Annotated in this window: 57 protein-coding genes, 1 other RNA gene and 2 pseudogenes (2 of these 60 cut by a window edge); 34 read left to right on the top strand and 26 right to left on the bottom strand. The window is 73.2% G+C overall.

What is annotated here, in order from left to right:
- Positions 1–1318: the 5' portion of a type I glutamate--ammonia ligase gene (gene glnA, locus ACIRNI_RS10195; RefSeq protein WP_355354380.1), read on the bottom strand. 44 nt of this gene lie to the left of the window's left edge; 1318 of the gene's 1362 nt are visible here — the first part of the coding sequence; the start codon lies at positions 1316–1318; the stop codon falls past the left edge of the window.
- Between the two features lie 121 nt (positions 1319–1439).
- Between glnA and ACIRNI_RS10190 the strand changes: the two genes are divergently transcribed.
- The 6 genes from ACIRNI_RS10190 (at position 1440) to ACIRNI_RS10165 (ending at position 6776) form a co-directional block, all read left to right on the top strand.
- Positions 1440–2546, top strand: coding sequence for a PP2C family protein-serine/threonine phosphatase (locus ACIRNI_RS10190; RefSeq protein ID WP_403550089.1), 1107 nt, complete (start codon positions 1440–1442; stop codon positions 2544–2546).
- A 26-nt stretch (positions 2547–2572) separates the two neighbouring features.
- Positions 2573–2944: a hypothetical protein gene (locus ACIRNI_RS10185; RefSeq protein WP_403550087.1), complete on the top strand. Its 372-nt coding sequence runs from the start codon at positions 2573–2575 to the stop codon at positions 2942–2944.
- Between the two features lie 58 nt (positions 2945–3002).
- The gene (locus tag ACIRNI_RS10180; protein ID WP_403550085.1) at positions 3003–3659 is read left to right on the top strand and encodes a DUF3105 domain-containing protein; all 657 of its coding nucleotides are present in this window, start codon (positions 3003–3005) and stop codon (positions 3657–3659) included.
- The gene (locus ACIRNI_RS10175; RefSeq protein ID WP_403550083.1) at positions 3656–4354 is read left to right on the top strand and encodes a DUF305 domain-containing protein; all 699 of its coding nucleotides are present in this window, start codon (positions 3656–3658) and stop codon (positions 4352–4354) included. The genes ACIRNI_RS10180 and ACIRNI_RS10175 overlap by 4 nt, the downstream gene beginning before the upstream one ends.
- 146 nt (positions 4355–4500) lie before the next feature.
- Positions 4501–4917: a CBS domain-containing protein gene (locus ACIRNI_RS10170; RefSeq protein ID WP_355354392.1), complete on the top strand. Its 417-nt coding sequence runs from the start codon at positions 4501–4503 to the stop codon at positions 4915–4917.
- Positions 4918–5018: 101 nt separating this feature from the next.
- Complete coding sequence (locus tag ACIRNI_RS10165; protein WP_403550081.1) at positions 5019–6776, top strand: NAD+ synthase; 1758 nt, start codon at positions 5019–5021, stop codon at positions 6774–6776.
- A gap of 18 nt (positions 6777–6794) precedes the next feature.
- Here the strand turns inward: ACIRNI_RS10165 and ACIRNI_RS10160 are convergent, their stop codons facing one another.
- Both ACIRNI_RS10160 and ACIRNI_RS10155 read right to left on the bottom strand, forming a co-directional pair.
- Positions 6795–7820 (bottom strand): endonuclease/exonuclease/phosphatase family protein, encoded by a 1026-nt coding sequence (locus ACIRNI_RS10160; RefSeq protein WP_403550080.1) that lies wholly within the window; start codon positions 7818–7820, stop codon positions 6795–6797.
- A gap of 184 nt (positions 7821–8004) precedes the next feature.
- On the bottom strand, positions 8005–9636 hold the full coding sequence (locus ACIRNI_RS10155) for an MFS transporter (protein WP_403550078.1): 1632 nt from the start codon (positions 9634–9636) through the stop codon (positions 8005–8007).
- A 168-nt stretch (positions 9637–9804) separates the two neighbouring features.
- Here ACIRNI_RS10155 and panB point away from each other — a divergent pair, with 168 nt between their 5' ends.
- The 5 genes from panB (at position 9805) to ACIRNI_RS10130 (ending at position 13917) form a co-directional block, all read left to right on the top strand.
- Entirely contained in the window at positions 9805–10674 is an 870-nt protein-coding gene (gene panB, locus ACIRNI_RS10150; RefSeq protein WP_403550076.1) for a 3-methyl-2-oxobutanoate hydroxymethyltransferase, read from the top strand.
- Positions 10675–10798: 124 nt separating this feature from the next.
- Positions 10799–11161, top strand: a complete 363-nt coding sequence (locus tag ACIRNI_RS10145; RefSeq protein ID WP_403550074.1) for a cupin domain-containing protein — start codon at positions 10799–10801, stop codon at positions 11159–11161.
- 68 nt (positions 11162–11229) lie between these two features.
- Positions 11230–12231 carry an ATP-binding cassette domain-containing protein gene (locus ACIRNI_RS10140; protein ID WP_403550072.1) on the top strand — a complete coding sequence of 334 codons (1002 nt, stop codon included), beginning with the start codon at positions 11230–11232 and terminating at the stop codon, positions 12229–12231.
- Positions 12228–13022 carry an ABC transporter permease gene (locus tag ACIRNI_RS10135; protein ID WP_403550070.1) on the top strand — a complete coding sequence of 265 codons (795 nt, stop codon included), beginning with the start codon at positions 12228–12230 and terminating at the stop codon, positions 13020–13022. Before ACIRNI_RS10140 ends, ACIRNI_RS10135 begins: the two co-directional genes overlap by 4 nt.
- An 85-nt stretch (positions 13023–13107) precedes the next feature.
- A complete protein-coding gene (locus tag ACIRNI_RS10130; RefSeq protein ID WP_403550068.1) occupies positions 13108–13917 on the top strand; it encodes a site-2 protease family protein in 810 nt (269 codons plus the stop codon).
- On the opposite strand, the gene ACIRNI_RS10125 is transcribed toward ACIRNI_RS10130, so the two are convergent.
- Positions 13907–14131: a hypothetical protein gene (locus ACIRNI_RS10125; RefSeq protein WP_403550066.1), complete on the bottom strand. Its 225-nt coding sequence runs from the start codon at positions 14129–14131 to the stop codon at positions 13907–13909. The two genes, ACIRNI_RS10130 and ACIRNI_RS10125, sit on opposite strands and share 11 nt — an antisense overlap.
- Before the next feature lie 12 nt (positions 14132–14143).
- Positions 14144–14824 (bottom strand): NADPH-dependent F420 reductase, encoded by a 681-nt coding sequence (gene npdG, locus ACIRNI_RS10120; protein ID WP_355354422.1) that lies wholly within the window; start codon positions 14822–14824, stop codon positions 14144–14146.
- Positions 14825–14923: 99 nt separating this feature from the next.
- Between npdG and ACIRNI_RS10115 the strand changes: the two genes are divergently transcribed.
- Both ACIRNI_RS10115 and ACIRNI_RS10110 read left to right on the top strand, forming a co-directional pair.
- Positions 14924–15541: a hypothetical protein gene (locus tag ACIRNI_RS10115; RefSeq protein ID WP_403550064.1), complete on the top strand. Its 618-nt coding sequence runs from the start codon at positions 14924–14926 to the stop codon at positions 15539–15541.
- A 43-nt stretch (positions 15542–15584) separates the two neighbouring features.
- Positions 15585–16865, top strand: a complete 1281-nt coding sequence (locus ACIRNI_RS10110; protein ID WP_403550062.1) for an MFS transporter — start codon at positions 15585–15587, stop codon at positions 16863–16865.
- On the opposite strand, the gene ACIRNI_RS10105 is transcribed toward ACIRNI_RS10110, so the two are convergent.
- On the bottom strand, positions 16862–17086 hold the full coding sequence (locus ACIRNI_RS10105; RefSeq protein WP_403550061.1) for a hypothetical protein: 225 nt from the start codon (positions 17084–17086) through the stop codon (positions 16862–16864). The genes ACIRNI_RS10110 and ACIRNI_RS10105 overlap by 4 nt on opposite strands.
- Before the next feature lie 59 nt (positions 17087–17145).
- Between ACIRNI_RS10105 and map the strand changes: the two genes are divergently transcribed.
- Positions 17146–18003 (top strand): type I methionyl aminopeptidase, encoded by an 858-nt coding sequence (gene map, locus ACIRNI_RS10100; protein WP_403550059.1) that lies wholly within the window; start codon positions 17146–17148, stop codon positions 18001–18003.
- Between the two features lie 133 nt (positions 18004–18136).
- Positions 18137–18805: a heme oxygenase (biliverdin-producing) gene (locus ACIRNI_RS10095; RefSeq protein ID WP_403550058.1), complete on the top strand. Its 669-nt coding sequence runs from the start codon at positions 18137–18139 to the stop codon at positions 18803–18805.
- 31 nt (positions 18806–18836) lie between these two features.
- On the opposite strand, the gene ACIRNI_RS10090 is transcribed toward ACIRNI_RS10095, so the two are convergent.
- Entirely contained in the window at positions 18837–19541 is a 705-nt protein-coding gene (locus ACIRNI_RS10090; protein WP_403550057.1) for a PhzF family phenazine biosynthesis protein, read from the bottom strand.
- Positions 19542–19583: 42 nt separating this feature from the next.
- Here ACIRNI_RS10090 and ACIRNI_RS10085 point away from each other — a divergent pair, with 42 nt between their 5' ends.
- Positions 19584–20474, top strand: a complete 891-nt coding sequence (locus tag ACIRNI_RS10085) for an FTR1 family protein (RefSeq protein WP_403550055.1) — start codon at positions 19584–19586, stop codon at positions 20472–20474.
- Positions 20383–21342 carry a hypothetical protein gene (locus ACIRNI_RS10080; protein WP_403550825.1) on the top strand — a complete coding sequence of 320 codons (960 nt, stop codon included), beginning with the start codon at positions 20383–20385 and terminating at the stop codon, positions 21340–21342. Before ACIRNI_RS10085 ends, ACIRNI_RS10080 begins: the two co-directional genes overlap by 92 nt.
- Positions 21343–21356: 14 nt before the next feature.
- Here the strand turns inward: ACIRNI_RS10080 and ACIRNI_RS10075 are convergent, their stop codons facing one another.
- Together ACIRNI_RS10075 and ACIRNI_RS10070 are read right to left on the bottom strand one after the other, a co-directional pair.
- The gene (locus ACIRNI_RS10075; protein WP_403550053.1) at positions 21357–22094 is read right to left on the bottom strand and encodes a bifunctional DNA primase/polymerase; all 738 of its coding nucleotides are present in this window, start codon (positions 22092–22094) and stop codon (positions 21357–21359) included.
- 132 nt (positions 22095–22226) lie between these two features.
- The gene (locus ACIRNI_RS10070; RefSeq protein ID WP_403550051.1) at positions 22227–22853 is read right to left on the bottom strand and encodes a TetR/AcrR family transcriptional regulator; all 627 of its coding nucleotides are present in this window, start codon (positions 22851–22853) and stop codon (positions 22227–22229) included.
- 119 nt (positions 22854–22972) lie between these two features.
- On the opposite strand from ACIRNI_RS10070, the gene ACIRNI_RS10065 reads away from it, so the two are divergent.
- Positions 22973–23179 (top strand): DUF6243 family protein, encoded by a 207-nt coding sequence (locus ACIRNI_RS10065; protein ID WP_403550049.1) that lies wholly within the window; start codon positions 22973–22975, stop codon positions 23177–23179.
- Between the two features lie 89 nt (positions 23180–23268).
- Positions 23269–24117, top strand: a pseudogene (gene ddaH, locus ACIRNI_RS10060) (dimethylargininase); the annotation flags it as partial.
- Positions 24118–24198: 81 nt separating this feature from the next.
- Here ddaH and ACIRNI_RS10055 read toward each other — a convergent pair.
- On the bottom strand, positions 24199–24684 hold the full coding sequence (locus tag ACIRNI_RS10055) for a hypothetical protein (protein ID WP_403550047.1): 486 nt from the start codon (positions 24682–24684) through the stop codon (positions 24199–24201).
- Positions 24685–24822: 138 nt separating this feature from the next.
- Positions 24823–25833: a small ribosomal subunit Rsm22 family protein gene (locus ACIRNI_RS10050; RefSeq protein ID WP_403550045.1), complete on the bottom strand. Its 1011-nt coding sequence runs from the start codon at positions 25831–25833 to the stop codon at positions 24823–24825.
- A 258-nt stretch (positions 25834–26091) separates the two neighbouring features.
- On the opposite strand from ACIRNI_RS10050, the gene ACIRNI_RS10045 reads away from it, so the two are divergent.
- On the top strand, positions 26092–27408 hold the full coding sequence (locus ACIRNI_RS10045) for a hypothetical protein (RefSeq protein WP_403550044.1): 1317 nt from the start codon (positions 26092–26094) through the stop codon (positions 27406–27408).
- Here ACIRNI_RS10045 and ACIRNI_RS10040 read toward each other — a convergent pair.
- A complete protein-coding gene (locus ACIRNI_RS10040; RefSeq protein WP_403550042.1) occupies positions 27395–28681 on the bottom strand; it encodes a Bcr/CflA family multidrug efflux MFS transporter in 1287 nt (428 codons plus the stop codon). The genes ACIRNI_RS10045 and ACIRNI_RS10040 overlap by 14 nt on opposite strands.
- 91 nt (positions 28682–28772) lie before the next feature.
- Between ACIRNI_RS10040 and ACIRNI_RS10035 the strand changes: the two genes are divergently transcribed.
- A complete protein-coding gene (locus ACIRNI_RS10035; RefSeq protein ID WP_403550041.1) occupies positions 28773–29771 on the top strand; it encodes a Gfo/Idh/MocA family protein in 999 nt (332 codons plus the stop codon).
- Here ACIRNI_RS10035 and ACIRNI_RS10030 read toward each other — a convergent pair.
- On the bottom strand, positions 29758–31371 hold the full coding sequence (locus ACIRNI_RS10030; protein ID WP_403550039.1) for an alkaline phosphatase D family protein: 1614 nt from the start codon (positions 31369–31371) through the stop codon (positions 29758–29760). The genes ACIRNI_RS10035 and ACIRNI_RS10030 overlap by 14 nt on opposite strands.
- A 96-nt stretch (positions 31372–31467) precedes the next feature.
- On the opposite strand from ACIRNI_RS10030, the gene ACIRNI_RS10025 reads away from it, so the two are divergent.
- Both ACIRNI_RS10025 and ACIRNI_RS10020 read left to right on the top strand, forming a co-directional pair.
- A complete protein-coding gene (locus tag ACIRNI_RS10025; RefSeq protein ID WP_403550038.1) occupies positions 31468–32238 on the top strand; it encodes an SDR family oxidoreductase in 771 nt (256 codons plus the stop codon).
- A gap of 43 nt (positions 32239–32281) precedes the next feature.
- Positions 32282–33163, top strand: coding sequence for a PhzF family phenazine biosynthesis protein (locus ACIRNI_RS10020; protein ID WP_403550036.1), 882 nt, complete (start codon positions 32282–32284; stop codon positions 33161–33163).
- 26 nt (positions 33164–33189) lie between these two features.
- On the opposite strand, the gene ACIRNI_RS10015 is transcribed toward ACIRNI_RS10020, so the two are convergent.
- The 3 genes from ACIRNI_RS10015 to rnpB all read right to left on the bottom strand — a co-directional run bounded on the left by ACIRNI_RS10015 (position 33190) and on the right by rnpB (position 34486).
- Entirely contained in the window at positions 33190–33534 is a 345-nt protein-coding gene (locus ACIRNI_RS10015) for a hypothetical protein (RefSeq protein ID WP_403550034.1), read from the bottom strand.
- A gap of 87 nt (positions 33535–33621) precedes the next feature.
- Positions 33622–34041 carry a hypothetical protein gene (locus ACIRNI_RS10010; protein WP_403550032.1) on the bottom strand — a complete coding sequence of 140 codons (420 nt, stop codon included), beginning with the start codon at positions 34039–34041 and terminating at the stop codon, positions 33622–33624.
- A 45-nt stretch (positions 34042–34086) separates the two neighbouring features.
- Positions 34087–34486: RNase P RNA component class A (rnpB, locus tag ACIRNI_RS10005), an RNA gene on the bottom strand.
- A gap of 89 nt (positions 34487–34575) precedes the next feature.
- Between rnpB and ACIRNI_RS10000 the strand changes: the two genes are divergently transcribed.
- Together ACIRNI_RS10000 and ACIRNI_RS09995 are read left to right on the top strand one after the other, a co-directional pair.
- Positions 34576–35352 (top strand): MerR family transcriptional regulator, encoded by a 777-nt coding sequence (locus ACIRNI_RS10000; protein WP_403550031.1) that lies wholly within the window; start codon positions 34576–34578, stop codon positions 35350–35352.
- Positions 35349–35960, top strand: coding sequence for a hypothetical protein (locus ACIRNI_RS09995; protein WP_403550029.1), 612 nt, complete (start codon positions 35349–35351; stop codon positions 35958–35960). The genes ACIRNI_RS10000 and ACIRNI_RS09995 overlap by 4 nt, the downstream gene beginning before the upstream one ends.
- Here the strand turns inward: ACIRNI_RS09995 and ACIRNI_RS09990 are convergent.
- Positions 35911–37359 (bottom strand): annotated as a pseudogene (locus tag ACIRNI_RS09990) (RNB domain-containing ribonuclease). The gene ACIRNI_RS09995 and the pseudogene ACIRNI_RS09990 overlap by 50 nt on opposite strands.
- A gap of 115 nt (positions 37360–37474) precedes the next feature.
- Between ACIRNI_RS09990 and yaaA the strand changes: the two are divergent.
- Together yaaA and eda are read left to right on the top strand one after the other, a co-directional pair.
- Positions 37475–38257 carry a peroxide stress protein YaaA gene (gene yaaA, locus ACIRNI_RS09985; protein ID WP_403550027.1) on the top strand — a complete coding sequence of 261 codons (783 nt, stop codon included), beginning with the start codon at positions 37475–37477 and terminating at the stop codon, positions 38255–38257.
- A 72-nt stretch (positions 38258–38329) separates the two neighbouring features.
- Positions 38330–38974, top strand: coding sequence for a bifunctional 4-hydroxy-2-oxoglutarate aldolase/2-dehydro-3-deoxy-phosphogluconate aldolase (gene eda, locus ACIRNI_RS09980; protein WP_403550025.1), 645 nt, complete (start codon positions 38330–38332; stop codon positions 38972–38974).
- Between the two features lie 22 nt (positions 38975–38996).
- Here the strand turns inward: eda and ACIRNI_RS09975 are convergent, their stop codons facing one another.
- From ACIRNI_RS09975 to ACIRNI_RS09960, 4 genes are all read right to left on the bottom strand, one after another.
- Positions 38997–39812, bottom strand: coding sequence for a hypothetical protein (locus ACIRNI_RS09975; protein ID WP_403550024.1), 816 nt, complete (start codon positions 39810–39812; stop codon positions 38997–38999).
- 188 nt (positions 39813–40000) lie between these two features.
- A complete protein-coding gene (locus tag ACIRNI_RS09970; RefSeq protein ID WP_403550022.1) occupies positions 40001–41299 on the bottom strand; it encodes a bifunctional RNase H/acid phosphatase in 1299 nt (432 codons plus the stop codon).
- Positions 41299–42042: a zinc ribbon domain-containing protein gene (locus ACIRNI_RS09965; protein WP_403550823.1), complete on the bottom strand. Its 744-nt coding sequence runs from the start codon at positions 42040–42042 to the stop codon at positions 41299–41301. The genes ACIRNI_RS09970 and ACIRNI_RS09965 overlap by 1 nt, the downstream gene beginning before the upstream one ends.
- Positions 42039–42854, bottom strand: a complete 816-nt coding sequence (locus tag ACIRNI_RS09960) for a Nif3-like dinuclear metal center hexameric protein (protein WP_403550020.1) — start codon at positions 42852–42854, stop codon at positions 42039–42041. Before ACIRNI_RS09960 ends, ACIRNI_RS09965 begins: the two co-directional genes overlap by 4 nt.
- 251 nt (positions 42855–43105) lie before the next feature.
- Between ACIRNI_RS09960 and ACIRNI_RS09955 the strand changes: the two genes are divergently transcribed.
- Both ACIRNI_RS09955 and ACIRNI_RS09950 read left to right on the top strand, forming a co-directional pair.
- Positions 43106–44290, top strand: a complete 1185-nt coding sequence (locus ACIRNI_RS09955; protein ID WP_403550018.1) for a hypothetical protein — start codon at positions 43106–43108, stop codon at positions 44288–44290.
- Between the two features lie 60 nt (positions 44291–44350).
- The gene (locus ACIRNI_RS09950; RefSeq protein WP_355354741.1) at positions 44351–44497 is read left to right on the top strand and encodes a hypothetical protein; all 147 of its coding nucleotides are present in this window, start codon (positions 44351–44353) and stop codon (positions 44495–44497) included.
- Between the two features lie 114 nt (positions 44498–44611).
- On the opposite strand, the gene ACIRNI_RS09945 is transcribed toward ACIRNI_RS09950, so the two are convergent.
- The 3 genes from ACIRNI_RS09945 to ACIRNI_RS09935 all read right to left on the bottom strand — a co-directional run bounded on the left by ACIRNI_RS09945 (position 44612) and on the right by ACIRNI_RS09935 (position 47192).
- Positions 44612–46042, bottom strand: coding sequence for an MFS transporter (locus ACIRNI_RS09945; RefSeq protein WP_403550017.1), 1431 nt, complete (start codon positions 46040–46042; stop codon positions 44612–44614).
- A gap of 66 nt (positions 46043–46108) precedes the next feature.
- Positions 46109–46384 (bottom strand): DUF397 domain-containing protein, encoded by a 276-nt coding sequence (locus tag ACIRNI_RS09940; RefSeq protein ID WP_403550015.1) that lies wholly within the window; start codon positions 46382–46384, stop codon positions 46109–46111.
- Complete coding sequence (locus ACIRNI_RS09935) at positions 46344–47192, bottom strand: Scr1 family TA system antitoxin-like transcriptional regulator (RefSeq protein WP_403550013.1); 849 nt, start codon at positions 47190–47192, stop codon at positions 46344–46346. Before ACIRNI_RS09935 ends, ACIRNI_RS09940 begins: the two co-directional genes overlap by 41 nt.
- Positions 47193–47276: 84 nt before the next feature.
- Here ACIRNI_RS09935 and ACIRNI_RS09930 point away from each other — a divergent pair, with 84 nt between their 5' ends.
- The gene (locus ACIRNI_RS09930) at positions 47277–47717 is read left to right on the top strand and encodes an ATP-binding protein (protein WP_403550011.1); all 441 of its coding nucleotides are present in this window, start codon (positions 47277–47279) and stop codon (positions 47715–47717) included.
- A 60-nt stretch (positions 47718–47777) separates the two neighbouring features.
- On the opposite strand, the gene ACIRNI_RS09925 is transcribed toward ACIRNI_RS09930, so the two are convergent.
- Positions 47778–47930 (bottom strand): VenA family class IV lanthipeptide, encoded by a 153-nt coding sequence (locus ACIRNI_RS09925; RefSeq protein ID WP_403550009.1) that lies wholly within the window; start codon positions 47928–47930, stop codon positions 47778–47780.
- A 14-nt stretch (positions 47931–47944) separates the two neighbouring features.
- The gene (lanL, locus tag ACIRNI_RS09920; RefSeq protein WP_403550822.1) at positions 47945–50611 is read right to left on the bottom strand and encodes a class IV lanthionine synthetase LanL; all 2667 of its coding nucleotides are present in this window, start codon (positions 50609–50611) and stop codon (positions 47945–47947) included.
- 336 nt (positions 50612–50947) lie between these two features.
- Between lanL and ACIRNI_RS09915 the strand changes: the two genes are divergently transcribed.
- The 4 genes from ACIRNI_RS09915 to ACIRNI_RS09900 all read left to right on the top strand — a co-directional run.
- The gene (locus ACIRNI_RS09915; protein WP_403550820.1) at positions 50948–51529 is read left to right on the top strand and encodes a class I SAM-dependent methyltransferase; all 582 of its coding nucleotides are present in this window, start codon (positions 50948–50950) and stop codon (positions 51527–51529) included.
- Positions 51526–52137, top strand: a complete 612-nt coding sequence (locus ACIRNI_RS09910; protein ID WP_403550007.1) for a hypothetical protein — start codon at positions 51526–51528, stop codon at positions 52135–52137. The genes ACIRNI_RS09915 and ACIRNI_RS09910 overlap by 4 nt, the downstream gene beginning before the upstream one ends.
- Positions 52056–52913, top strand: coding sequence for an N-acetylmuramoyl-L-alanine amidase (locus ACIRNI_RS09905; RefSeq protein ID WP_403550005.1), 858 nt, complete (start codon positions 52056–52058; stop codon positions 52911–52913). The genes ACIRNI_RS09910 and ACIRNI_RS09905 overlap by 82 nt, the downstream gene beginning before the upstream one ends.
- A 100-nt stretch (positions 52914–53013) precedes the next feature.
- A protein-coding gene (locus ACIRNI_RS09900) for a hypothetical protein (RefSeq protein WP_403550003.1) crosses the window boundary here: on the top strand, positions 53014–53716 show its 5' portion. Its footprint extends 173 nt past the window's final position; only the first 703 of its 876 coding nucleotides appear in the window; the start codon lies at positions 53014–53016; the stop codon falls past the right edge of the window.

Below are 53716 nucleotides of genomic sequence, written 5' to 3'. Positions count from 1 at the left end.
CGGAGCGGTACTCCTCCCACTCCTGCTTCTTGTTCCGCAGGAAGAAGTCGAAGACGTGCTCGCCGAGGGTCTCGGCCACCAGCTCGCTGCGCTCCATCAGGGAGATCGCCTCGCCGAGGTTCTGCGGGAGCGGCTCGATGCCCATCGCGCGGCGTTCGGCGTCGGAGAGGGCCCAGACGTCGTCGTCGGCGCCGGGGCCGAGTTCGTAGTTCTCCTCGATGCCCTTGAGGCCGGCCGCGAGGAGGACCGCGTACGCCAGGTAGGGGTTGGCGCCGGAGTCGACGGAGCGGACCTCGACGCGGGAGGAGCCGGTCTTGCCGGGCTTGTACATGGGGACGCGGATCAGGGCGGAGCGGTTGTTGTGGCCCCAGCAGATGTAGGAGGGGGCCTCGCCGCCGGAGCCGGCGGTGCGGGCCGAGCCGCCCCAGATGCGCTTGTAGGAGTTGACCCACTGGTTGGTGACGGCCGAGATCTCCGCCGCGTGGCGCAGCAGGCCCGCGATGAAGGAACGTCCCACCTTGGACAGCTGGTACTCGGCGCCGGACTCGTAGAACGCGTTGCGGTCGCCCTCGAAGAGGGAGAGGTGGGTGTGCATCCCGGAGCCGGGGTATTCGGAGAACGGCTTCGGCATGAAGGTGGCCTGCACGCCCTGTTCCAGCGCGACCTGCTTCATGACCAGGCGGAACGTCATGATGTTGTCGGCCGTCGACAGCGCGTCCGCGTACCGCAGGTCGATCTCCTGCTGGCCGGGGGCGCCCTCGTGGTGGCTGAACTCGACGGAGATGCCCATCGACTCGAGCATGGTGATCGCCTGGCGGCGGAAGTCCATGCCGACGTTCTGCGGGGTGTGGTCGAAGTAGCCGGAGTTGTCGGCGGGGACCGGCTTGGTGCCGTCCAGCGGCTTGTCCTTCAGCAGGAAGAACTCGATCTCGGGGTGGGTGTAGAAGGTGAACCCGAGGTCGGACGTCTTGGCCAGGATGCGCTTGAGGACGTAGCGGGGGTCTGCGAAGGAGGGCGAGCCGTCGGGCATGAGGATGTCGCAGAACATGCGGGCGGTGCCGGGGGCCTCCGCGCGCCAGGGGAGGATCTGGAACGTGCCCGGGTCGGGCTTGGCGATCATGTCGGACTCGTACACCCGGGCGAAGCCCTCGATGGCCGAGCCGTCGAAGCCGATCCCCTCATCGAAGGCTTGTTCGAGCTCGGCGGGTGCGACGGCGACCGACTTCAGGAAGCCCAGCACGTCCGTGAACCACAGGCGCACGAACCGGATGTCGCGCTCCTCGAGCGTGCGGAGCACAAATTCCTGCTGCTTGTCCATTTCCAACACCCATCCTCGCTGATCAGGCCAGCATGCCACCACACGGTTTCGTGCACGTTGCGAACCCATAGTGCCTTCCGGTCTGTGGCGTACGTAACGGCAGCCTCGCAGACTGGGCCTTATGGACCGTGGCGCACAGGAGCTGCCCGGCACGCGCCTGCCCGACTGGCTGCGCCTGCTGCCGTGGCTGGCGCTGCTCCTCCTGGTGGTCGTCCAGCTGACCACCCCCGCCACCGTCCAGCTCGGCTTCGCGTTCGCCGTCGTGCCGCCACTGACGTCACTGGTGTACGGGATGCTCGGCACGGCCCTGGTTTCCGGCACGCTCTTCGGCCTGCTGCTCATGCCCGCCATCCGGGCCGACGACGTCACCCAGGGGGACCTGCTGGCGTTCTCGCTCATCGGCGCGGTCAGCGTGCTCCTGGCGTGGCTGCGGGCGCGCCGGGACGCCCAGCTGGTCTCGGTGCGGACGGTCGCGGAGGCCGCGCAGCTCGCGGTGCTGCCGCCGCTGCCGGAGCGCGTGGGGCCGGTGCGGTGCGGGGCGCTGTACCGGGCCGCCGAGCGCGGCACGCTCGTCGGCGGCGACCTGTACGACGTACAGGACGGGCCCTACGGCGTACGGGCCGTCGTCGCCGACGTCCAGGGGCACGGGCTCGCGGCCGTCGCGACCGTGGCGGCGCTGCTCGGCACCTTCCGGGAGGCGGTGCTCGACGAGCCCGAACTGGGCGGGGTCGCGGCCCGGCTGGACCGGCGGCTGGTGGTCGACGCGGCGGGGCGCGAGGGCGCGGAGGCGGATGTCTTCGCCACCGCCGTCCTGGTGGAGTTCGCGCCGCCGCGGGCGGGCGGTGAGGCGACCGTACGGGTGCTCAGCTGCGGGCACCCGGCGCCGCTGCTGGTGACCGGCGAGGGGGCGCGGGAGGTGGCCGTGGAGCCGGGGTCGCCGCTGGGCCTCGGGCTCGCGGAGTACCGGCCGCCGCCCGTGACGACCGTGGCGCTGCGCCCGGCGGACGTCCTCCTCGCGCACACCGACGGCGTCACGGAGGCGCGGGACGCCGAGGGCGCGTTCTACCCGCTCGCCTCGCGCGTCCCGCGCCACGCGGGCCCACCGGTGGAGCTGGTGCGCGAGGTGTGGCGGGACCTTTCCGCGTACGCGGGCGTGATCGCCGACGACGTGGCGCTGCTGGCGCTGAGCGCGCCGGACGGAAGCGGGGCGGCGGCCGTGGCCCCGTAGGCCCCCGGCCGTTACCATCAGCGCCCATGGGGGGCCTGGGGCTCATACGCGTCGCGCGTCCCATGGTGCTCGGGAGCGCCGTGGTGACGCTGCTCGCCGCGCTCTTCGTCTGTCTGGGCGGGGGCGACCGCCCCGACGTCCGGCACGACGAGCCCCGTCGGATCACGCTCGCCGCCACCGTCGTCGTCACCGAGTACACCTGTCCGTACGACCACGGCGACTGCGCCCTCTTCCCCCACCTCTCCCCCGCCGTCCTCACCGCCCCGCCGCTCGATCCGCCGCGGCAGACCGACGGTCTCGCGGCGCTCACCGAGGCGTACGCCGTCGACCGGCCGGACCGGGCCGGGGTGCGGGCGCGGGCCCCGGATCTCCATGTCCTTCAGGTGCTGCGGACCTAGGCCGTCGAACGCCCGCATGCGGAACACCACCCCCCTACCCACGAAGGACATCGACATCATGGCTGCCAACCGCAACACCTCCAGCGCCGACCGCCGCGCCCGAATAGAGGAGATGCGCCGTGCCGAGAAGGCGCGCGAGCGCCGCAACCGGATCATCACCATCACCCTGAGCACGGTGGTGGTCGCGGGTCTCGTCGGCTTCGGCGTGTACGTGCTCAACGAGGAGAAGGAGCAGCAGCGGCAGGAGGAGGCCGCGGCCAAGGCGCCCATCACGGACGAGAAGTCCTGGGACGCGAAGAAGCTCGGGCGCAACCACCCCACCACGCCGGTCGCGTACCCGATGAAGCCGCCGGTCGGCGGCGACCACCACCCGGTGTGGCAGAACTGCGACGGCGACGTCTACAAGGAGCCGGTCCGCAACGAGAACGCCGTCCACTCGCTGGAGCACGGCGCGGTGTGGGTGACGTACAACGACAAGGCCCCGGCCGCCGACGTGAAGAAGCTGGAGGAGAAGGTCGGCAAGACCCCCTACACGCTGATGAGCCCGGTCAAGGACCAGGCCGGGGCGATCATGCTGAGCGCCTGGGGCAAGCAGGTCACCGTGGACGGGGCCGACGATCCGCGGGTGAACCAGTTCCTCACCAAGTACGTGAAGGGCCCGCAGACCCCCGAGCCGGGCGCGGCGTGCACCGGCGGCATAGGCGCGTCGCAGTGAAGCCGACCCGCACGCATGTGGCCGCCGCCGTGGCGGTCGTGCTCGCGCTGCTCTTCGCCGGGGTGGCGACGGTCGCCACGGCCGGCGGCCGGGGCGGCGAGGGGGAGGCGCGTACGCCCGCGGCGGACTCGGCGGACGCCGGGTTCGCGCGCGACATGTCGGACCACCACCAGCAGGCGGTGGAGATGTCGTTCATCGTGCGGGACCGCACGGCGGACGAGGAGGTGCGCCGGCTGGCGTACGACATCGCCAACACCCAGGCCAACCAGCGCGGCATGATGATGGGCTGGCTCGACCTGTGGGGGCTGCCGAAGGTGGCCATGGACCAGGAGCCGATGGCCTGGATGGGTAAGCCGTCCCACGGCTCGTCCCACGGCTCGTCCCACGGCTCGTCCCACGGCTCGTCCCACGGCTCGGCCGGTGGCTCCGGCTCGCAGGCGCTCATGCCCGGCATGGCGACCAGGGCCGAGCTCGACCGGCTGCGGGTGGCGAGCGGCAAGGACGCGGAAGTCCTGTACCTCCAGCTGATGATCGACCACCACAAGGGCGGCGTGCACATGGCGCGCGGCTGCGTCGAGAAGTGCGCGACCCCGGTCGAGCGGCAGCTCGCCCAGGGCATGGTCGACGCGCAGGAGTCGGAGGTCCGGCTGATGACGGACATGCTGGCGAAGCGCGGGGCGAAGCCGCGGGGCTGACCTCCGCCCGGCGGTGCCACCCGTGCTGCCCACGCGTGCCCCCGTGACGGCCCACAGCGGTCGCGGGGGCACGCGGGCGGGACGAGAATGGGAAGCGCTCGGGGACGTACGGCCTTATGACCCTGCATTACGGAGGTACGCACCCCATGACCACCGCCAAGGACATCATGCACCCCGGCGCACGGTGGCTCCCCCACACCGAGACCCTCGACCGCGCCGCGCAGATGATGCGCGACGAGAACGTCGGCGCGCTGCCCATCGCGGATGAGAACGAGCGCCTCTGCGGCATCCTCACCGACCGCGACATCGTCGTCGGCTGTGTGGCCGAGGGCCACGACCCGGCACGGGTGACGGCGGGCGACATGGCGAAGGGCACGCCGCGCTGGATCGACGCCAACGCGGACGTCAGCGAAGTCCTGAAGATGATGAAGGACCACCAGATCCGCCGGCTCCCGGTCATCGAGAACAAGCGCCTGGTCGGCATGATCAGCGAGGCCGACCTCGCCCGGCACCTGTCGGACCAGCAGGTGGCCGAGTTCGCCGAGCGGGTCTACGCGCCGTAGCACCCACATCGACCTCGCACAGGAAGGGCATGGCGTACGCGCCGTGCCCTTCTTCCGTGCCTCTCCGGACATTGCGTCGCTTTGACGATTACACTGGCCGGGTGCCTCAACTACGCCTCGCCCTGAATCAGATCGACTCGACGGTCGGCGATCTCGCAGCCAACGCCGAGGCCGTCGTCCACTGGACCCGGCACGCCGCCGAGCAGGGGGCTCACCTCGTCGCGTTCCCCGAGATGGTGCTGACGGGCTACCCCGTCGAGGACCTCGCCCTGCGGTCGTCGTTCGTGGAGGCCTCCCGCGGCGCGCTGCGGGAGCTCGCCCGGCGGTTGGCCGACGAGGGGTTCGGGGAGCTGCCGGTCGTCGTCGGGTACCTGGACCGGGCCGAGAAGGCCCAGCCCCGGTACGGCCAGCCGGCCGGGGCGCCGCAGAACGCCGCGGCCGTGCTGTACGGCGGCGAGGTCGTGCTGTCGTTCGCCAAGCACCACCTGCCCAACTACGGCGTGTTCGACGAGTTCCGGTACTTCGTGCCGGGTGACACCATGCCGGTCGTCCGCGTCCACGGCGTGGACGTCGCGCTGGCGATCTGCGAGGACCTGTGGCAGGACGGCGGGCGCGTCCCGGCCGCCCGCAGCGCGCGGGCGGGGCTGCTGGTCTCGATCAACGCCTCGCCCTACGAGCAGAACAAGGACGACGTCCGCCTGGAGCTGGTGCGCAAGCGCGCCCAGGAGGCCGGCTGCACGCTGGCGTACCTGGCGATGATCGGCGGCCAGGACGAGCTGGTCTTCGACGGCGACTCGATCGTCGTGGACCGGGACGGCGAGGTCGTCGCGCGGGCGCCGCAGTTCGCCGAGGGCAGCGTGATCCTGGACCTGGACCTGCCGGCCGCCGCCGCAAACGCGCCGGAGGGCGTGGTCGACGACGGGCTGCGCATCGACCGGGTGGTGCTGTCGGAGGAGCCGCTGCCGGCGTACGAGCCGGAGCTGACGGGCGGGTACGCGGAGCGCCTCGACGACGACGAGGAGGTGTACACCGCACTGGTCGTGGGCTTGCGGGCGTACGCCGCGAAGAACGGCTTCCGCTCCGTGCTGGTCGGCCTGTCCGGCGGCATCGACTCCGCGCTCGTCGCGGCGATCGCCTGCGACGCGCTGGGCTCGGCGAACGTGTACGGCGTGTCGATGCCGTCCAAGTACAGCTCCCAGCACTCCCGGGACGACGCGGCCGAGCTGGCCCGCCGCACCGGGCTGAACTTCCGCACCGTACCGATCGAGCCGATGTTCGACGCGTACATGGGATCCCTGGGGCTCACGGGCCTGGCGGAGGAGAACCTCCAGTCGCGGCTGCGCGGCACGCTGCTGATGGCGCTCTCCAACCAGGAGGGCCACATCGTCCTGGCGCCCGGCAACAAGTCCGAGCTGGCCGTCGGCTACTCGACGCTGTACGGCGACTCGGTCGGCGCGTACGGGCCGATCAAGGACGTGTACAAGACGGCGGTCTTCCGGCTGGCGCGGTGGCGCAACCGGGCGGCCGAGGAACGCGGCCAGACCCCGCCGATCCCGGAGGCGTCCATCACCAAGCCGCCGAGCGCCGAGCTGCGCCCCGGCCAGGTCGACACGGACTCGCTGCCCGACTACGACGTCCTGGACCGGATCCTGGAGCTGTACGTCGACCGCGACCGGGGCAAGGACGCCATCGTCGCGGCCGGTTTCGACGAGGAGCTGGTGACGAGAACGCTGCGGCTGGTGGACGTCGCCGAGTACAAGCGGCGGCAGTACCCGCCGGGCACCAAGATCTCGGCCAAGGGCTTCGGCAAGGACCGGCGCCTGCCGATCACCAACCGCTGGCGCGAGACGACGGCGTAGACGACGTGGAAGACGATTTCAGAGCGTCACGCGAGCCGCGATCGGCAGGTGGTCGCTGTCCGTCGCCGGGAGCGTCCAGGACGCGACCGGCTCGACGCCCCGCACCAGGATCTGGTCGATCCGCGCCATCGGGAACGCGGCCGGCCAGCTGAAGCCCATGCCGTCGCCCGCCGCGCCCTGCGTGGAGCGCAGCTGCGAGGTGACCGCGTTGAGCGAGCGGTCGTTCATCGTGCCGTTGAGGTCGCCGAGGAGGATCACGTCGTCGAGCCGCTCGCGGGCGATGGCCTCGCCGAGGGCGTCGGCGCTGTTGTCGCGCTGGTTGGCGGTGAAGCCGGCGTTGAGCTTGACCCGGACCGACGGCAGGTGGGCGACGTACACCGCGAAGTCGCCCTTGGGCGTGGAGACGGTGGCGCGCATGGCACGCGTCCAGCCCAGCCGGATGTCGACCGGGGCGCTGTCCTTCAGCGGGTACGTGCTCCACAGGCCGACCGTGCCCTGGACGGAGTGGTACGGGTAACGGTCGGCGAGCGCCGCCTCGTACACCGGGACCATGGCCGGCTTCAGCTCCTCCAGGGCCACGACGTCGGCGCCGGAGTCGGCGACGCTGCGGGCGGTGCCCTCGGGGTCGGGGTTGTCGGCGTTGACGTTGTGCGAGACGACCATGAGGTCGCCGCCGGGGCCGGACTTGTCGGTGGCGAGGCCGCCGAAGAAGTTGAGCCAGACGGCGACGGGCAGCACCAGGGCGACCAGCGCGGTCGCCGAGCGGCGCAGCAGCCCGGCGACGAGGAGGAGCGGCAGGAAGACGCCGAACCACGGCAGGAACGTCTCCGTGAGGCTGCCGATGTTGCCGACGCGGTTCGGGATCTGGGCGTGGAAGACCATCACCAGCGCGAGGAGCACCGCGCACAGGGCGAGCAGGACGCCCCGGCGCCAGATCCCCGGGTCGCGGCGCAAACGGCCGGCCACCGACCGGACCCGGGATCCGGTGCGCTCGCGCTCCGCGCCGCCGCCGCTCCCCGTCTCCACCGTGTCCACCTGCGCCATTCCGTCGTCCTCACTGCCTTGCTTGTCGTGCTCACCGTCCCCCGGAACCCCGACCCTAGGGGATCGGGCGACGGCCGTACTGCCTCGAGGACGAGATTGCGGCCGAGCAGGGTTCCGAAGGTTGCGGTCGGGGCGGCAGCTGTGACAGAACACGCATATTTGCGACCGCTGTGCGGTCGACGGGTCAACGGCGTACCGGCTCCTCCCGCGCGTCCCCGTGGGGCGCCTGCGGCGCGGGTCCGCCGCCGTGGCCGTGCGGCGGCCTGCGGGCCGGCAGCACGGTGGCCACCACCGCCGCGCCCACCAGCGCCGCGCCCGTCGACACCAGGGCGGTGAGGTGCATGGCGGTGAGGAAGGCTTCGTACGCGGCCGGGGCCAGGTCCCGCCCGGCGGCGCCGAGGCGGTCGGCGGCCGCGAGGGTGCCCTCGATGGACTCGCCCGCCGCGTCCCGGGCCGCGCCCGGCGGAACCGCGGCCAGGCGGCCCTCGACGCCGTCGCGGTACGCCGTCGACAGCACCGAGCCGAGGACCGCGACCCCCAGCGCCCCGCCGACCTGCCGGAAGGTGTTGCTGATCGCCGAGCCGGCGCCGGCCCGCGCGCGCGGCAGCGACTGCATCACGGTGACCGTCACCGGCGGCATGACGTGGGCCATCCCGGCGCCCTGCGCGAAGAGCACCAGCGCCAGCACCCACACCGGCGTGGACGCGTCGTAGAAGGCGAAGGAGGCGAGGCACCCGGCGATCACGAGCATGCCCGCCGTGCACACGGCCCGGGCCCCGAACCGCGCCACCGCCAGCCGCGCCCGGGGCGCGAAGAGCAGCTGCGCCACGGCCAGCGGCAGCAGGAGCAGCCCGGCCTGGAGGGCGCTGTAGCCACGCAGGCTCTGGAGGTAGAACGCCGCGACGAAGGTCACGCCCATCAGCGCGAAGAACACCAGCGAGATGGCGGCGACGGCGCCGGAGAAGGCGGGCTTGCGGAAGTGCGCCATGTCGATGGCCGGGTGGTCGGTGCGCTTCTCGTGCAGGACGAAACCGGCCAGCACCGCGAGCCCGCCGAGCAGCGGCAGCAGGGAGGAGGGGTGGGTGAAGTCGGCGAGCTCGCCGCCCCGGATGATCCCGTACACCAGCAGGACGAGGCCGACGATGGAGAGGGCCACGCCCGGCGGGTCGAGCCGGCCGGGGCTCGGGTCCTTGGAGTCCGGCACCAGCAGGACCATCGCGACCAGCGCGACGAGCACGACGGGGACGTTGACCAGGAAGATCGAGCCCCACCAGAAGTGCTCCAGGAGCAGCCCGCCGGTGACCGGGCCGATGGCGATGCCGAGGCCCACGCTGCCGGCCCAGATGCCGATGGCCTTCGGCTGCTCGTCGCGCTCGAAGACGTTCATCAGGATGGCGAGGGTGGCGGGCATCACCAGCGCGCCGCCCACCCCCATGAGCGCCCGGTAGGCGATCAGCTCGCCGGGCGCGTCGGACAGCGCGGCGAGCGCGGAGCCCGTACCGAAGACGACCAGGCCGACGAGCAGGACCTTCTTGCGGCCGAGCCGGTCGCCGAGCAGCCCGGAGGTGAAGAGCAGGCCGGCGAAGACGAGCGTGTACGCGTTGATCGCCCACTCCAGCTCGCTCTGGGCGGCGCCGAGGCCGACGGGCGCGGGGGCGGCGATGGTCCTGACCGCGACGTTGAGGATGGAGTTGTCCAGCACGACGATGAGCAGGCTGAACATCAGGACGCCGAGGATGAGCCAGCGGCGGCGGTGGACCGCTTCCGGTACGGCGGCGTGGGCGTCTGCGGGGACTGCGGGTTCCGGTACGGGCATGTTCCGACCGTAATGGTGCTTTTGCCGCCCCACCCGTCCCTGCCGTGGGCCCTTACGCCAGTCGGAGTGGCCGGGGCCCCACTTCCCCCCACGCGGCACGAAGTGCCACCATGGACCTGGTCCGGGGACGCCGTCAGGGCGCCTCGAGATGACGAAGGAGCCGTTTCCATGACGCTTCAGGCTGCCCAGGAACCGCAGCGGCCCGCCGACACCGGCAAGGCGCTGTACGGCGGCAAGGGCACCCGCCGCATCACCGTCCACGACATCGCCGCCGCCAAGGAGCGCGGCGAGAAGTGGCCCATGCTGACCGCGTACGACGCGATGACCGCGTCCGTCTTCGACGAGGCCGGCATCCCGGTCATCCTCGTCGGCGACTCCATGGGCAACTGCCACCTCGGCTACGACACCACCGTGCCCGTCACGATGGACGAGATGACCCTGCTCTCCGCCGCCGTCGTACGGGGCACCAAGCGCGCCCTGGTCGTCGGCGACCTGCCCTTCGGCTCGTACCAGGAAGGCCCCGTCCAGGCCCTGCGCTCCGCGACGCGCCTGGTCAAGGAGGCGGGCGTCGGCGCGATCAAGCTGGAGGGCGGCGAGCGCTCGCTGCCGCAGACCGAGATGCTGGTCCAGGCCGGCATCCCCGTCATGTCGCACCTGGGCCTGACCCCGCAGTCCGTCAACACCATGGGCTACCGGGTGCAGGGCCGCGGCGACGAGGCCGCCCACCGGCTGCTGAACGACGCGAAGGCCGCGCAGGACGCGGGCGCCTTCGCCGTGGTCCTGGAGCTGGTCCCGGCGGAGCTGGCCGCCGAGGTCACCCGGTCGCTGCACATCCCGACCATCGGCATCGGCGCCGGCCCGGACACGGACGCGCAGGTCCTGGTCTGGACCGACATGGCCGGGCTGACCGGCGGCAAGGTGCCGCGCTTCACCAAGCAGTACGCGAGCCTGCGGCAGACGCTCGGCGACGCGGCGAAGGCCTTCGCCGAGGACGTGGCCGGCGGGGCGTTCCCGGCGGAGGAGCACACCTTCCACTGAGCCACCAGGCCACCACCGGGCCTCGGGCCACCAAGCCACTCCCGGTACGGACGACAGCCCGCCGACTTCCCCCATCGGCGGGCTGTCGGCATTGGGCATAGCCTCGAAGGAGGAGGTGGTCACCATGGCCGGAATCGTCCGGAAGAACTTCGACGCGGCCGACGAGACCCGCCCCTTCGAAGAGGGCAAGGGAAAGCTCGACCTCATCACCACGGACCGCGGCCCCGTCGGGCGCGCGGTCTTCGAACCGGGCTGGCAGTGGTCCCAGCACGTCAAGCCCATCGCCGGCACGGACAGCTGCATGGCCGCCCACGCCGGCTACGTCGTCAGCGGCCGCATGAAGGTCGTCATGGACGACGGCACGGAAGGCGAGGTGGGCCCCGGCGACTTCGCGTCCATCGAGCCGGGCCACGACGCCTGGGTGCTCGGCGACGAGCCGTGCGTCATGCTCGACTGGGTCGGCTTCGGCGACTACGCCAAGCGCTGACCGACCCGTAGGCCGCGTATCGGCGCCGTGTCGGTGCCGTGTCGGTGACGGCTGGTGACATGGGTGGCATGACACGACCATCCGACACCAACGCCGTCGAGGTACGCGGCCTCGTGAAGCACTACGGCGAAACCAGGGCGCTGGACGGCGTGGACCTCGACGTCCGCGAGGGCACCGTCCTCGGAGTCCTCGGCCCCAACGGCGCCGGCAAGACCACGCTCGTCCGCTGCCTGTCCACGCTCGTCGTGCCCGACGCCGGCACCGCGACCGTCGCCGGGTACGACGTGGTGCGCGAGCCCCGCGCACTGCGCCGCGTCATCGGCCTCACCGGCCAGTACGCCTCGGTCGACGAAAAGCTGTCCGGCTGGGAGAACCTGTACATGATCGGGCGCCTGCTCGACCTGTCGCGCAGGGACGCCCGGCAGCGCGCCGACGAACTCCTGGAGCGCTTCTCGCTCGCCGAGGCCGCGGGGCGCGCGGTGATGACGTACTCCGGCGGCATGCGCCGCCGCCTCGACCTCGCCGCCTCCATGATCGGCCGCCCGGCGGTGCTGTACCTGGACGAGCCGACGACGGGCCTGGACCCCCGGTCCCGCAACGAGGTGTGGGACGAGATCAAGCGCCTGGTCGCCGACGGCGCCACGGTCCTGCTCACCACCCAGTACATGGAGGAGGCCGAGCAGCTGGCGCACGAGCTCACCGTCATCGACCGGGGCCACGTCATCGCCACCGGCCGGGTGGACGAGCTCAAGGCCAAGGTCGGCGGCCGCACGCTCCAGGTGCGGCCGGTGGACCCGGCGGACCTGCCCGCGATGGCGCGGGCGCTCGCCGACAGCGGTCTGGACGGCATCGCGGGCTCCACGGTCGTACCGGAGGACGGCCTGCTCTACGTACCGATCCTCAGCGACGAACAACTGACCGCGGTCGTCGGGCTCCTGGCCACGCGCGGCTTCGGCATCACGCACATCGGCACCCATCTGCCCAGCCTGGACGAGGTGTTCCTGGCCATCACGGGTGAGAAGTCGTCACCGGCCGCCGGTACGGCCGCCGTCGAGGAGGTGGCCGCGTGAGCGCGGTCGGCACCCGGGCCGCGCGGGCCAACCTGCGGCACATCGGCGCGCTGGTCCGGCGCAACGCCCTGCACCTGAAGCAGGATCCGCAGTCGATGTTCGACGTCGTCCTGACACCCATCATCCTGACGGTGCTGTTCGTGTTCGTCTTCGGCGGCTCGGTCGGGCTCGTGCTGGGCGGCGACCGGGACTCCTACGTGAACTACGTCGTGCCCGGGCTGATGGGCATGATGGGCCTGAACATCGCCATGGCCGTCGGCACCGGCGTCAACGACGACTTCCGCACGGGCGTCATGGACCGGTTCCGGACGCTGCCCATCGCCCGGTCGTCCGTCCTCATCGCCAAGATCGTGGTGGAGATCGGCCGGATGGTGATCGCCTCGGCCATCCTGCTCGCCATGGGCTTCCTGTTGGGGCTGGAGATCAGCACCTCGGTGCTCTCCCTCCTCGCGGCCGTCGGCCTGTCCGTGGTCTTCGGCGCGTCCCTGATGTGGATCTTCCTCCTGCTCGGCCTCACGATGAAGACGGCGCAGGCCGTCCAAGGGATGGCGATGCTGGTGCTGTTCCCCCTCCAGTTCGGCTCGTCCATCTTCGCGCCGCCCTCGTCGATGCCGGGCTGGCTGCGGGCGTTCACCGAGTACAACCCCCTGTCGAACCTCGCCGACGCGGCGCGCAACCTCGTCAACGGCGGCCCGGTCGCCGAGTCGGTGTGGACGACGCTGGCGTGGGCGGCGGGCATCACGCTGGTGACGGCGCCGCTCGCGGTCGCCAAGTTCCGCAAGCGGACGTGAGGGTGGGCGGTGGCCAGTGGGGGGCGTGTGCCCGCAGGGCCGTCGGGTACGGTCTCCTACGTCCCCGAGCCCAGGAGCGCCGCCCATGGCCACCGCCACGTCCCGCCACAGCGAGCGGAGGATCAGTCCGGTCTTCCTCGGTATCGCCGCCGTCATGGTGGTCACCGGATGGGCGGTGTGGACCGGTTTCTCCGCCAACCTGGGCCTGGCTGTCTTCCTCTTCGTGACGGCGACGTGGATCGTCTCGCTCTGCCTGCACGAGTACGCGCACGCCCGCACGGCCCTGCACGGCGGCGACATCTCCATCGGCGCGAAGGGCTATCTGACCCTCAACCCGCTGAAGTACACCCACGTGCTGCTCAGCATCGTGCTGCCGGTCGTCTTCGTGATCATGGGCGGTATCGGTCTGCCCGGCGGCGCGGTCTTCATCGAGCAGCACCGCATCCGCAGCCGCTGGAAGCAGACCCTGGTCTCGGCGGCCGGCCCGCTGACCAACCTGGCCTTCGCGGCGGTCCTCACCGCGCCCTTCTGGCTGGGCGCCCTGGACGGCGTGCCGATCCCCTTCCGCTTCGCGCTCGCGTTCATCGCGCTGCTGGAGGTGTCGGCCGTGATCCTGAACTTCCTGCCCGTGCCGGGCCTCGACGGCTACGGCGTGATCGAGCCGTGGCTGTCGTACCGGGTGCGGCGCAAGGTGGAGCCGTACGCGCCCTTCGGGCTGCTCGCGGTGTTCGTGTTCCTCTTCATCCCCGAGGTGAACGCCGCCTTCTTCGGGCTGGTCCACTTCGTCCTCGACGGGCTCGGCATCTCGGAGCTGGAGTCGTACTGCGGCCGGGACCTGTTCTCCAGCCTGTGGCAGGAGCAGACGCCGATCTGCGAGGCGGCCGTCAGCCTGTGACGCGCTGCGGGCGGCGGCGCCAGTAGTACCACGCCATGTTGGACGAGACGCCGGACAGCAGCACCCATACGATGCCGAGCCAGCTGCCCTGGACGAAGGAGACCACGGCCGCGGTGACGGCGAGGGCGCAGACGACGAGGGCGTACAGAGCGAGGCGGGGCATGGGGGGCGGCTCCTGTCCGGGTGCGGGTGTTGCCCGTCCAGTGTCCCCCATGCCCCCTGCCGATCAGACGTCGGTCAGGCGCAGGCCCGCGTGGACCTTGTAGCGGCGGTTGACCGAGATCAGGTTGGCGACCAGCGCCTCCACCTGGTGGGCGTTGCGCAGCCGGCCCGCGAAGACACCGCGCATGCCGGGGATGCGGCCGGCGAGCGCCTGGACGACGTCGGTGTCGGCGCGCTTCTCGCCGAGGACCATCACGTCCGTGTCGATCTCCTCGACCGTCTCGTCCTGGAGCAGCACGGCGGACAGGTGGTGGAAGGCGGCCGTCACCCGCGAGTCGGGCAGCAGGGCGGCGGCCTGCTCGGCGGCGCTGCCCTCCTCGGGCTTGAGGGCGTAGGCGCCGCGCTTGTCGAAGCCGAGGGGGTTGACGCAGTCGACGACGAGCTTGCCGCGCAGCTCCTCGCGCAGCGCCTGGAGCGTCGCGGCGTGGCCCTCCCACGGCACGGCGACGATCACGATGTCGCTGCGGCGCGCGCACGCGGCGTTGTCGGCGCCCTCGACGCCCAGGCCCAGCTCGGCCGCCGCGGTCTCGGCGCGCTCGGCGGCCCGGGACCCGATGATCACCTTCTGCCCGGCGCGGGCGAGCCGGTACGCGAGGCCCCGCCCCTGGTCGCCGGTGCCGCCGAGGACGCCGACGACGAGCCCGGAGACGTCGGGGAGTTCGTACGGATCAGTAGCAGTAGTCATGGCCCGACAGTACGGGGGAGGCCGCGCCGCCACCCCGTCCGGGTGACGCCTGGCCGAAAGTCCGCGCGGCGGCCCGGTGCGGGGGCATGATGCGGCGCCATGGATGCCGTACGCGTCGCGCTGCTGCGTGAGGTCCTGGCCGGTACGGAGTGGCCCGCGGTGACCCGCCGGTTCGCCGGGGTGCTGCGGTCCTCGGTGGTGTCGCACGGCGGCGGGCTGCTGCTGGTGGGCACGGCGGAGTACGAGCCGTGGCACCTGGCGGCGCACCTGGTGGACGAGGCGGCCTGGTCGGGTCAGCCGGAGCTGGCGCCGACCCTGGTACGCCACCGGGTACGGCCCTCCGATCCGGCGCACCTGGCGGTGGGCCTGGGGCGGCTGGAGGCGGCCGGGCGCGGCTCGACGCTGCTGGTGGTGGCGCCGGACCAGCCGGACGGCGGCCTGCTGGAGCGGGTGCACGACGCGCGGCGGGCGGGGGCGACGGTGCTGTCGCTGGATCGCGGCGACCGTGAGGTGCACGGGCTCGCGCACGAGGCGCTGACGGTGGCGGAGGCGCAGGACGTGGACCTGGACACGGTCCAGCACCTGGTGAGCGCGGCGGCCGGCGAGAACACCCTGCCGGGCGGCTCGGCCCCCTTGCCCCGGGCCCGCCGCCGCTTCCGCGACCGCCTGTCGCGGCTGGCGGACCATCTGACCTCGCCGCCGCCGACGCGCTGGTAATTCGGTTGCCCGGGGTGACGACCGCCGCCGACCATGGCGTCTCGTGGCCCCCCGACTCTCCGCCCTCCTCCCCGACCTGTCGCCGTTGCGCGCGTCGCGGGACTTCCGGCTGCTGTGGATACAGGGCCTGGTCACGTACTTCGGCAGCTTCGCGGCGATGGTCGCGCTGCCGCTCCAGATCAAGGAGCTGACCGGTTCGCCGCTCGCCGTCGGGGTCATGGGCGCGGTCGAGCTGGTCCCGCTGGTGGTCTGCGGCCTGTACGGCGGGGCGCTCGCCGACGCCGCCGACCGCCGCAAGGTGATCCTCTCCACCGAGACGGCGCTCGGCCTGCTGGCGGGGCTGCTGCTGGTCAACGCCCTGCTGCCGTCGCCGCTGCTGTGGCCGCTGTACGTGGTGGCCGCCGGGGTCGCGGGCCTGGCGGGGCTCCAGCGGCCGGCGCTGGACGCGCTGCTCGCCCGGATCGTGCCGCACGACAAGCTGACGGCGGCGGCCTCGCTGAACGCGATCCGCTGGGAGCTGGGCGCCATCGCCGGTCCGGCGCTGGCCGGGCTGCTGGTGGCGTACGGGAACCTCGCCACCGCGTACGGCACCACGGTGGTCTGCTTCACCGTCTCGGTGGCGCTGTGCCTGCGGCTCACGCCCGCGCCGCCCGCCCGCTCGGGTGGCAAGCCGTCGCTGCGGGGCATCGCGGAGGGCGCGCGGTACGCCTGGTCGCGGCCGGTGCTGCTGGGGACGTACGCGGTGGACCTGGCGGCGATGTTCTTCGCGTTTCCGAACACGATCTTCCCGTTCCTCGCGGACGAGCTGGACGCGGAGTGGTCGCTGGGTCTCATGTACGCGGCCGGGGCGATCGGCTCGCTGGCGCTGAACCTCACCAGCGGCTGGACCTCCCGGGTGCGGCGGCACGGGCTGCTCGTGGTGTGCGGCGCGGCCTGCTGGGGGCTGGCCATCGCCGCGGCGGGCTGGTTCTCCAGCGTGTGGCCGGTGCTGGTGTGCCTGGCGGTCGCGGGCGCGGGCGACACCCTGAGCGGGCTAGGCCGCTCGACGATCTGGAACCAGACCATCCCCGACGAGCTGCGGGGCCGGCTCGCGGGCATCGAGGTCCTGTCGTACAGCGTGGGCCCCCAGCTCGGCCAGGTCCGGGCCGGTGCGATGGCCGGCTGGACGGGGACGCGCCCGGCGTTCTGGAGCGGCGGGCTGGCGTGCGTGGCCGCGGTGGGCCTGCTCGCGGCGGCGCTGCCGAAGCTGCTGACGTACGACGCGACGACGGACGAGGACGCGCTGCGCCGCCGCGCGGCCCGGGAGACCGACCTGGCCTCCTAGGGTGCCTGGTCGCGGGGGGTGTCATGCCACTTCGGGTCGGTCTCCCACTCGAGGTTCCGCTCCTGGGCGGTGTCCATCGCGCGGGCGGCCTCCTCGCGGGTGGTGTAGGGGCCGAAGCGGTTCTTGGCCGGGCACTCCGGGCCCTCCTCCACCTTCTGGTGCTTCAGGCAGTAGTACCACTCGCCCGGTTTTCCGGTCGTGCGCTTCTTGAACAGGGCCATCGTCGGGCTCCTTCCTCTGACGCCATGGTGCCCCCCTGCGCCCTGGTTAGACTCGCTGCATGTCTGGCCAGTCGCTGCTCGTACCAGGGGAGCTGTCTCCCCCTCGTTCCGTTCCCGGGTCCATCCGCCGCCCCGAGTACGTCGGAAAGCCCATGCCGGCGCCGTACACCGGACCGGAGGTGCAGGATTCCGACACCATCGAGCGGATGCGCGTCGCGGGCCGCATCGCCGCCCAGGCGATGGAGGAGGCCGCCAAGCACATCGCCCCGGGCGTGACGACCGACGAACTGGACCGGGTCGCGCACGAGTACATGTGCGACCACGGGGCCTACCCGTCGACGCTCGGCTACCGCGGCTTCCCCAAGTCGCTGTGCGCGTCGGTCAACGAGGTCATCTGCCACGGCATCCCGGACTCCACCGTCCTGCGCGACGGCGACATCGTGAACCTGGACGTCACGGCGTACATCGACGGCGTCCACGGCGACAACAACGCCACGTACCTGTGCGGTGACGTCGACGAGGAGTCGCGGCTCCTGGTCGAGCGGACCCGCGAGTCGCTGAACCGCGCCATCAAGGCCGTCAAGCCGGGCCGCCAGATCAACGTCATCGGCCGCGTCATCGAGTCGTACGCCAAGCGCTTCGGCTACGGGGTGGTCAGGGACTTCACCGGGCACGGCATCAACTCGTCCTTCCACTCCGGCCTGATCATCCCGCACTACGACTCGCCCCACGCCACGACGGTCATGCAGCCCGGCATGACCTTCACCATCGAGCCGATGCTGACGCTGGGGACGCACGAGTACGACATGTGGGAGGACGGCTGGACGGTCGTGACGAAGGACCGGAAGCGGACGGCGCAGTTCGAGCACACGCTCGTCGTGACGGAGACCGGGGCCGAGATCCTCACGTTGCCGTGACGCCCAGGGCGGGTAGGCTTCTTTCCGACGGACTGTCGGGAACCCGTTGACTCAGGTAAACCTCAGCAGGAAGATCGACGGTAGTGGCGGCCCCGGCCGCCGCGACCCGTTGACTCGGCCCGGGAGGCCCGCCTTGGATGCCAGCGCCACCACCATCACCCCCTTCTCGACGCTCATCCGCACCGCCTCGCACCAGCAGCACACCGAGGCGGAGAGCTCGCCCTTCATGAGCCACCTGCTCGGTGGCCGGCTCGGCGTGGACGCCTACGCCCGGTACACCGAGCAGCTGTGGTTCGTCTACCGGGCCCTGGAGGAGGCCGCCGGCCCGCTGGCGGACGACCCGGTGGCGGGCCCGTTCATACGGCCCGAGCTGCTGCGCACCGCCGAGCTCGAGCGAGACCTGGCCCATCTGCGCGGCGAGGACTGGCGCGCCGGGGTGAGCGCGCTGCCGGCGACCGCCGCGTACGCCGCCCGCGTCGAGGAGTGCGCCCGCACCTGGCCCGCGGGGTACGTCGCGCACCACTACACCCGCTACCTCGGGGACCTCTCCGGCGGCCAGATCATCCGGGACAAGGCCGAGCGGACGTGGGGCTTCGCGCGCAAGGGCGACGGCGTGCGGTTCTACGTCTTCGAGCAGATCCCCAACCCGGCCGCCTTCAAGCGGACGTACCGCGAGCTGCTGGACCGGGTGAACGCCGACGACCTGGAGAAGCAGCGGATCGTCGACGAGTGCAAGCGGGCGTTCGACTTCAACGGCGCGGTGTTCCGGGAGCTGGACCGCGAGTTCCCGCTGAGCGCCTGAGACCCGGCGCTTCGGCCTCCGGGTCCGCGCCTCAGCGCCCGATCTCCCGTACCCGCCCGCCGAGTTCGATGATGCCGTCCGGGCCGGGGGCCGTCAGCAGCTGCGAGCCCCGGCCCTGGATGATGTTCAGCGCCCGGTTGAGGCGGGCTGTGAGCAGCAGGGCCGCCGCGCCGGTCGCCTCGTCCTCGTCGATCCCCCCGGTGCAAGCACCGGCTCCACCGGAGCGGCCTGCGCCGCGCTCATCGATACGCCCAGGGAAGGCCCGCGCCCTCACCCGGCCGCCCGCCTCGTCCTCCCACGCCCACGCGTAGACCCACTCCCCCGGCGGCGGCACGTCGAGCGCCTCGACCTCGGCGGCCGACGCGTACTGCCGCAGCGTGCGCGGCGGCGCCCACTCCGCGCGGGCGGTGATCCAGGTGAACTCGCCGTCCTGGCGCACCCACACCTCGCCCGCCGGAGGGTTCACCACCTCCAGGTCCAGCAGCCACGCGACACCGACCAGCGGGTGCCCGGCGAAGGGGAGCCGCGTGCCGGGTGTGTAGATGTCGACGTCCCCGCGCTCGGGGTCGTCCACGAACACGGTCTCGCTGAAGCCGAGTTGCTTGGCGAGCGCCTGCCGTGACGCCTCGTCGGGGCGGAGGCGTCCGTCGCGTACGACGCCGAGGAGGTTCCCGTGGCGGCCGTCGGCGGCGCAGAAGACGGCCAGGATGTCCACGACGTCGCGTGCGGAGTTCATCCCGGCATTCAAGCACGCGGCCCGGCACGGCAGGATGGCCGCATGTTCGAGACCTATCTCTCCGGCCTGCGCGGGGGCTTGGCGGCGGCCGCGGTTCTCTGCGTCCTCGTGGCGTACCTGGTGAGGACGGGCCGACGGGACGCGCTCCGGCCGGTGGGGGCGGGCGCCGGCGCGGCGGCGGCCCTGTCGTTCGCGCTCGGCGCGCTCCTCGAGTTCGGCGCGTACGAACTGACGCCGGAGGCGCGGAAGCTGCTGGGCGGCGTGCTCGCGGTGGGCGCGGCGGGCCTGCTGACGTGGCTGGTCGTCGCGGAGCGGCCGGGTGCGGGGCTGGTGGCCGGCACGGCGTTCCTGGCGGTGGGCCGGGAGGGCCTGGAGACCGCGCTGTTCGTCTGGGCGACGGTACGGGCGGCGGCCGACGAGGCGGGCTCGGCGGAGCCGCTGACGTGGGTGCTGGTGGGCCTCGCGACGGCGGCCGCGGTGGGGTGGCTGTTCTTCCGGTGCGCCCTGCGGTGCGGTCCGCTCCTGGTGGTCGTGGCGGCGGGCGTCCTGGCCGGAGGCGTACGCGGCCTCCAGGAGGCGGTGGTTCCGGGCGGCGCGGTGGCGTTCGACGTCTCCGCCGTGGTGCGGCCCGACAGCTGGTACGGGGCGGTGATCAGGGGCGTCTTCACCTTCCCGCCCGATCCGACGGTCCTCCAGGCCGCGGTGTGGGCGCTGTATCCGGTCCCGGCGCTCGCACTCTTGCGGGCCCCGGTAGGGTTCGGACGGTCAGTGGGGGTCGAGGAGCAGAAGGCAACCGATGAGAAGGCTGGGTCGGGGTCGGGCGGCGAGGCTCGCGGCGACGGTGACGGCGACCGTGGTGCTGGCGCTGACCGCGAGCGGGTGCGTGACGGTGCACGGGGAGCTGGAGGTCGTCCCGGCGGCGACGAAGACTGAGGCCGCGCGGGCGCTGAAGGACTTCACGGACGCGTACAACGCGGCCGACAAGGCGTACGACCCGGCGCTGGACGCGGGCCGGGTCACCGGCGCGCTCGGTGCGGTCAACCAGGCGGGGCTGAAGTCGCGCTCCATCACCAGCCCCGGCGGCAACCCCAACCACCAGCCGCTGGTGCTGTCGGACGCCACGTTCACGATCCCGAAGAAGGCGGGCTGGCCGCGCTGGTTCGTCGCGAACGTGGACTCGAACCGGGACACCGACCAGGGCACGGGCGACAGCCGCTGGGTGCTCGTCTTCGTGCGCAACAGCTCCCAGCAGCTGTGGGAGGTCGCCTACCTGTCGATCCTCGCGCCGAACGAGATCCCGGCGTTCAAGACGGACGCCGAGGGGTACGCGGAGCCGGTCGCGCCGGACTCCGCGGCGCTGGCGGTCGCGCCGAAGAACCTGAGCGAGGAGTACACCTCCTACCTCCACTCCGGGAAACCCGCGCACTTCGCGGCGGGCCCGCACACCTCGGTGTGGCGGACCGAGCGCCAGAACCTCGCACGGCGGCCCGGGCTGTCCACGCAGTTCGTCGACCAGCCGCTCGACACGGGCGACTACGCGCCGCTCGGGCTGATGACCGAGGACGGCGGGGCGTTCGTCTTCTTCTCGACGCGCTTCTACGACCGGCAGACGGCGGCGGCGGGCTACCGGCCCAAGGTGAACCCGGACGTGAAGGCGCTGATGACCGGTGAGGTGAAGACCACCCTCACCAAGGAGTGGGTGGCGGGCCTGGTGGCCCGGGTGAAGCCGTCCGGCACCACCTCGGACCAGGTCGCGGTGGTGGGCCGGCTCCAGGGCGTGACGTCGGCGACGGGCTCGTAGCGCCGCGCCGCGGGCTAGCGGCTGAGGGGCCAGGCCACCGAGTGGTGGTCGTGGTCGTCGTCGAGCTGGTCGGCGTGGCGGGCGCAAGCGTCGGTGAGGGCTTCGAGCAGCGTCAGCGGGTCGGGCAGCGGGTGCTCGGGCCCGCGTACCCAGCCGACGCCCAGGTCACCGGGGAGCCGGGCGGGCGGGACGAGGACGTAGGAGCCGCGGCAGTGCCAGCGCAGGCCGGGGTGCTCGTCCATGGTCTCGGGGTGGCAGTCCAGCTCGCACGGCCACCACTCGTCCTCGTCCTCGGGGGTGCCGCGGGTGGCGGTGAAGAACAGCATCCGGCCGTCTCCGGACTCGGCGACCGGCCCCACGTCGACGCCCTCGCCGAGCAGCCGCTCCAACGCGGCGCGACCGGCCTCCAGCGGAACGTCGAGGACGTCGTGGACCATGCCGGTCGCGGTGATGAAGTTGGCCTGCGGCTGGGCCTCGGCCCACCGCTGGATCTGCGCGCTGTCGGTGGTGGACTGCGTCTGCCAGGCGAAGGAGACGGGATGGCGGGCCGGGGTCGGACAGCCGATGCGCTCGCAGGAACAGCGGTAGCCGACGGGATACGCGGCGGGGGCGAGGGGAAGTCCGGCGGACGCGACGGCGAGGAGCAGGTCCTCACGGCTCGGTACGTCGGCGGCGGACTTCCTCGGACGCCGGCGCAGCCAGTGCGCGAGTTTGCTCTCCGTGCCGCGGTAGCGGCCGATACCGTCGCCCATCTATCCCCTCACACCTGGTCATGCAAGCCCTGCGGTCCCTGCCATGGTCCCACCATCCTGCGCCCCGGGTGACCGGAGTCCCCAACCGGGGTGGAGCAGCTGGGCGTGATGGGTGGCTATGCCCGGAATTGGTCAGCCCGTCGGGCGAGGCGCCAGCCCGTACAGGGCGTACTCGACGAGCCGGTCGGCGTACTCGTGGGTGAGCGGGAGGGTGCGCAGCAGCCAGCGGTGGGCGAGCGGGCCGACGAAGAGCTCCAGGGCGATGCGCGGGTCGATGTCCGCCCGGACGTCTCCGGCCTCCTGGGCGGCGCGCAGCCGCTTGACGTACAGCTGGAGCTGCGGTTCCAGGAGCAGTTCGACGAACTGGGCGCCGAGCTCGGGGTTGATCACGCCCTCGGCGGCGAGGGCGCGCGAGGGGACCTCGAAGGTGGGGTCGTTCATCTCGTCGACCGTGGCGCGCAGGACGAACTTGAGGTCGGCCTCCAGGTCCCCGGTGTCGGGGATCTCACTGTCGGCGTCGCCGCCGAGCGCCTCGTTGGCCTGGCGGCCGAGGTCGAGGAAGGCGTCCAGGAGGACGGCCGCCTTGGAGGGCCACCAGCGGTAGATGGTCTGCTTGCCGACACCGGCGCGGGCGGCGATGCCCTCGATGGTGGTCTTGGCGTAGCCGACCTCGCCGACGAGGGCGAGGGCGGCGTCGTAGATGGCGCGGCGGGAGCGTTCGCTGCGGCGCGTGGAGTCGGGTGCCTTGGTGTCTGCCATGCGCCCCAATCTAGCAGTCATGCGAGGCGAGACGTATCGTCTCAATGAGCTTGACAAGACGAGACGTCTCGTTCACTCTGGTGAAGTCGGGAGATGGACGACAGCGGAAGGAGCCCACCATGACGCGTGGCGGAACCGGAAACATGCTCGGTGTCGGCGGCACCCGCAAGAACCTCTCCCGCGCGGCCCTGCGCGGCAGCGGCGGCGGCCGGGCCGGCCGGGGTGCCGATCCGGCCGCGCAGAAGCGGGAGTTGCTGCGCACGTTGCGAGAGGGGCGGGAGGCGCCGGAGGTGAAGCAGGGACGTACGACGCGCGACACTTCGTGAGGCCCGGGTGAACCACCCGCCAACTCACCCGTACGGTCCACTGCGCGAAGGCTCCTCACGGCGCACCATGGCTTGCACGCACACACCGTGCGACACCAGCCGTCCGTGAGGAGCCTTCCTTGCCTCGTGACGCAACACCCCGCCGCTACCTGATGTGCCCACCCGCGCACTTCAGGGTGACCTACTCCATCAACCCGTGGATGGACCCGGCGAAACCGGTCGACCTGCCGCTCGCCCTCACCCAATGGGAAGACCTGCGCGACCGCTACCGCTCCCTCGGCCACACCGTCGAGCTGCTCGACCCCCGCCCCGACCTGCCCGACATGGTGTTCGCCGCCAACGGCGCCACCGTCATCGACGGCCGGGTGCTGCTGGCCCGGTTCGCCCACGCCGAGCGCGTGCCCGAGGCCGCGGTGCACCGCGAGTGGTTCCTGGCGCACGGCTTCACCGACATCCACGAACCCGACCACATCAACGAGGGCGAGGGCGATTTCGCCGTCACCTCCACCTACCTCCTCGCCGGGCGCGGCTTCCGCTCCAGCCCGCTGTCGCACGACGAGGCACAGGAGTTCTTCGGCCGCCCCGTGATCGGCCTGGAGCTGGTGAACCCGCGCTACTACCACCTCGACACGGCGCTGTGCGTCCTGGACGAGGCGCGCGACGAGATCATGTACTACCCCGGCGCCTTCTCCCCCGGCAGCCGCGCGGTGCTCCGGCGGCTCTTCCCCGACGCGCTGATCGCCGAGGAGGAGGACGCGGCGGCCCTCGGGCTGAACGCCGTGAGCGACGGCAGACACGTCCTGCTGCCGCAGACGGCGGTGGGGCTCTTCCGGCCGCTGCGGGAGCGCGGCTTCGAGCCGATCGGGATGGACCTGGGCGAGCTGCTCAAGAGCGGCGGCAGCGTGAAGTGCTGCACGCAGGAGCTGCGAGAGGAGTAGGGCGCGAGCCGGGAACGGACGGACCCGGTCTGGGCGCGGGGACTCCCGCCCGGACCGGGTCCGCACCCGGATCGACCCCGGTCAGTCCTCCAGCGTGAGCTTGAAGAAGGCGTGGTGGCCGTGGAGCGCGACCTCCGCCTTGCCCTCGGCGTCCTCGTACGCGCCGCTGCCGCCGGTGATCACCGAGTCGCCGCCGTGCGGGCCCCGGCCGTAGCGGTCGATCGTGTCCGTGAGCGTGATGCTGCCGTCGTCGGTGCGCAGGACGCGCTGGCACTGCGTCACATAGCCCTTGCGGTCCACCTTGACGGCGGTGCACTGCGCGGTGACGTCGCCAATCTTCTTGCCGGGCTTGCCCTTGTCGTTCTCGTGCAGATGGCCGAAGACGGTCCAGTCGGCGCCCGCGTGCAGCAGCGGGCCGAACGGCTTGGTGTCCGACTGCTTCACCGCCAGCCAGTCGAGCACTTTCGTCTCGTCCTTGGCCGGTACGGGCGCCGACGCCGCCGGGGTGGCCGCGGTGAGACCGAGGGCGGTGGCGGCGAGCGCGGCGGTGGCGAGGGAGCGGAGCATGGGGCCTCCTGAGATGAGGTGGATGAGGGGAGGGGACGGCAGCGACCCCAGCTCAACCCGGCCCCGGCCGCCCGGCAACCGGCGGGGGCACCCCCTCACCCGGGCGGTTGCCGCTTGTCACCTCATCGGAGGGTCGGCTCACTCGTGCGGGGGCGGGGGCCACGCGTCGCCCCACGCCGCGTCCCGCGCCGCCTTGTAGAGCGCGCCGTGCCGCTTGGTGACCGTGTCGCGCCGCAGCCCGTCGTCCTCGGTGCACAGGTCGAGCAGCACCTGCCCCTTGCGGAGCTGCGGCTTGCGGGTGACGCGCGCGGGCGCCGGCGCGACGGGGAAGCGGGTCGCGACGACGTAGCTGAACTTCTCGTCCTCGTACGCCAACGACCCGCCCTTCACCTGGCGGTGCAGCGACGAGCGGCTGACGCGCGCCGCGAAGTGGCACCAGTCGGTACCCGGCTCGATCGGGCAAGCGGCGCTGTGCGGGCAGGGCGCGGCGATGCGCAGCCCGGCGGCGATCAGCCGGTCGCGTGCCGCGATGATCCGCGCGTAGCCGTCGGGGGTGCCGGGCTCGACGATCACGACGGCCTGGGCGGCGCGGGCCGCCTCCGTGACGACGGCCGCGCGGTCGGCTTCGGTGAGCTCCTTGAGGACGTACGAGACCGTGACGAGGTCGCTGCTCTCCACGCGGAGCGCCGCGCTGATCCGGGCGCGCCGCCACGCCGCGCCCGCCAGGCCCGGCACCCCGGAGGCGGCCGCCAGCTCGCGCCCCAGCGCCAGCGCCGGCTCGGCCCAGTCCAGCACCTCGGTGCGCGCCGCCGAGTCCCACGCCTCCGCGACGGCCCAGCTCGCCGCGCCCGTCCCGCCGCCGATGTCGGTGTGCGTGCCCGGCACCCACTCCGGCGCCGCGCCGCGCAGCGCGTCCAGCGCGGACCGCACCGCCTCGAAGGTCGCGGGCATGCGGTACGCGGCGTACGCGACGACGTCGGACCGGTCGCGCAGCACGGGCGCGTCGGTCGGGGTCGTCCCCCGGTAGCTGGCGATGAGCCGCTCGACGGCCTGCGCGGCCTTCGTCGGCGGCAGCCCGTCGAGCAGCCCGGCCAGCGCGTCGCGCAGAGCGCCCGAGACGGAGTCGGAGGGGGACAGGGAGACGTTCACCGACCCATCGTAGGCGGCCCCCGGAGGTGCCCGGCGTTGCTAGGCTGGCCGCCCTGATCCGGTGGGCGGGCGGGGGAGTGTCCGCAAAGTAGCGTCGTCCGCCCGAAGGGCGGGCCTGGCGGCGTCTGGTGCGTGCGATCGCAAGGCGGAGGAAGGAGCCACTGCGGAGCATTGGCGACTGACGACAACGCGGCGAGCGGGCGTGCCAGGCGCCGCCAGGCAGACGGGGCTTGGCGGACACGACCCAGCGGGGGGACCATGAGACAGAGGATCGTGCGCCTGGCCCTGGTGGCCGGTGTGACCGTCCTGGCCCTGTTACTCCTCCTCGCCACCTGCGGTGGCGGCGCCGACGACCCGAAGGGCGCCCCGAAGCCGACGCGGACCGCCGCCGGCAGCGCCGCCCCGGCCACCCGGCTCACCGCCCCCGCCGCGTACGACACCCGCCGCGGCTGGGAGCTCCCCGACGTCTCCGCCGGCTACGTCGTGGACTCCGCCACCGGCCTGGTCGCCTACCTGGAAGCGGTGGGCGAGGCGCAGTACCGCGTGCGCACCGTCGACGCCACGACCGGCAAGCCGCGCTGGACGGGCCGCCCGTGGCACCCGCTGGGCGGCCCCGGCGACGTACCGCGTCTCCTCGCCCTGGCCAAGGACGGCCGGAGTTACGTCGTGACCTGGTCGTACGGCTCGCTCCGCGGCGATCCGCTGGCACCGGCGAGCAGCTTCGTCTCACTCGACGTGTACGACGCCGCCGACGGCGCCCGGCAGCGGGTGGAGGTCCCGTGGCCGGACGCACCGATAGTGACCGCCACCGGGCCGGGTGTCGTCATCAGCGACGGCAAGGCGCGAAGCGCGGTCGTCGCGCCCGACACCGGCGAGGTCACCACCGTCGCGCCGGAGGCGCTCGGCCCCCCGAAGGGCTGCCCGGAGTGCCGCACGCTCACCGAGGTGCGCGGGATGACCCCCAAGGGCCTGCTGGTCAGCGGCGCCCGGAGCTTCTGGGTGCGCGGCGGCTGGGCGAGCCGCGGCCGCGCCCCCTCGGGCGCCGATGTGGCGAGCGGGGTGCCGACCTCGCTGACCCCGGGGCACGTCCTGGCCCGCTGGCAGCACAAGAAGGGCGCCCGGCGGGCGGCCACGCACGACATCTGGGCCGTGCACGACGTGACCACCGGCGTGCCGCTGGTGCAGACCGAGTGCCGCAAGCCCGCGATCGAACCGGGCGAGCACCCCAGGGCCGTGACCTCGCCCGGCGGGCGGTACCTGATCGCCGGAAGCCTCGCCTTCGACCTGGACGCCCGCACGGGCCGCTGCTTCGAGAACCCCGACGGCACCAGCCCGCTCACCCTCACCACGGCCACCGACGACGGCGTGGTCTACGGCGCGAGCAGCGCCCGCAGCCCGTCCGACGCCCTCGCGGGCCGCGGCACCCCGGTCCGGATCGACCTGGCCACCGGGGTGCCGGAGGCACTCGCGCCGAGCGTACGGCTGCCGGAGGCGGAGGTGGCGGGCGTGGGGCTGTTCCGCTGGACGGACCCGGCGGACCGGGTGCACCTCATCGCGTACGTCAGGCGCGGTTGACGCTCCACGGTCGGCAGAGCCCCAGGAAGCAGCCCATCGCGCCGACCGCGCACACCAGTTGGACCACGGCCATCGGAACGGCCGTCCGCTCCCCCGCGATGCCCACCAGCGGCGAGGCGACCGCGCCGATCAGGAACGACGACGTACCGAGCAGCGCGGAGGCGGAGCCCGCGGCGTGCGGGGTGCGCATCAGCGCCTGGGAGTTGGTGTTGGGCATCGCCAGGCCCATCGCCGACATCAGGACGAACAGCCCGGCGGCCACCGGCACCAGGCCGACGGGCCCGAAGACCCCGCTGGTCATGAGGAGCAGCGCCACGGCGGCCAGCACGATCACCGCCAGGCCGAAGCCCAGCACCTTGTCCATGCTGACCCGGCCCACCAGCAGTTTGCCGTTGATCTGCCCGACCGCGACGAGGCCGACGGAGTTCAGCCCGAAGAGCAGGCTGAAGGTCTGCGGGGAGGCGCCGTACAGGTCCTGTACGACGAAGGGCGAGGCCGCGATGTACGCGAACAGCGCGGCGAAGGAGAGCGATCCGGCCAGCATGTAGCCGGTGAAGACCCGGTCGGCGAGCAGCCCGCGCATGGTGCGCAGCGCCTGGCCGACCCCGCCGCCGTGCCGCCGCTCGGGGGGCAGCGTCTCGCCGAGCCACTTCCACACCACGAGCGTGAGCAGCACGCCGACGACGGTCAGGACGTGGAACACGCCGCGCCAGTCGGTGAGCCGGAGCACCTGTCCGCCGATCAGCGGGGCGACGATCGGCGCGGCCCCGGAGATCAGCATGAGCGTGGAGAAGAACCGGGCCATCTCGACCCCGTCGTACAGGTCCCGCACCACCGCCCGGGCGATCACGATGCCGGCGGCGCCCGCGAGTCCCTGGAGCAGCCGGAAGGCGATGAGCAGCTCGATGCCGGGCGCGAAGGCGCAGACGGCGGTGGCGGCGACGTACACGATCATGCCGATGAGCAGCGGGCGGCGGCGGCCCCACTTGTCGCTCATGGGTCCGGCGACGAGCTGGCCGAGCGCGAGGCCGGCGAGGCAGCCGGTGAGGGTGAGCTGCACGGTGGCGGCGGGCGCGCCCAGGGCCTTGGTGACCTCCGGCAGGGCGGGGAGGTACATGTCCATGGAGAGCGGCGGGAGGGCGGTGAGCCCGCCGAGGACGAGGGTGACGAGGAGGCTCGCCCGGCGCGCGGTGGCGGTGGCGGCGACTTTCGTGGGTGGAGCTGTCTCGGGCGCGCTGTCGGTGCGTATGTGACGGGGGCCGCTCTCCGGCATCTCGTCTCCTCTCCTGGGGCTCGGCGCCCTATGCTCGCAGCTCGACCGGAATAGTTGAAAACTCAAGGGTGAAATCCGAGGGGGCATGGGGATGGGCGGGACCGTGCGGTGGGGCGTGCTCGCGACGGGCGGGATCGCCGCGTCGTTCACCACCGATCTGCTGCAGCTGCCGGACGCGGAGGTGGTGGCGGTGGCGTCGCGTTCCGCCGCGTCCGCCACGGCGTTCGCCGAGCGGTTCGGCATTCCGCGGGCGTACGGGGACTGGGCGTCCCTCGCCGCGGACGAGGACGTCGACGTGGTGTACGTGGCGACGCCGCACGCGGCGCACCGCGCGGCCGCCGGGCTGTGCCTGGAGGCGGGGCGGGCGGTGCTGTGCGAGAAGCCGTTCACGCTCAACGCGCGCGAGGCGGCGGAGCTCGTGGGGATCGCCCGGCGGCGCGGGGTCTTCCTGATGGAGGCCATGTGGATGTACTGCGGCCCGGTCGTCCGGCGCATGGTGGAGCTGGTCCGGGACGGCGCGATCGGCGAGATCCGCTCCGTGCACGCGGACTTCGGGCTGGTGGGCCCGGCCGACCCCGGCCACCGGCTGCGGGACCCGGCCGCGGGCGGCGGCGCGCTGCTGGACCTCGGCGTCTACCCGGTGTCGTTCGCGCAGCTGCTGCTCGGCGAGCCCGACCGCGTACAGGCCGACGCCCTGCTCTCGCCGGAGGGCGTCGACCTGAACACGGGGATGCTGCTCGGCTGGGACTCCGGCGCCACGGCGATGCTGTCCTGCTCGATCGTGTCCGATACGCCGCTGACGGCGTCGGTGTCGGGCACGGCGGGCCGGATCGAGTTCCCGCGCGGCTTCTTCTATCCCGAGGGTTTCGTCCTGCACCGGGACGGGCGGGAGCCGGAGGAGTTCACGGTGCCGGGGCGTCGCGACACCTTCCAGCACGAGGCGGCGGAGGTGATGCGGTGCCTGCGGGCGGGCGAGACGGAGTCGCCGCTGGTGCCGCTGGACGGGACGCTGGCGGTGATGCGGACGCTCGACGCGGTACGGGACCGGATCGGCGTCCGCTACCCGGCGGAGGCGCTCACGCGGGCGTGAGGCCCGGGTTCCCCGCCTCCGTCACGAACGACGCGGCGGTGGTGACGGGGGCGCCCGGGGTCGTGACCGCGGCGACGGTACGGAAGTCGGCGCGGGCGCGCTCGGGTGTCAGCGTGACCCTGAGGTAGCCGCGGCGGCCGTTGTAGAACCGCAGGTGGGGATTGGCGCGGGTGAGGTTGTCCCAGTTGGCGGGCTTGTCGGCGCCGTCCCGGCCGCTGCTGACGGAGGTGGCGACGAGCTCGGTGCCGACGGTGCGGGAGGCGGGGTCGTCGAAGTCGGCCTTGAGGTCGAAGGCGTACCCGACGTGCACGTCGCCCGTCAGCACGACGAGGTTCTCCACCCCGGCGGCCCGGGCCCCGTCCAGGATCCGCTTGCGGGAGGCGGGGTAGCCGTCCCAGGCGTCCATGGACAGCTTGAAGTCGGGCCCGGGGACGTTGCGCCGCTGGGCGAAGGTGACCTGTTGCGGCACGACGTTCCACACGGCGTCCGAGGACTTCCACCCGTCCAGCAGCCACCGCTCCTGTTCGGCGCCGGTCATCGTCCGCGCCGGGTCCTCCGACTCCGGGCCCGGGGTCTGCCAGCCGTCGCCGTAGGCCTGGTCGGAGCGGTACTGGCGGGTGTCGACGACGTCGAACTGCGCGAGGTCGCCGAAGCGCAGCCGCCGGTACAGCCGCATGTCGGCGCCGGCGGGCCGCTGCGGGGCCCGCAGCGGCTGGTTCTCCCAGTACGCGCGGTAGGCGGCGGCCCGGCGCACCAGGAACTCCTCCGGCGGTACGCCGTTCTCCGGGGTGCCGCCCGCGTAGTTGTTCTCGGTCTCGTGGTCGTCCCAGGTGACGACGAAGGGGTGCGCGGCGTGCGCGGCCTTCAGGTCCGGGTCCGTCTTGTAGAGGGCGTACCGCAGCCGGTAGTCCTCCAGCGTGACCGTCTCCCGGTTGAAGTGGGCGGGCAGCTGCCGGTCGGTGTAGCGGCGGTGGCCGCCCGCCGCGTCGACGGCGTACTCGTACAGGTAGTCCCCGAGGTGGAAGACGGCGTGGACGTCCTCCTCGGCGAGGTGCCGGTACGCCGTGAAGTAGCCGTCGTGGTACGCCTGGCAGGACGCGGCCGCCAGCCGCAGCTCCCCGACGCGGGCGGCGGCGTGCGGCGCGGTCCTGGTGCGCCCGGCGGGGCTCAGCCAGCCGCCCGCGCGGAAGCGGTAGTAGTACGCGCGCCCGGGGGCCAGGCCGCTCACCTCCGCGTGCACGGTGTGGTCGAACTCCGGGTGCGCGGTGGCGTGGCCGCGTCTGGCGATCCGGGTGAACGCCTCGTCGTGCGCGAGCTCCCAGCGCACCTGGACGCGCGCTCGCGGCAGGCCGCCGCCGGGCTCGTACGGGCGGGGCGCGAGGCGCGTCCACAGCAGGACCGAGCCGGGGAGGGGGTCGCCGGAGGCGACGCCCAGGGTGAAGGGGTCCTCGGTGATCTTCCGGGCGTCGAGCTCGGCGGCGCTCGCCGCGCCCGCGGCCGGCAGGTTCACGGCGAAGGCGAGGGCGGCGGCGGCGCCGGTCGTGGTGAGGAAGCGGCGGCGGTCGAAATGGCGGGCGGCGGCGCGCAGTTCGGCTGTCATGGGCTCATTGGACGGGGCCTGGTTGTCGCGTCCACAACATCCACATGTCGGCCATATGAGTTCCAGGTGCCGGACCCTCCCGTACGCTGCGGCCCCATGAACGCTGTACGGAGGATCGCGGTGGTGACGGGCGCGGGCTCGGGCATCGGCCGGAGCGTGGCGCTGGCACTGGCGGAGGACGGCTGGTCGCTGGCGCTGGCGGGCCGGCGGGCCGAGCCCCTGGAGGAGACGGCGGCGCTCGCGGCGGCACGCGGGGGCGCGGGCGCGGAGGCGCTGTGCGTCCCGACGGACGTCACGTCCCCCGACGCGGTGGCGGCCCTCTTCGCCGCCGTACGGGACCGGTTCGGCCGCGTCGACCTGCTCTTCAACAACGCGGGCAGCTTCGCGGGCGGCGGCACGCCGGTCGAGGATCTGGCCTACGACACCTGGCGGTCGGTCGTCGACACCAACCTGACGGGCGCGTTCCTGTGCGCGCAGGCGGCGTACCGCCAGATGAAGGAGCAGGCGCCGCAGGGCGGCCGGATCATCAACAACGGCTCCATCTCGGCGCACGTGCCGCGCCCGCACTCGATCGCGTACACGGCGACCAAGCACGCCATGACGGGCCTGACCAAGTCGCTCTCGCTGGACGGCCGCCCGTACCGCATCGCCTGCGGCCAGATCGACATCGGCAACGCGGCGACGGAGATGACCGAGCGCATGCAGTCGGGCATCCTCCAGGCGAACGGCACCCTCGCCCCCGAGCCCGTGATGGACGCGGCAGACGTGGCGCGGACGGTGGCGCACATGGCGGCGCTGCCGCTGGAGGCGAACGTCCAGTTCGCGACGGTCATGGCGACGGCCATGCCGTACATCGGGCGCGGCTGAGCGCCCTGGAACAAGAGTCCGCCCCGGGTGCGTTGGGACGGACATGACGATCACTTCGCGCTCCGCCGAGGTCCTGCGCTACACGGCGTTCTCCGCCGACCCCGAGGGGGGCAACCCGGCCGGGGTCGTCCTCGACGCCGCCGGGCTCGGTGACGCGGACATGCTGGCGATCGCCGCCGAGCTCGGGTACAGCGAGACCGCGTTCCTGACGCCGCCGCCGGAGGAGCTGGACGGAACCGGCGCGGGGCGGGCGTTCACCATCCGCTACTTCAGCCCCAAGGCGGAGGTGCCGTTCTGCGGGCACGCCACCGTCGCGACGGCCGTCGCGCTCGGCGAGCGCCTCGGGCCGGGCGACCTGGCGTTCGCCACGCCCGTCGGGACCGTGCCGGTGACGGTGGCCGAGGACGGCGGCGCACTGCGGGCCACGCTCACCAGCGTGGAGCCGCGCGTCGAGGACGTCCCGGCGGCCGACGTCCAAGAGGCCTTGGACGCGCTGGGCTGGTCGCCCGCCGAACTGGACGCGGCCCTGCCTCCCCGGATCGCCTTCGCGGGCGCCCGCCACCTGGTGCTGGCCGCCGCGACCCGGGCACGCCTCGCGGACCTGGCGTACGACTTCGACCGCCTCGCGACGCTGATGCGCCGCCTGGACCTGACGACGGTCCAACTGGTGTGGCGCGCCGCGCCGACGGTGTTCCACGTCCGCGACCCGTTCCCGGTGGGCGGCGTCGTCGAGGACCCGGCGACGGGCGCGGCGGCCGCGGCCTTCGGCGCGTACGCCCGCGACCTGGGCCTGGTCCCCGAGGCGGCGGTCCTCACCCTCCACCAGGGCGAGGACATGGGCCGCCCGGGCGTCCTGACGGTGGAACTCCGCGCGGGCGAGGGGCGCGTCCGCGTGAGCGGCGCGGGGGCGCGGATCGCGGGTTAGCGGATCGCGCGGTGCCGGATCGCGGGCTAGCGAGGCACCTCGGGGATCTCCCACCCTCCGATGAGGAGCACGACGAAGAACAGCGGCAGCACCTGGAACAGCGCGGCGACACGGCCCTTCCCCAGCCACTGCAGCACCCCCAGCCCGACGATCAGCCCCGCGCAGACGAGCAGGTCCTCCACCGGCGGCTCGACCTCCTCACCGGCCGCCGCCCACTCCCCCATGCCGACGTCGAGGAGCGCGTACCCGCAGATCAGCAGGTTGAAGGGAAGCGCGGCCAGGAAGAGCCCGAAGTTGCGCAGCCCGGGCCGGGGCGGGGACGGCTGCAGGTGCGGAGGGAGAGGGGGCGGGGACGAAGGTGCTTCGCTCATGCCCCCACCGTGCCGCCGGGGCGCGCGCGGGGGATGAGTACGCGTACCCAGGCGGGGCTGAGTACGGCAGTACGCCGGGGCAGCCGGTCAGGGGCAAGCCCACCCGCTGAGGATCCTGCCGGCTTCCTCGCCGATCGAGGCGTCGGCATCCGACACCAACGCGGAGCACAGCTCCTTGAGCCGTGCGAGGCCCTCGTCGGACTGGCAGCAGACGTTGGTGAGGGCGGCGTCCAGGTGATCGCCGGTGTCGTCGTCCGCGCGCGCGAGCGCGGCCAGGACCATCCGCACGCCGAGGACGTCCCCCCGCTCGAGCAGGGCTTCCGCCGTCTCTTGAGTGACCGCGGTGTCCTGCCCGTCCAGCAGCAGTCGATGCAGCACCGCAGCCACCTCGGCATCCTCTGCCGCGCCCGCCAGTCGCCGGCCGGCTTCCGCCCGAACGGACCAGGATGCCGAGCGGGCGTCCCGAAGGGCCGAGCTCAACGCGTCGTTGGGATCAGAGAGGGTCATGGCGCCTTGGCCTCCGAGAGTTCGTGGCCGGAGCAGCCTTAGGGGCAGACGAGTCGGGCTGTACGCCGGGTTCTGTGCCCCCGGGACCTCGCGGTCGTCGGGGCGACGGCCATCCATCTAGGACCGGCGTTGCCGCCGGTCTCGTGCGGTCTACCCGCGGACTCGGGCGGGCAGCCCTCGAACGTCCGCGCAGAGACACCGGGGTATCTCCTTTTGACCTTGCTCCAGGTGGGGTTTACCTAGCCGCCTGGGTCACCCCAGGCGCTGGTGGTCTCTTACACCACCGTTTCACCCTTACCGAGGACCGAGGTCCCCGGCGGTCTGTTTTCTGTGGCACTGTCCCGCGGGTCACCCCGGGTGGCCGTTAGCCACCACCCTGCCCTGTGGAGCCCGGACGTTCCTCGGGAGGATCCGAGGATCCCCACGCGGCCGTCCGCCCGGCTCGTCTGCCGTGTCGACCATGGTACCCGGCTGCCGCGACGGCAGGACCGGACGCCTTGACCTTGCCGCAGCGTCAACGTTTCTACTGGTCCCATGCGGATCGGAGAGATCGCCGCCCTCGTCGGGACCACCACGCGTGCGGTGCGGCACTACCACCACCTCGGCCTGTTGCCCGAGCCCGCCCGGCGGGCCAACGGGTACCGGGACTACACCCTGCGTGACGCCGTGCTGCTCGCTCGGGTCAGGCGGCTGACCGAGCTCGGGCTCGGGCTGGAGGAGGTGCGGGACGTGCTCGCCGACGACGCGGGGCGCGAGCTCGTCGACGTACTGGAGGAGCTGGACGCCGATCTGGCGCGGCAGCAGGCGGAGATCGGGGCGCGGCGGGAGCGGCTGCGGGTGTTGCTGGGGCAGGCGCGGGTGGGGCGGCTGCCGGCCGAGGGTCCGGTGTCGCCGGGGCTCGCGGAGCTGTTCGGGGACATGGCCCGGGCGTCGGCCGCGCGGCCCGGGCCCGAGCCGGCGATGGCCGCGCGGGACCGGGAGGTGCTGGCGCTGCTGGAGACCGTGGTGCCGGAGGAGGAGGGGGAGCGGCTGATGGAGGCCATGCGGGCGATGACGCTGGCGCCGGGGGCGATGGACCGGGCGTACGCGGTGTACGAACGGCTCGACGCGCTCGCGGACGCGGCGCCCGACGACGTACGGGTGGAGGAGGCCGCGCAGGCGCTGGCGGGGCTGCTGCCGGACGGCATGGTGCCGCGAGCGGAGGAGACCGAGGACCGGGCGCTCATGGAGGTGTTCTTCGCGGACTTCGCACCCGCGCAGGCCGAGGCCGTCCGGCGGGCGCTGCGGATCGTAACGGAGCGGGACCGATGAGGTGGGTGAGGCACCTCGTCGCGCATGAGGCGCGGCTCATGGCGAGCCTGGTGCGGTGGGTGGCGCGGCGGCCGCACGGGGTCGGCGGGGCGGATGTGGTCGGCGTCTTCGGGCACGCGCGCGACCAGGCGGCGTACATGTACGGCTTCGCCTTCGTGTGCGTCGTCGAGACGATCGGCATGTCCTGTCTGCTGGCGCCCTGGCCGGTGGCGCACCAGGTGGTCCTCGTCCTGCACGTGTACACCGTCCTCTTCGTGCTGGGGCTGCACGCCGCGTCGGTGACCCGGCCGCATGTGCTGAGCCGGGACGCGCTGCGGGTGCGGCAGGCGGGGCACGTCGATGTGGTGATACCGCTGGAGCGGATCGCGTCCGTACGGCATGAGCTGCGCTTCTCGCACCCGGCGGAGAAGGGGGCGCTCCAGTTGGCGGTCGCCTCGCAGACGTCCGTCGCGATCGAGCTGACCGAGCCCGTCACCGCCGTACGGCTGCTGGGCGGGCGGTACCCGGTGCGTACGGTGCGCTGTCACGCGGACGACGCGCGGGCGCTGGTGGACGCGGTCAGGCGGGCGCGAACAGCGCTTTCGCCCGCCCCGGGTCCGCCTGCGTGAGCCGTACGCGCAGCCGCTCGCCCAGCGGGAGGGGGCGCGTGCCGCCTTCGACGCGGGCGACGACCGCCGGGTCCTCCAGGTGGACCGTGCCGATGGCCGGGTCGCGGTCGTGGACGTCGATGACGTACGCGTCGAAGACCTCGCCGACGTGGTCCTGGAGCAGGGCCGCCTCGACGAGGTCGACGCACTCGCGCTCGACGGTGCCCGCGCGGCGCGTGCCCGCGGCCATCTCGTCGGGGAGCGCGGGCAGGGCGGCGCGTACCCACTCGGGGGGCTCACGGCCCGCGGCGGCCGCGAGGCAGAGTTCGCCGGCGTAGCGGTCGACGAGCCGGCGCAGCGGCGCGGTGCAGTGCGTGTACGCGTCGGCGACGGCGGCGTGGACGGCCGGGTCGGGCAGTTTCCCGCCGTCGAAGACGGTGTAGCCGGCGCCGCGCAGCAGCGCGGTGCAGTCCTGGAGGAAGGCGGCGTGGCGGGTGTCGCGCGGGTCGAGCGCGCGGATGAGGGCGGCGTACGAGACGTGGTGCGGCCAGTCGATGCCCAGCGCCTTCGCCGAGTGCCGCAGCCGGGCGACGGCGCCGGAGGGTGCGGTGGGCAGGGTGCGCAGGATGCCGGCGCCGGCGGCGGTCATGAGGTCGGCGGCGGCCATGCCGGTGAGGAGGGAGATCTGGGCGTTCCAGCCGTCGGCGGGGCGCGGGGCGCGGTACTCCAGCGTGTAGGTCCGGTCGTGATCGCTCGCGGTGATCTCCTGCTCGGGGACGTTGAGGGAGATCCCGCCGCGCTCCGCCTCCAGGCGTTCGCGCAGGATTCCGATGTCGCGCAGGAGGGCGACGGGCTCCTCTGCGGTGCCGGTGTCGATCTGTTCCTGGACCTCGGCGTAGTGGAGGCGGGCGCGGCTGCGGACGAGGGCGCGTTCGACGTCGGTGGCGACGCGGCGGCCGTACGCGTCGAGGTCGATGCGCCAGAGGAGGGCGGGGGCCGGGCGGCCGGGGAGGAGGCTGGCGGCGCCCTCGGAGAGGACGGGCGGGTGGAGGGGGACGCGGGCGTCCGGGAAGTACAGGGTCAGGACGCGGCGGTGGGCCTCGGCGTCGAGCGCGCCGCCGGGGGTGACGAAGGCGGCGACGTCGGCGATGGCGTAGTGGACGCGCTAGCCGCCGTCGGGGCGATGGGCGAGGTGCAGGGCCTGGTCGAGGTCGGTGGAGCCGGGCGGGTCGACCGTGAAGAACGGGATGTCGGTCGCGTCCCGGGCGGGGAGGCGCGGCGCCTTGGCGGCGGCCTCCGCCTCGGCGAGGACGGCGGCCGGGAAGGCGCCGGGGACGTCGAGCCGGGCGCGCAGCGCCCCCAGCGCGGCCCGGAGGGGAGCCTCGGCGGCGCCGGTGACGCGGATCTGGCGGCGGGGCATGGACCGAGCGTAGGCCGCGGGGCGGGTGGCGGCACGTCGGTGGCTCCGTGTGCTGGTTGCGTACGCTGGCGCGGGGGCCGCACCCCCTTTTCGTACGTGACGAAGGAGAACGACCGTGCTCGTGCTGTTGCCGCCCTCCGAGGGCAAGGCCGCTTCGGGGAGCGGCGCGCCGCTGGAGCCGGGCGCGCTGTCGCTGCCGGGGCTCGCCGGGGCGCGGGCCGCCGTGCTCGACGAGCTGGTGGAGCTGTGCGCCGGCGACGAGGACAAGGCCCGCGAGGTGCTCGGACTGAGCGAGGGGCTGCGCGGCGAGGTCGCCAAGAACGCCGGGCTGCGGACGGCGGGGGCGCGGCCGGCCGGGGAGATCTACACGGGCGTGCTGTACGACGCGCTGGGGCTGGCCACGCTGGACGCGGCGGCGCGCGAGCGGGCGCGGGCGTGGCTGCTGGTGTTCTCGGGGCTGTGGGGCGCGGTGCGCGTGGACGACCGGATCCCGTCGTACCGCTGCTCGATGGGCGTGAAGCTGCCGGGGCTCGGGGCGCTGGGCGCGCACTGGCGTACGCCGATGGCGGCGGTGATGCCCGAGGCCGCCGGGGACGGGCTGGTCCTGGACCTGCGGTCGGCGGCGTACGCGGCGGCGTGGAAGCCGAAGGGCGAGGTCGCGGGGCGGACGGCGACGGTGCGGGTGCTGCACGCGCCGACGCGCAAGGTGGTGAGCCACTTCAACAAGGCGACGAAGGGCCGGATCGTACGGAGCCTCCTGGAGAACGGGACCGCACCCGGCTCACCGGCCGAGCTGGTGGAGGCGCTGCGGGACCTGGGGTACGTGGTGGAGGCGGAGGCGCCGGCGAAGGCGGGGAAGGCGTGGCAGCTGGACGTGCTGGTGGACGAGATCCACTGAGCGTGCCGTAGCGGTGTTGCACTCTGTGCAACGGCCGTTGCGCGCTGCGTCGGACCCCTGGAGGATGCCGGGATGACCCCCGTGTCTTCCGTGCTGGACCTGGCCGCCGCCCCGGTCGTACCCGTCGTCGTCCTCGACGACGCGGCCGACGCCGTACCGCTGGCACGTGCGCTGGTCGCGGGAGGCCTGGCGGCGATCGAGGTGACGCTGCGTACGCCGGCGGCGCTCGACGCCATCCGGGCCATCGCCGACGGCGTACCGGGCGCGGTGGTGGGCGCGGGCACGGTGCTGTCGGCGCGCGGCGTGGCGGACGCGGTGGCGGCGGGCGCCCGCTTCCTGGTGAGCCCGGGCTGGACGGACGGCCTGCTGGGCGCGATGGAGGCGTCCGGCGTGCCGTACCTGCCGGGGGTGTCGACGGCGTCGGAGGTCGTCGCGCTGCTGGAGCGCGGGGTCAGCGCCATGAAGTTCTTCCCCGCGGAGGCGGCGGGCGGCACGGCGTACCTGCGGTCGCTGGCCGGCCCCTTGCCGGGTGCGCGCTTCTGCCCGACGGGCGGCATCTCGGCCGCCTCGGCACCCGCCTACCTCGCCCTGCCGAACGTCGCCTGCGTCGGCGGCAGCTGGATGCTCCCGCCCGAGGCCCTCGCGGCGCGGGACTGGTCGCGGGTGGAGTCGCTGGCAGGCGAGGCGTCGTCGCTGGGGGGCGTGTCCCAGGTCTAGGGCCTGTCTTCCGGATCAGGCGCTAGGACTTGGCCATGCCGGCGACGAACTCGTCCCAGGTGGCGACCGTCTTCGCCGAGGGTGCGGTGACCGGGGGGACGGCGCCGAAGTCGGAGTACTCCTCGGTGAGCCGCTGTTGCCCCTTGGGGGTCGTACCGGATTCCTGGGCCTTGAGGACCAGGTCGTCCTTGCCGACCCACATGTCGATGACGACCGACTTCAGGCCTTGCTTCTTGGCGAGTTGGACGTAGGAGTCGCGGACGTCCTTCTTCATGGCGGGGCCCTCGTACGAGGCGAGCCGGTCGAGCTCGACCGTGCCGCGGTAGTGGTCGGCGGGGCGGCCGGCCACCTTCTCCTCGGCGACCCACGCGGTGGAGTCGGTCGCGGCGAGCGCGCCCGCGAACTCGGTGATGTAGCCCGCCGCACGGGAGTTCCCCGCGTCGCCGCCGTCGGCACCGCCGAGGTCCATGGTGTACCAGCTCTTGCCGGGGATCGCGTCCGTCTTCACGTAGATGCGGCCGGCCGCGAAGATCATGTGTTGCGACGCCGTGGCCGACTTCGTCTTCATGACCGTGGCCGAGGGCTTCCGCTGGAAGAGCATCTCGGACCGGCTGCCCGGGTCGTCGGGGCCATGGCCCGTCTGGATCGTCTTGTACGACGGCTGGGCGTCCATCTTCTCGACCGCGGCCGTCAGCACGGCACGCGGATCGGTCCGCCTGCTGTCGTCATCACTCCGGCTCGCGCCATCGGCGCGGTCGGAACCCCCCTTGCCCTGACCGGCGTCGCCACCGCACCCCGTCAGCACCATCGTGAGCGCCGCCCCCGCGGCTGCCAGCACGATGCCCCTCCCCCTTGCCTGCACAGGCCACGTTCCTTCTCGCTTGTCCGGCTTTCTTCGCGATCTTAGCCGTTTGCGCAGGTCGGATCATGTGCAGGGAATATCGGGCGGGGTGCAGCGGAGGCAGGGCGGGGTGGAGCGGGTCCCGGAATCGGGGGCTCCACTCCGGGCCCCCGGTTTCGGGGCGGTCAGCGCAGGTGCGACGTGTCGTTCAGCAAGCGCACCGAGGCGTTGCCGTCCTTGTAGTACGCCACCGCCGAGAGCGACGCCGCCGAGAGTTCCATGCGGAACAGGGACTCCGGCGGGGCGCCCAGGGCCAGGCGGATGAGGGTCTTGATCGGGGTGACGTGCGTGACCAGCAGGACCGTGCGGCCCGCGTGGCGGGCGGTCAGCTCGTCGCGGGTCGCCGCGACCCGGCGTGCGGTCGCCGCGAAGGACTCGCCGCCCGTGGGGGCCGACTTGGCGGAGGACAGCCAGGCGTTCAGGTCGTCGGGGTACCGCTCGCGGACCTCTGCGAAGGTCAGGCCCTCCCAGGCGCCGAAGTCCGTCTCGCGCAGGCCGTCCTCGATGCGGACGTCCAGGCCCAGCCGCGCCGCGACCGCCTCGGCCGTCTGGCGGCAGCGCCTCAGCGGGGAGGAGACGATGTCCTGGATCGTGCCGCGGGCCGCCAGCGCGGAGGCGACCGCTTCGGCCTGGCGCAGGCCCACGGCCGACAGCTCGGGGTCGCTGCCGCCGCTGCCCGAGAAGCGCTTCTCGGGGGTGAGCGCCGTCTCGCCGTGGCGCAGGAGCACGAAGGTGGCCGGTGTGCCGAGGTCTGCCGCCGGCCCCCAGCCGACCGGCGGCGTGGAGCGCGCCGCGACCTCCGCGGCGGCCGCCGACGCCACGGCGGAAACGCCCGCCGAAGCACCCGCCGAAGCACCCGTCGAGGCACCCGCCGAAGCACCCGCTGAAACGCCTGCCAGCGCGGCCCGCGCCTTCGCCGCGCCCGCCGCCGCGTCGCCGACCACGCGGGCCGCGCCCGCGTCGAGGGCGGCGACCGACGCCGACGGCTGCCACTGCTTGCCGCGCTTGCCCGCGTCCATCGCCTCGTTCGCGAGCCGGTCCGCGTGCTTGTTCTTCTCACGCGGGATCCACTCGTACGTCACCTGCGACGCGGGGAAGACACGGGCGGCCTCCGCCGCGAGCGGCTTCATGTCCGGGTGCTTGATCTTCCAGCGGCCGGACATCTGCTCCACGACGAGCTTGGAGTCCATCCGTACGCGGACCTTGGCGTCGGGCGCCAGCTCCCGCGCCGCCTTGAGCCCGGCCACCAGGCCGCGGTACTCGGCGACGTTGTTCGTGGCGACGCCGATGTACTCGGCGGCCTCGGCCAGGGGCTCCCCCGAGACCGGGTCCAGGACGACCGCCCCGTACCCGGCCGGGCCCGGGTTGCCCCGGGAGCCGCCGTCCGCCTCGACGATCAGCTCGCGCAGCTCGGCGGCGGGCATCAGACGCCGGACTCCGCCGTGCGGACCAGGATGCGGCGGCAGTTCTCGCACCGCAGGACGGTGTCCGGGGCGGCCGCCCGCACCTCGTTCACCTCGGTGATGTTGAGCTCGATGTGGCAGCCCTCGCAGCGGCGCTGGTACAGGCGGGCCGCGCCGACGCCGCCCTGCTGCTCGCGGATCTTCTGGTACAGCTTCATCAGGTCGGCGGGCACGGACGCGGCCACGACCTCCCGCTCCTTGGCGACGGACGTGGCCTCGCCCTCCAGCTCCTGCAGCGCCGCGTCGCGCCGCGCGGTCGCGTCGTCGACCTTGCCCTGGACGGAGCCGACCCGCTCGGTGAGCTCGGCGACCCGCTCCTGGGCGGACTCGCGGCGCTCCATGACCTCGAGGACGACGTCCTCCAGGTCGGCCTGGCGCTTGGCGAGGGAGACGATCTCCTTCTGGAGGTTCTCCAGGTCCTTGGGGGAGGTGACGGCCCCGGAGTCCAGCCGCTGCTGGTCCCGGACGGCGCGCTGGCGCACCTGGTCGACGTCCTGCTCCGCCTTGGTCTGCTCGCGGGCGCAGTCGCTCTCCTCCGTCTGCGCGGCGACGAGCAGGTCACGCAGCTGCGTGAGGTCCTTGGTCAGCGATTCGATCTCGGCGTGCTCGGGCAGCGACTCGCGCTTGTGGGCGAGCTGCGACAGGCGGGTGTCGAGGGCCTGGACGTCGAGGAGGCGAATCTGGTCGGCGGGCGCGGCGTTCAGTTGGGGGCTCCAGAGGAAGAGTGGTGGGACCAGGGGTCGGTGACCGTCTTCGAGACGTGGACCCGCAGGTCCCAGCCGTGGCGGTCGGAAATCTCGTCGAGCTGGGCTGCGGCCAGCTCGCACCAGGGCCACTCGGTGGCCCAGTGGGCGGCGTCGACCAGCCCGAGCGGCGTGTGCTGCGTGGCCTCGGAGGCCGGGTGGTGGCGCAGGTCGGCGGTGAGGAACGCGTCGACCCCGGCGGCGCGTACGGCGTCGAAGAGGCTGTCGCCGGAGCCGCCGCTGACCGCGACGGTACGGACCGGGGCGTCGAGGTCGCCCGCGACGCGGATGCCCTGCGCGGTGGCGGGGAGCCGCTTGGCGGCGCGGGCCGCGAAGTCGCGCAGGGTCTCCGGCGGGTCGACCTCGCAGATCCGGCCGAGGCCGGTCTCCGGGACGAGCGGCCCGGTGACGCGCAGGTCGAGCGCGCCGGCGAGGGCGTCGGAGACGCCGGGCTCGGCGGTGTCGGCGTTGGTGTGCGCGACGTGCAGCGCGACGTCGTTCTTGATCAGCGTGTGGACGACGCGGCCCTTGAAGTGACCGGCCGCGACCGTCGTCGTACCGCGCAGGTAGAGGGGGTGGTGCGTGATGATCAGGTCCGCGCCGAGGGCGATCGCCTCGTCGACGATCGACTGGACGGGGTCGACGGCGATCAGGACGCGCGTGACCTCGGCGTCGGGGTCGCCGCAGACCGTGCCGACGGCGTCCCACTGCTCGGCCCGCTCGGGGGGCCAGAGGGCGTCGAGCTCGGCGATGACTTCAGACAGGCGGGGCACGTAGGAAAGGCTACCTGCCCCACGCGCCCCGCCGCCCTGGCCTGTGGACAACCCCGATCGCGGGCGGGACGGCGCGGCTTCGGGGCCTTCACACCCACGCGACGCGCGGCACGCCCTGCTCCCCCAGCACAACCGACCCCGCTTTCTCAGGCGAACCAGGACATCGCCACCCTTATAGGTGAAGCAGCGCGACACGCGCGGTTCGGTCCGGCGTACGAAAACTACTTTCAGTCGCCGGAGGTGACGAGTCGATGACTGTCTGTGCCATCGATACCGCCGGGCGCACGGGATTCACGATCGCGGCGGACGGTACCTACGCGGCGCGGCTGGCGGGTGACGGCGAGGCGCTGTACCCGGAGCGGTGGACCCTGGACGGCCCGGAGCCGTACGCGGTGCCGCTGCCGCTCGCCCAGCCGGAGGACCCGCACGCGCAGTTGCTGCCGCTCGCGGACGGACGGGTGCTGATCGGTCGCCGTACGGGCGAGCGGCACACCTTTTCCCTGCTGTACCCGACCGGGCCGGGCACCGGGCAGCTGCCGCTCGGCGCGGTGGAAGCACCGTCCCTGCGGCTGCTCCCGCCGCCACCGGGCGGGACGCACGCGTACGCCCTGACGGTGGGCGAGTACTCCTCCAGCGTCTGGCTGGTGGCGGGCGGCGCGTTCGGCCCGGAGCACGTCGCGGAGGTCAAGGGCCGCTGCACGGGCGGGGTCTGGCTGGACCGTACGGGGCGGCTCCTGGCGCTGGACCGGCAGCTCGACGGCGGGCCGGTCAAGGCGGTCGCGGTCGACCTGGAGCGGGGCGGGGAGGTGACCCCGCTGCTCCAGATCACGGAGGCGAGCGAGGACCGGCTGCTGCTGGCGGACGCGGACAGCGGGCTGCTGCTGATCCGCTCCGACGCGCCGTCACCGGGGCACGCACGCCTGGGCTGGGGCGTCCTCGGCTCCACGCTGCCGGTCCGCTTCCCGGAGTGCCTGCGCCTGGCCGACGCCGCCGTGACGCCGTTCGCCGTCCAGCCGGGGCAGATGCTGACGCCCGAGACCTGCTCGGTGGCGCTGCGCATCGACGCGGCGGCCGGCAGCTGGGTGGGCGTGTGGCGGCCGTCCGGGCGGCGGCTGCTCCAGCTTCCCGCACCGGCGGGATGGCTGACGGGCACGGGCCTGTGGACACGCGACGGCGTACTGCACCTGCCGTACGTCGCCGGATCCGTACGGTGCGGGCTGGCGCGGATCGCCCCGGACCCGGAGGCGCTCACACAACCGCCACAACCGGAGTCCGCGGACGGGGAACCGCCGGGGCGCGAGGCGACTCCTGGTGTGTGCAAGCCGGTTCCACTGCAGCAGGCACCGTTGCACCAGACACCGCCGCGAGGAGTGGCGCTGCAAGGGGCGACGCTGCTGAAGCGGACACCTCTGACCGGCCCGACGGCCCGCGGCTAGACTCACGGGCCGCATATGTCAGCGATCACTACGGGGTGAACTTCCCACATGTCTGAGGCCATGACCGACACGACCCACGCGACGCGACCGCAGGGGGACGCCGGCGGCTCCGGAAAGCACCGAGGGGGCGCGGCTACGACCGAGGACCTGTCCTCCCAGCCGCACGGCCGTCACCGCAAGGTCCCGAACCAGGGCACCGCGGCCTGACGACCCGTCGCACGCGAGGAGGGCCGCCCCGGGGAAACCCCCTGGGGCGGCCCTCCTCCTCATGTACCGGGCTCTCAGGCAAGAAGCCGGCCAGCCACTCGGCCTTTCCGGCCCTTACTGGTCCGTCGTACGGCGCGGCAGCCACACCACCATCAACACCGCTCCCGCCAGCAGGATCGCGGCGCCCGCGCGGAAGGCGAGCGCGTATCCGGCGGTCAGGGCCTCCGGGCTCGTACCGCCGGAGGTGCGGGCCGCGGCGAGCGTCGACAGGACGGCGAGGCCCAGGGCCCCGCCCATCGTGCGGGACGTGTTGACCAGGCCCGAGACGAGCCCCGCGTCGCCGGCGGCCGCGCTCGAGGTGGCCAGCGAGGCCATCGGGGTGATGACCAGGCCGATGCCGAGCATCATCAGGATGCCGGGGCCCATGATCATCGTCAGGTACGCGCTGTGCGCGTCCATCAGCGACTGCCAGCCGAAGCCCGCCGTGGCGATGAGCGTGCCGAGCACCGCGAGGTTCCGCGCACCGGTCACCGCCATCAGGCGGGGCGCCAGCTTGGCGCCGGCGAAGACGCTGAGGGAGCTCGGTACGAGCGCGAGGCCGGCCTCCAGCGGGGTGTAGCCGAGCACGTTCTGCACGTACATCGTCATGAAGAACCACATGGCGAACGACGCCGAACCGTTCACCAGCATCGACACGTTGGCCGCCGACACCGCCCGCGAGCGGAAGAGCTTCAGCGGCATCAGCGGCGCCGCCGTACGCGCCTCCACCGCCACGAACGCCGCCAGCAGCACGAGGCCGCCCAGCAGCGGCACCAGCGTCCCGGCCGCGCCCCAGCCGGCCTCCTCCGTCTGCACGATGCCGTACGCGACCGCCGCCAGGCCGCCCGTGACGAGCACCGCGCCCGGCAGGTCGAGGCGCCGCGCGCCGCGGCCCTGGCTCTCGCGCACCCACAGCGCGGCGCCGATCAGGACCAGGACCCCGACGGGGACGTTGATGAGCAGCACCCAGCGCCACGACAGCAGGTCCGTCAGCACGCCGCCGACCAGTCCCCCGGCCGCGCCGCCGGCCGCGCCCACCGCCGACCAGGTCCCTATCGCCCGGGTCCGCGCGGGCCCGGCCGGTACGGCCCCGGTGACGATGGTCAGCGTCGCGGGCGCCAGCACGGCTGCCCCGAGCCCCTGGACGGCGCGGGCGGCGAGCAGCTGCCATCCCTCCACCGCGAGCCCGCCCGCCACGGACGCGGCCGTGAACAGCCCGAGGCCGGTCAGGAACACCCGCTTGTGCCCGAAGAGGTCCGCCGCCCGCCCGCCGAGCAGCATGAACCCGGCGAAGGCGATGGTGTACGCGTTGAGCACCCATTGGAGGCCCAGCGCCGACAGGCCCAGGTCCGTCCGCATGGACGGCAGCGCCACGTTGACCACGGAGACGTCGAGGACGACGAGGAACTGCCCGGCACAGGCGGCCAGCAGGACGGGCCAGGTGCGGGCAGGGGCCGGGGCGGTGGCGGAGTCGGGAGTCGGGGTGTCGGAGCGCGGTTGGACCATGAGTGTCATGGTCGCAGGTGCGGTGCGGGTCGTACATCGGGCATTCGGCGTACGACCCGCCCTACGTCAGAAGTCCCCTTCTGCCGCCGCCGCGACGAACGCGGCGAAGGCCGCGGGCGCGACGGTGAAGGCCGGGCCTTCGGGGTTCTTGGAGTCGCGGACGGCGACGCGGCAGGGCTGCTCGGCGATTTCGACGCAGTCGCCGCCGGTGTCGCCGCTGTAGCTGGACTTACGCCAGGCGACGGCGCCGAGGGGGGCGCACTCGACGCACTGCCCGCCGGTGTCGCCGCTGTAGGACGACTTACGCCACCGTGCGCCCGTCAGGTTCTGGATGGGCTCCATAACGTTCCTCCATTACGCGGGCGATCCGCGCCGCCGAATCCTCGACGGAGAGGGCGGCGGCTTGGAGGTGATCGTAACGGAGGCAACCCTCCCTGAGAGCCTGAGGATTGGCCGCCATATGGCCCTGCACGAAGTCCTCGGTGTAGACGAGGTCCGGATCGTCGTCGAACCGCAGGATGGTGAACGCGCCCATGATCCCCGCGTGGGCACCGGCGGAGAACGGGAGGATCTGTACCTTCACCCACTCCCTCCCCTGGAGGCCCAACAGATGGGTGAGTTGCTCTCGCATGACCTCCCGGCCACCGACCTCCTGGTGCAGTACGGCCTCACTGAGCACGACCCACATCAGAGGCGGGTTCTCCCGATCCAGTATCCGCTGCCGCTCCAGGCGAGCGGCGACGCGGGCATCGAGGTTCCCGTCGGTGCGGGCGCCCAGCACCGCCCGTGCGTAGGCCTCCGTTTGGAGCAGGCCATCGACCAGCTGCGCTTGGTACGACGAGATGTACGCCGCCTTCGCCTCCATCTCCGCGTACGGCTGAAACCAGTGCGGCAGTTGGCTTCGCAACACCAGCCCCACAAGCCGCGAGAACGTCCCACCCGTGCCCAGCGCAGCGTCCACGCGCTCGGAGAACTCGCGGGTCGGGACCTTCCTCGCCGTTTCGACCTGGCCGATGAGCGAGCCCGTACAGAAGATGATGGCGCCGAGCTCTCCCTGCTTGAGCCCGGCCGCCTCTCTCAGGCGGCGGAGTTCGGAGCCGTAGTAGTCCAGCGGTGAGGCGCTGGGATCGAGGTCGCGGATGTTGACCATGCGGCGGCCACCCCCAAGTTCACGCCTTGCGGCGTTCAATTCAGTCTGTAGCCGAGCGTAACCATGCCACCGCACTCTGGTGACATGAATCACGCAACCCACCCCTCACCAGGGGACATTGAGGCGGGCTATCGCATGGGCTTCACCGTGGGTGAGCACTCCGCCCGTCACATGCGGCGCATCCTGCGCACCTACCTCATCCGTTGGGGGCTGGCCGAACTGACCGACGCCGCCGAGCTGGCCATGACGGAGCTCGTCGCCAACGTCGTACGGCATGTGCCGGGGAGGCGCTGCACGGTGCTGTTCCTGCGGCAGCCCGACGGGCTGCGGGTGGAGGTCTCGGACGCGTCCGAGCGCCCGCCGCTCGCGGTGGGCGGAGGGGACGAGCTGGACGAGGGCGGGCGGGGGCTGCTCCTGGTGGAGGCGGTGACCGACCGGTGGGGGGCGGTGCCGCTGGCGGACGGCAAGACGGTGTGGTTCGAGTGCGACGCCAAGCCGCCGCGCGGGGCCGCGTCCTCGATGTGACCGTCGCTCCGTCCGGCGGCTGTCGGGGGCAGCCGCCGGACGGGTGGTAGCGCCGCCCGCCTAGCAGGTGACGCCCATGCAGAGGCTCAGCTCGATGGTCAGCAGGTTCGTGCACTCGCACGTCGCGGCGAACGGGTCTCCGCCGATGCCGACGGGCTCGGTCTCGGGAAGGGCATGGAGCCGGGCCAGCAGTTCGAGGTCCTGGTTGTCCATGGGGTTCTCCTTTCTCAGGCCGGCGGCTGGACCATCCAGTGCCGGGGCGAGGGGTGACTGAGGCGCAGGAGGAAGGCCAGGATTCCGGCGGATCCGTCCGCCCAGCTGGTGGAGACGTCTCCGTACTCGTTGGGGAAGACCACATGACGGTTCCGGCGGGCCCGTTCGGCGAGGATGAGGCGGGCGACTTCCTCGGCCATGGCCCGGTAGGCGGGATCCCCGGTGGCATCGGTCATGTCGAGGAGGAAGTCGCCGTTGCCCGCAAGGCCGTGGCACTGGGTGAGCGGGGCACGGGAGGCCTGTTCCAGCACCGCGTGCGCGGCACGGCGGGCGGGCTCGACGTACCGGTCGTCGCCGGTGGCCCGCCACAGCCGGACGAGGAAGGTGCCGATGCCGGCGGCGCCGTGGCACCAGTACGGGGCCGTGGGCTGGTCCCCGTACTGCGCGGGCCAGCGTGTGGCCGCGCCGACGCGTACGGCGTGGGCGAGCAGGTCCTCGCCCGCCTCCACGGCGAGCTCCAGGTGCGCGGGGCTGTGCGAGACGGCCGAGGCGGCGAGGAGGAAGCAGCCGATGCCGGCCGTGCCGTGGGCGAAACCGAGGTAGCGCTTGCCGGCCGCCCGAGAGACGGCTTCGGCGGGGACCGCCCAGCTCACTCCGGGCTTCTCGCGGCTTACGGCGGCGGTCAGGCGGTCGGCGGCGTCGACGGCCAGTTCGGCGAAGCGCGGATCGCCGGTGCGGTGCCAGAGGTGGAGGGCGGCGAGGCTGCTGCCCGCCGTGCCGTGGGTGATGTCGTGGCTGGGCGTGGTCCGCTGCGGTGCCATGGCCAGGGCCACCGCGTGGTCGGTGAGCCGGCGGTCGTCGAGGGCGCGTCCGGCGTCGTACAGCGCCCAAGCGGTTCCGCGCGCGCCGAAGTGCAGGCCGGGGCGGGGGGAGCCGGTGTCGGCGCGGACGGCGATCCAGTGGCCCGCCGTGGCGAGCACCTCGGGCAGGCGGGGGTCGCCGGTGAGTTCGAAGTACCGCGTCAGCACGGCCAGGACGCCGGCCGCGCCCTGCTGCACGACGCAGGGGTCGCTCTCTCCGGCCCTGGTGGACACGGGCCACAGCCGTCGGTCGTCCGCCGGGGCCATGGAGGCGATGAGGTGGTCGACGATCCCGGCCACCGCGTCCTCGGTGTCGTCGTCCCCCGGCTCCGGACGGGCGCCGTCACCCAGCGCGTGCGCCGGGATCGGCCTCCCGAGGGCCGCGCGGGCCCGGGGCAGGTCCCAGCGTTCGGCGGGGTCGTCCCGCATCAGGCCGAGGATCGCCTCGGCCAGCGTGTCCGGCAGGCGCAGCGGTCCGGCGCAGGCGGCCAGCCAGGTGGCGAGCCGCTGTTCGGCGGGCCGGGCGGCGGGCTCGTCGTCCAGCAGCTGCGGCACCTTCCCGGCCAGGGCGAAGAGGGCGGTGGCACCGAGACTGTAGAGGTCGGCTGTCGGGGAGACGGGTGCGTCGGCCAGGCGCTCGGGGGCGCTGAAGCCAGGGGTTCCCACGCGGGTCGGCAGGGGGTCGTCACCCCTCGGTACGGCGAGTTCCAGGTCGATCAGGCGCGGTTCGCCGTCCGGGCGGACCATGACGTTGCCGGGCGAGAGGTCCCGCAGGACGCAGCCGTGGGCGTGGGCCGCCGCGACGACGTCGACGAGTCGGGCGACCAGGGCGCGGGCGTCGGCGTGGTAGCGCTCGGCGCCGACGTCGCGGAAGTGTTCGGCGGCCCAGGTGCGCAGGCTGACGCCCGGGATCCGCTCCTCGGCCAGGAAGAGGTGGCCGCCGTGTTCGAAGAGCGCCAGCGGTTCCGGTGCCAGGCCCAGGCCCTTGAGCCGCTCCAGGGCGCGGGCCTCGGCGCGCAGCCAGTCGCGGACGTCGCGGCCGGAGGCGTCGGCCTCGACGTGGGGCCGGGCCTCCTTGATCACCACGGCGGCGCCGGTGCGGACGTCGGTGCCCCGGTAGACGCCGCCCTTGTTGGTGTGCCGGATCGCCTCGCGGACGGCGAAGCGGCCGCCGAGCAGCACGGGGGCGCCCGGCACCGCGTCGTCGCCGGGCGGCGGGGCGGGCACCGTGGCGGGGAAGGGACAGACCGCCCAGGGGGGCGGGGTGTAGCGGCCCGTCCGCTTGTCCTCCACGGGGTTGCCGTCGGGGTCTTCGACGACCCACACCAGCAGACCGTCGTCCGACAGCCGCCGCCTGCCGGTGAAGGCTCCGTAGCGGTAGTGCACGAGGCTGTGCGGGGCGTACGGCTGGTCGGACAGGACGCGGGGGCCGGGCAGCCCCGCGGTGGCCCGGTGCAGCTCTTCGGCGAGCCGGACGGCGTCGGCGTCGGAGCGCGGGTAGATCGTGAGGAACTTGCCCGCGCTTCCCCGGGGCGTCGCGCGGGAGTTGAGCGCGCCCACCTGGTCGAGCGACCGGGCGAACTTGAACGCGGACTCCTCGCGAAGCAGGACGTCCAGGGCCTTTGTGAGGACCGTCGGGGCGGAGGCGACCGTGGCCGACAGGTGCAGCTTCCAGCCCTGCGCGCGGGGCGTCCCGGATCCGGGGACGACGTGGCACCACGTCCCGTCCGTGGCGGCGGTCCAGCGCTCGGCGGTGCCGGTGGCGCGCAGCACGCGGTGGAGGAGGGCCTCCAGCTCGGTTTCGGGTGCGGTGTCCGTCACGGCCGTCGTGGCGGTTTCCAAGGTCGTACTTGTCATACGTGGCCCCTCCCAGAGGTGAGAACCGCTGGGAGGGGCGTGCCCGATGACATAGGCATACCAACGCCACCCCGGCCGGGATCACCCCTTCCGGTAAGCGCGCACCCGCTGGTCCCCCGCCCGGGAGCACGCTCCGGCGCGGAGGGAGGCGCCCGGCGGGGCGGCGGGTGGCCGCGCCTACGATGTGACCGCTCGGTAGGCACATCGCCCAGCACACAGTCCCCACCAGTCCAGGAGGAAGCCGTGGCCGCTACGCCCAAGCCGGAGACGCTCGCCGCGTTCGAGGCGGCCAAGGGCTTCATGCCCGTACGGGAAGGGCTGGCGCTGTACGCGGCGGCGGCCGAGGCGGCGGGGCTGGGGCTGCCGCTCCTGGAGGTCGGCACGTACTGCGGGCGCTCGACGATCCTGCTGGCGGACGCGGCGCGGGCGGCGGGCACGGTGGTCGTCACGGTCGACCACCACCGGGGCAGCGAGGAGCAGCAGCCGGGGTGGGAGTACCACGACCCGACGGTGGTTGACCCGGAGGTCGGGCTGATGGACACGCTGCCGACGTTCCGCCGGACGCTGCACAAGGCGGGCCTGGAGGAGTACGTGGTCGCCGTCGTCGGGCGGTCGCCGCAGGTGGCGAAGGTATGGGCGGGCGAGGTGGGGCTGGTCTTCATCGACGGCGGCCACACCGACGAGCACGCGACCGCCGACTACGAGGGCTGGGCGCCGCGCGTGGCGCCCGGCGGGCTGCTGGTCATCCACGACGTCTTCCCCGACCCGGCGGACGGCGGGCAGGCGCCGTACCGGATCTACCTGCGGGCGCTGGAATCGGGCGCGTTCACGGAGGTCTCGGTGACGGACTCGCTGCGCGTGCTGCGGCGCACGGGCGCGTGACGCCGTACTCGCTGGCGTTCTACGTGGACGTCGTCACCACCGGCACCGTGCTGGGCGTGCGGCCCTCGGACTCGCCGGAGCAGGTGACCGAGGTGCTGGGGGCGGACTTCGCGGAGAACCGCTTCGGCGACCGGAGCCTGCACCGGGACTACGGCCTGGCCGAGTTCTTCTGGGACCGGGCCTCCGCCGGGGAACCGTGGTCGGGCCACCACCTCACCCTCCAGGTGCACCGCCTGGCCCACGGCGGGAGCCGGCTGGTGAACGAGGCCGTGCGGGCGCGGTACGGGCGCTTCGCGCCGAGGCTGCGGTTCGCGAAGCTGCGGCGCCTGCTGGAGCGGCGCGGCGTCCCGCTGGTGGAGGTGCCGGAGACCCCGGCGAACGCCCCCTTCTACCGGCGGTTCCGGCAGCCGGGCTCAGGGGTGGAGGTGTCGGTCATCGGCACGTACGGGGAGTTCAGCACGCCGGACTCGCTGCGGGTGGGCGACGTGTACAGCCTCCAGGCCACGGCGGCGCGTAGCATCGCCGCGTGCACGACGACCTCAGCCCCTCCCCCGCCCGCCGCGCCGTCCGCCGCCGTACCGCGGTCCTCGCTGCCGCCGGGGCCCTGATCGCCGCGACGGCCGGCTGCGGGGCGGACGGATCCGACGCGAAGGCGCCTCGGCGGCCAGCGGTGGTCTCCCCGACGACCGCCGCCTCGACGGCGGCGGCCGCCCCCCTCGCGGGAAAGGTCGTGGTCATCGACCCCGGGCACAACCCCGGCAACTTCTCCCACCCCAAGGAGATCGCCGCACAGGTGGACATCGGGACGAACCGCAAGGAATGCGACACCACCGGCACCTCCACGAACTCCGGTTACACCGAAGCCGCATTCACCCTGGATGTTTCACACCGTCTCCGCACCCTCCTCCAGGAACAGGGCGCCACGGTGCGCTTCACCCACGACGCCGACCGGCCCTTCGGGCCCTGCATCGACGAACGCGCGCGGATCGGCAACGAGGCCAAGGCCGACGCCGTCGTCTCCGTGCACGCGGACGGCTCCGCCGTCGGCAACCGCGGCTTCCACGTCATCCTTCCCGCCCTGGTCAAGAGCGGTACGGCGGACACGGCACGGATCGTCGGCCCCTCACGCGCCCTCGGCGAGCGCCTCGCCGCGCGCTTCGCGGCGGCCACCGGCAGCGCGCCCGCCAACTACGTGGGCGGCGGCGACGGTTTGGACGTACGGAAAGATCTCGGTGGACTGAATCTGTCGACCGTGCCCAAAGTGTTCATCGAATGCGGCAACATGCGTGACCCGAAGGACGCCGCATTGCTGACGGATGCCGCGTGGCGGCAGAAAGCGGCCCGGGGGATCGCGGACGGGATCAGCACCTACCTACGGGACTAGGCCGGGCGGACGATAGATTCATCCGTACGATGGGGCCGCCCCCGTGTGCTTCACGCCACCCCCGCATCCCGACGACACAACCGACGAAGGACTTCTACACGTGAACATCCGCTCCCTCACTCGAGGCGATGGCGTGGTGATCGGAGCAGCGGTGGTGCTGTTCGTCGCCTCGTTCCTCGGCCTGACCCCGGGCATCGACTGCCCGGCCGGCTCCACCGCCTGCCCGGACTACGACGCGCCGAACGCCTGGGACTCCCTGGGCCTTCTGATGAGCATGTTCCTCTCCGGTGTCATCGGTGCGGCCCTCATCGTCGTCGGTCGGGCCATGCCGGGCCGCAAGGTCGCGGGCATCGACCTGGGCCAGTTCGGCGTCGCCTTCGCCATCTTCGCGCTGTGGACGGCCTTCTGGACCATCATCGACATGGAGGCCGACGCCGGCCCGGGCATGATCCTCGGCCTGCTGGCCGCCATCGTGCTCGCCGTCGCCGCCGTCGCCGCGCCGCTCGTCCCCGCCCTCAAGGCCCCGCTCCTGGGCGCCCCGCGCCCCCAGCAGCCGCAGCCGTACGGCGGGCAGCCTGGCCAGCCGCAGGCCGGTTACGGCTACCCGGGCGCGCAGCAGCCGCCGTACGGTGGCCAGCCCGGCCAGCCGCAGGGCGGCTACGGCTACCCCGCCGCCCAGCAGCCGGGCCAGCCGCAGCCGGCGCAGGGCCAGCAGCCGCAGCAGCCGCAGGCCGAGCAGCACACTCCGGCTCCGGCGCCGGCGGCCGCGGCCCCCTCGGACTTCTCCCCGTTCTGGTTCGCGG

It is taken from the genome of Streptomyces sp. NPDC093546 (assembly GCF_044765045.1).
Lineage (GTDB): Bacteria > Actinomycetota > Actinomycetes > Streptomycetales > Streptomycetaceae > Streptomyces.
This window is presented reverse-complemented; position numbering and strand designations above follow the sequence as displayed.

Bases quoted from the DNA above. Each gene is read 5' to 3' on its own strand.
- ACIRNI_RS09945 (WP_403550017.1), bottom strand. From the start codon at position 46,042: ATGGTCCAACCGCGCTCCGACACCCCGACTCCCGACTCCGCCACCGCC.
- ACIRNI_RS10030 (WP_403550039.1), bottom strand. From the start codon at position 31,371: ATGACAGCCGAACTGCGCGCCGCCGCCCGCCATTTCGACCGCCGCCGC.
- ACIRNI_RS10015 (WP_403550034.1), bottom strand. From the start codon at position 33,534: ATGAGCGAAGCACCTTCGTCCCCGCCCCCTCTCCCTCCGCACCTGCAG.
- ACIRNI_RS09940 (WP_403550015.1), bottom strand. From the start codon at position 46,384: ATGGAGCCCATCCAGAACCTGACGGGCGCACGGTGGCGTAAGTCGTCC.
- ACIRNI_RS10035 (WP_403550041.1), top strand. From the start codon at position 28,773: ATGGGCGGGACCGTGCGGTGGGGCGTGCTCGCGACGGGCGGGATCGCC.
- ACIRNI_RS10000 (WP_403550031.1), top strand. From the start codon at position 34,576: ATGCGGATCGGAGAGATCGCCGCCCTCGTCGGGACCACCACGCGTGCG.
- ACIRNI_RS09925 (WP_403550009.1), bottom strand. From the start codon at position 47,930: ATGGACAACCAGGACCTCGAACTGCTGGCCCGGCTCCATGCCCTTCCC.
- ACIRNI_RS09915 (WP_403550820.1), top strand. From the start codon at position 50,948: ATGCCCGTACGGGAAGGGCTGGCGCTGTACGCGGCGGCGGCCGAGGCG.
- ACIRNI_RS10115 (WP_403550064.1), top strand. From the start codon at position 14,924: ATGGATGCCGTACGCGTCGCGCTGCTGCGTGAGGTCCTGGCCGGTACG.
- ACIRNI_RS10190 (WP_403550089.1), top strand. From the start codon at position 1,440: ATGGACCGTGGCGCACAGGAGCTGCCCGGCACGCGCCTGCCCGACTGG.
- ACIRNI_RS10020 (WP_403550036.1), top strand. From the start codon at position 32,282: ATGACGATCACTTCGCGCTCCGCCGAGGTCCTGCGCTACACGGCGTTC.
- ACIRNI_RS10130 (WP_403550068.1), top strand. From the start codon at position 13,108: ATGGCCACCGCCACGTCCCGCCACAGCGAGCGGAGGATCAGTCCGGTC.
- ACIRNI_RS10010 (WP_403550032.1), bottom strand. From the start codon at position 34,041: ATGACCCTCTCTGATCCCAACGACGCGTTGAGCTCGGCCCTTCGGGAC.
- ACIRNI_RS10160 (WP_403550080.1), bottom strand. From the start codon at position 7,820: ATGGCGCAGGTGGACACGGTGGAGACGGGGAGCGGCGGCGGCGCGGAG.
- ACIRNI_RS09995 (WP_403550029.1), top strand. From the start codon at position 35,349: ATGAGGTGGGTGAGGCACCTCGTCGCGCATGAGGCGCGGCTCATGGCG.
- ACIRNI_RS10140 (WP_403550072.1), top strand. From the start codon at position 11,230: ATGACACGACCATCCGACACCAACGCCGTCGAGGTACGCGGCCTCGTG.
- ACIRNI_RS09955 (WP_403550018.1), top strand. From the start codon at position 43,106: ATGACTGTCTGTGCCATCGATACCGCCGGGCGCACGGGATTCACGATC.
- ACIRNI_RS09930 (WP_403550011.1), top strand. From the start codon at position 47,277: ATGAATCACGCAACCCACCCCTCACCAGGGGACATTGAGGCGGGCTAT.
- map (WP_403550059.1), top strand. From the start codon at position 17,146: ATGTCTGGCCAGTCGCTGCTCGTACCAGGGGAGCTGTCTCCCCCTCGT.
- eda (WP_403550025.1), top strand. From the start codon at position 38,330: ATGACCCCCGTGTCTTCCGTGCTGGACCTGGCCGCCGCCCCGGTCGTA.
- ACIRNI_RS09935 (WP_403550013.1), bottom strand. From the start codon at position 47,192: ATGGTCAACATCCGCGACCTCGATCCCAGCGCCTCACCGCTGGACTAC.
- ACIRNI_RS10155 (WP_403550078.1), bottom strand. From the start codon at position 9,636: ATGCCCGTACCGGAACCCGCAGTCCCCGCAGACGCCCACGCCGCCGTA.
- ACIRNI_RS09950 (WP_355354741.1), top strand. From the start codon at position 44,351: ATGACCGACACGACCCACGCGACGCGACCGCAGGGGGACGCCGGCGGC.
- ACIRNI_RS10145 (WP_403550074.1), top strand. From the start codon at position 10,799: ATGGCCGGAATCGTCCGGAAGAACTTCGACGCGGCCGACGAGACCCGC.
- panB (WP_403550076.1), top strand. From the start codon at position 9,805: ATGACGCTTCAGGCTGCCCAGGAACCGCAGCGGCCCGCCGACACCGGC.
- ACIRNI_RS10025 (WP_403550038.1), top strand. From the start codon at position 31,468: ATGAACGCTGTACGGAGGATCGCGGTGGTGACGGGCGCGGGCTCGGGC.
- ACIRNI_RS10090 (WP_403550057.1), bottom strand. From the start codon at position 19,541: ATGAACTCCGCACGCGACGTCGTGGACATCCTGGCCGTCTTCTGCGCC.
- npdG (WP_355354422.1), bottom strand. From the start codon at position 14,824: ATGACTACTGCTACTGATCCGTACGAACTCCCCGACGTCTCCGGGCTC.
- ACIRNI_RS10055 (WP_403550047.1), bottom strand. From the start codon at position 24,684: ATGCTCCGCTCCCTCGCCACCGCCGCGCTCGCCGCCACCGCCCTCGGT.
- ACIRNI_RS10180 (WP_403550085.1), top strand. From the start codon at position 3,003: ATGGCTGCCAACCGCAACACCTCCAGCGCCGACCGCCGCGCCCGAATA.
- ACIRNI_RS10185 (WP_403550087.1), top strand. From the start codon at position 2,573: ATGGGGGGCCTGGGGCTCATACGCGTCGCGCGTCCCATGGTGCTCGGG.
- ACIRNI_RS10125 (WP_403550066.1), bottom strand. From the start codon at position 14,131: ATGGGGGACACTGGACGGGCAACACCCGCACCCGGACAGGAGCCGCCC.
- ACIRNI_RS10085 (WP_403550055.1), top strand. From the start codon at position 19,584: ATGTTCGAGACCTATCTCTCCGGCCTGCGCGGGGGCTTGGCGGCGGCC.
- ACIRNI_RS09970 (WP_403550022.1), bottom strand. From the start codon at position 41,299: ATGCCCGCCGCCGAGCTGCGCGAGCTGATCGTCGAGGCGGACGGCGGC.
- ACIRNI_RS10040 (WP_403550042.1), bottom strand. From the start codon at position 28,681: ATGCCGGAGAGCGGCCCCCGTCACATACGCACCGACAGCGCGCCCGAG.
- ACIRNI_RS10065 (WP_403550049.1), top strand. From the start codon at position 22,973: ATGACGCGTGGCGGAACCGGAAACATGCTCGGTGTCGGCGGCACCCGC.
- ACIRNI_RS10170 (WP_355354392.1), top strand. From the start codon at position 4,501: ATGACCACCGCCAAGGACATCATGCACCCCGGCGCACGGTGGCTCCCC.
- ACIRNI_RS10070 (WP_403550051.1), bottom strand. From the start codon at position 22,853: ATGGCAGACACCAAGGCACCCGACTCCACGCGCCGCAGCGAACGCTCC.
- ACIRNI_RS10105 (WP_403550061.1), bottom strand. From the start codon at position 17,086: ATGGCCCTGTTCAAGAAGCGCACGACCGGAAAACCGGGCGAGTGGTAC.
- ACIRNI_RS10075 (WP_403550053.1), bottom strand. From the start codon at position 22,094: ATGGGCGACGGTATCGGCCGCTACCGCGGCACGGAGAGCAAACTCGCG.
- ACIRNI_RS10045 (WP_403550044.1), top strand. From the start codon at position 26,092: ATGAGACAGAGGATCGTGCGCCTGGCCCTGGTGGCCGGTGTGACCGTC.